At 67.2% G+C, this 42623-nt stretch carries 41 protein-coding genes and 9 pseudogenes; 26 read left to right on the top strand and 24 right to left on the bottom strand.

The genetic code is table 11. The features are described 5' to 3' along the window. Nucleotides 1-275 precede the first annotated feature (275 nt). Nucleotides 276-1367, top strand: a pseudogene (locus tag ABZS64_RS34050) (IS701 family transposase); the annotation flags it as partial. Nucleotides 1368-1785: 418 nt separating this feature from the next. Beyond that, nucleotides 1786-2880, top strand: a complete 1095-nt coding sequence (locus tag ABZS64_RS34045) for an IS30 family transposase (RefSeq protein WP_355838038.1) — start codon at nucleotides 1786-1788, stop codon at nucleotides 2878-2880. 113 nt (nucleotides 2881-2993) lie between these two features. Here the strand turns inward: ABZS64_RS34045 and ABZS64_RS34040 are convergent, their stop codons facing one another. Then, on the bottom strand, nucleotides 2994-4277 hold the full coding sequence (locus tag ABZS64_RS34040) for an NAD(P)/FAD-dependent oxidoreductase (RefSeq protein WP_355838036.1): 1284 nt from the start codon (nucleotides 4275-4277) through the stop codon (nucleotides 2994-2996). Nucleotides 4278-4426: 149 nt separating this feature from the next. After that, nucleotides 4427-4687, bottom strand: a pseudogene (locus ABZS64_RS34035) (IS256 family transposase); the annotation flags it as partial. 448 nt (nucleotides 4688-5135) lie between these two features. On the opposite strand from ABZS64_RS34035, the gene ABZS64_RS34030 reads away from it, so the two are divergent. Next, nucleotides 5136-5546 carry a Rid family hydrolase gene (locus tag ABZS64_RS34030; protein WP_355838034.1) on the top strand — a complete coding sequence of 137 codons (411 nt, stop codon included), beginning with the start codon at nucleotides 5136-5138 and terminating at the stop codon, nucleotides 5544-5546. A gap of 83 nt (nucleotides 5547-5629) precedes the next feature. On the opposite strand, the gene ABZS64_RS34025 is transcribed toward ABZS64_RS34030, so the two are convergent. Together ABZS64_RS34025 and ABZS64_RS34020 are read right to left on the bottom strand one after the other, a co-directional pair. Further along, nucleotides 5630-5980 (bottom strand): hypothetical protein, encoded by a 351-nt coding sequence (locus tag ABZS64_RS34025; protein WP_355838032.1) that lies wholly within the window; start codon nucleotides 5978-5980, stop codon nucleotides 5630-5632. A gap of 202 nt (nucleotides 5981-6182) precedes the next feature. Next, the gene (locus ABZS64_RS34020) at nucleotides 6183-6815 is read right to left on the bottom strand and encodes a TetR family transcriptional regulator C-terminal domain-containing protein (RefSeq protein ID WP_355838030.1); all 633 of its coding nucleotides are present in this window, start codon (nucleotides 6813-6815) and stop codon (nucleotides 6183-6185) included. Nucleotides 6816-6869: 54 nt separating this feature from the next. On the opposite strand from ABZS64_RS34020, the gene ABZS64_RS34015 reads away from it, so the two are divergent. After that, a complete protein-coding gene (locus tag ABZS64_RS34015; protein WP_355838028.1) occupies nucleotides 6870-7829 on the top strand; it encodes a GNAT family protein in 960 nt (319 codons plus the stop codon). 40 nt (nucleotides 7830-7869) lie between these two features. Here the strand turns inward: ABZS64_RS34015 and ABZS64_RS34010 are convergent, their stop codons facing one another. Both ABZS64_RS34010 and ABZS64_RS34005 read right to left on the bottom strand, forming a co-directional pair. Next, nucleotides 7870-8661, bottom strand: a complete 792-nt coding sequence (locus ABZS64_RS34010; RefSeq protein ID WP_355838026.1) for a transposase family protein — start codon at nucleotides 8659-8661, stop codon at nucleotides 7870-7872. 174 nt (nucleotides 8662-8835) lie between these two features. Further along, the gene (locus ABZS64_RS34005) at nucleotides 8836-9294 is read right to left on the bottom strand and encodes a carboxymuconolactone decarboxylase family protein (RefSeq protein WP_355838024.1); all 459 of its coding nucleotides are present in this window, start codon (nucleotides 9292-9294) and stop codon (nucleotides 8836-8838) included. 84 nt (nucleotides 9295-9378) lie between these two features. Here ABZS64_RS34005 and ABZS64_RS34000 point away from each other — a divergent pair, with 84 nt between their 5' ends. Continuing rightward, the gene (locus ABZS64_RS34000) at nucleotides 9379-10254 is read left to right on the top strand and encodes a sigma-70 family RNA polymerase sigma factor (RefSeq protein ID WP_355838022.1); all 876 of its coding nucleotides are present in this window, start codon (nucleotides 9379-9381) and stop codon (nucleotides 10252-10254) included. A gap of 302 nt (nucleotides 10255-10556) precedes the next feature. Here ABZS64_RS34000 and ABZS64_RS33995 read toward each other — a convergent pair whose 3' ends face one another. Next, on the bottom strand, nucleotides 10557-11105 hold the full coding sequence (locus tag ABZS64_RS33995) for a DUF1062 domain-containing protein (protein WP_355838020.1): 549 nt from the start codon (nucleotides 11103-11105) through the stop codon (nucleotides 10557-10559). A 330-nt stretch (nucleotides 11106-11435) separates the two neighbouring features. On the opposite strand from ABZS64_RS33995, the pseudogene ABZS64_RS33990 reads away from it, so the two are divergent. Further along, a pseudogene (locus ABZS64_RS33990) lies at nucleotides 11436-12090 on the top strand (IS5 family transposase); the annotation flags it as partial. Here ABZS64_RS33990 and ABZS64_RS33985 read toward each other — a convergent pair. Further along, nucleotides 12080-12181 (bottom strand): hypothetical protein, encoded by a 102-nt coding sequence (locus ABZS64_RS33985; RefSeq protein WP_355838018.1) that lies wholly within the window; start codon nucleotides 12179-12181, stop codon nucleotides 12080-12082. The pseudogene ABZS64_RS33990 and the gene ABZS64_RS33985 overlap by 11 nt on opposite strands. A gap of 360 nt (nucleotides 12182-12541) precedes the next feature. Further along, complete coding sequence (locus ABZS64_RS33980) at nucleotides 12542-14035, bottom strand: FAD-dependent monooxygenase (protein WP_355838016.1); 1494 nt, start codon at nucleotides 14033-14035, stop codon at nucleotides 12542-12544. Between the two features lie 927 nt (nucleotides 14036-14962). Here ABZS64_RS33980 and ABZS64_RS33975 point away from each other — a divergent pair. From ABZS64_RS33975 to ABZS64_RS33965, 3 genes are all read left to right on the top strand, one after another. Then, nucleotides 14963-15589, top strand: coding sequence for a hemopexin repeat-containing protein (locus ABZS64_RS33975; protein ID WP_355838014.1), 627 nt, complete (start codon nucleotides 14963-14965; stop codon nucleotides 15587-15589). Between the two features lie 69 nt (nucleotides 15590-15658). Then, on the top strand, nucleotides 15659-17209 hold the full coding sequence (locus ABZS64_RS33970; protein ID WP_355838012.1) for a S8 family serine peptidase: 1551 nt from the start codon (nucleotides 15659-15661) through the stop codon (nucleotides 17207-17209). Nucleotides 17210-17227: 18 nt separating this feature from the next. After that, on the top strand, nucleotides 17228-17647 hold the full coding sequence (locus ABZS64_RS33965) for a hypothetical protein (RefSeq protein WP_355838010.1): 420 nt from the start codon (nucleotides 17228-17230) through the stop codon (nucleotides 17645-17647). 480 nt (nucleotides 17648-18127) lie between these two features. On the opposite strand, the gene ABZS64_RS33960 is transcribed toward ABZS64_RS33965, so the two are convergent. From ABZS64_RS33960 to ABZS64_RS33950, 3 genes are all read right to left on the bottom strand, one after another. Further along, the gene (locus ABZS64_RS33960) at nucleotides 18128-18223 is read right to left on the bottom strand and encodes a hypothetical protein (RefSeq protein ID WP_355838042.1); all 96 of its coding nucleotides are present in this window, start codon (nucleotides 18221-18223) and stop codon (nucleotides 18128-18130) included. Nucleotides 18224-18261: 38 nt separating this feature from the next. Further along, entirely contained in the window at nucleotides 18262-19782 is a 1521-nt protein-coding gene (locus ABZS64_RS33955; RefSeq protein ID WP_355838008.1) for a SpoIIE family protein phosphatase, read from the bottom strand. Nucleotides 19783-20572: 790 nt separating this feature from the next. After that, entirely contained in the window at nucleotides 20573-21481 is a 909-nt protein-coding gene (locus ABZS64_RS33950; RefSeq protein ID WP_355838006.1) for an arginase family protein, read from the bottom strand. Between the two features lie 371 nt (nucleotides 21482-21852). Here ABZS64_RS33950 and ABZS64_RS33945 point away from each other — a divergent pair, with 371 nt between their 5' ends. The 6 genes from ABZS64_RS33945 to ABZS64_RS33920 all read left to right on the top strand — a co-directional run bounded on the left by ABZS64_RS33945 (nucleotide 21853) and on the right by ABZS64_RS33920 (nucleotide 24681). Beyond that, a complete protein-coding gene (locus ABZS64_RS33945; RefSeq protein WP_355838040.1) occupies nucleotides 21853-22320 on the top strand; it encodes a DUF4328 domain-containing protein in 468 nt (155 codons plus the stop codon). A gap of 189 nt (nucleotides 22321-22509) precedes the next feature. After that, nucleotides 22510-22926 (top strand): hypothetical protein, encoded by a 417-nt coding sequence (locus ABZS64_RS33940; RefSeq protein WP_355838004.1) that lies wholly within the window; start codon nucleotides 22510-22512, stop codon nucleotides 22924-22926. An 83-nt stretch (nucleotides 22927-23009) separates the two neighbouring features. Further along, the gene (locus ABZS64_RS33935) at nucleotides 23010-23690 is read left to right on the top strand and encodes a hypothetical protein (protein WP_355838002.1); all 681 of its coding nucleotides are present in this window, start codon (nucleotides 23010-23012) and stop codon (nucleotides 23688-23690) included. Nucleotides 23691-23769: 79 nt separating this feature from the next. Then, nucleotides 23770-23898, top strand: coding sequence for a hypothetical protein (locus tag ABZS64_RS33930; RefSeq protein ID WP_355838000.1), 129 nt, complete (start codon nucleotides 23770-23772; stop codon nucleotides 23896-23898). Between the two features lie 4 nt (nucleotides 23899-23902). Continuing rightward, complete coding sequence (locus ABZS64_RS33925; RefSeq protein WP_355837998.1) at nucleotides 23903-24190, top strand: DUF1905 domain-containing protein; 288 nt, start codon at nucleotides 23903-23905, stop codon at nucleotides 24188-24190. A 50-nt stretch (nucleotides 24191-24240) separates the two neighbouring features. Beyond that, nucleotides 24241-24681, top strand: a complete 441-nt coding sequence (locus ABZS64_RS33920) for a GNAT family N-acetyltransferase (protein WP_355837996.1) — start codon at nucleotides 24241-24243, stop codon at nucleotides 24679-24681. 16 nt (nucleotides 24682-24697) lie between these two features. Here the strand turns inward: ABZS64_RS33920 and ABZS64_RS33915 are convergent, their stop codons facing one another. Together ABZS64_RS33915 and ABZS64_RS33910 are read right to left on the bottom strand one after the other, a co-directional pair. After that, nucleotides 24698-25036 (bottom strand): hypothetical protein, encoded by a 339-nt coding sequence (locus ABZS64_RS33915; RefSeq protein WP_355837994.1) that lies wholly within the window; start codon nucleotides 25034-25036, stop codon nucleotides 24698-24700. A gap of 262 nt (nucleotides 25037-25298) precedes the next feature. Next, nucleotides 25299-25445, bottom strand: a pseudogene (locus tag ABZS64_RS33910) (IS5/IS1182 family transposase); the annotation flags it as partial. Nucleotides 25446-25692: 247 nt separating this feature from the next. Here ABZS64_RS33910 and ABZS64_RS33905 point away from each other — a divergent pair. From ABZS64_RS33905 to ABZS64_RS33895, 3 genes and pseudogenes are all read left to right on the top strand, one after another. Then, nucleotides 25693-26313: a dihydrofolate reductase family protein gene (locus tag ABZS64_RS33905; protein ID WP_355837992.1), complete on the top strand. Its 621-nt coding sequence runs from the start codon at nucleotides 25693-25695 to the stop codon at nucleotides 26311-26313. Nucleotides 26314-26452: 139 nt separating this feature from the next. Then, nucleotides 26453-26806, top strand: a pseudogene (locus ABZS64_RS33900) (transposase family protein); the annotation flags it as partial. A gap of 31 nt (nucleotides 26807-26837) precedes the next feature. Continuing rightward, nucleotides 26838-27041, top strand: a pseudogene (locus tag ABZS64_RS33895) (hypothetical protein); the annotation flags it as partial. A gap of 330 nt (nucleotides 27042-27371) precedes the next feature. Here ABZS64_RS33895 and ABZS64_RS33890 read toward each other — a convergent pair. The 5 genes and pseudogenes from ABZS64_RS33890 to ABZS64_RS33870 all read right to left on the bottom strand — a co-directional run bounded on the left by ABZS64_RS33890 (nucleotide 27372) and on the right by ABZS64_RS33870 (nucleotide 31309). After that, entirely contained in the window at nucleotides 27372-27827 is a 456-nt protein-coding gene (locus ABZS64_RS33890; protein WP_355837990.1) for a nitroreductase family deazaflavin-dependent oxidoreductase, read from the bottom strand. Between the two features lie 151 nt (nucleotides 27828-27978). Next, nucleotides 27979-28405, bottom strand: a pseudogene (locus tag ABZS64_RS33885) (IS110 family transposase). Nucleotides 28406-28842: 437 nt separating this feature from the next. Then, nucleotides 28843-29721: a hypothetical protein gene (locus ABZS64_RS33880; RefSeq protein ID WP_355837988.1), complete on the bottom strand. Its 879-nt coding sequence runs from the start codon at nucleotides 29719-29721 to the stop codon at nucleotides 28843-28845. Between the two features lie 426 nt (nucleotides 29722-30147). Then, nucleotides 30148-30315 (bottom strand): annotated as a pseudogene (locus tag ABZS64_RS33875) (transposase); the annotation flags it as partial. Between the two features lie 178 nt (nucleotides 30316-30493). Further along, nucleotides 30494-31309, bottom strand: a complete 816-nt coding sequence (locus ABZS64_RS33870) for a DUF899 family protein (RefSeq protein ID WP_355837986.1) — start codon at nucleotides 31307-31309, stop codon at nucleotides 30494-30496. Between the two features lie 390 nt (nucleotides 31310-31699). Between ABZS64_RS33870 and ABZS64_RS33865 the strand changes: the two genes are divergently transcribed. From ABZS64_RS33865 to ABZS64_RS33835, 7 genes and pseudogenes are all read left to right on the top strand, one after another. Beyond that, entirely contained in the window at nucleotides 31700-31834 is a 135-nt protein-coding gene (locus ABZS64_RS33865) for a hypothetical protein (RefSeq protein ID WP_355837984.1), read from the top strand. Between the two features lie 102 nt (nucleotides 31835-31936). Beyond that, nucleotides 31937-32188 (top strand): annotated as a pseudogene (locus tag ABZS64_RS33860) (transposase); the annotation flags it as partial. A gap of 310 nt (nucleotides 32189-32498) precedes the next feature. Then, nucleotides 32499-33074 carry a dihydrofolate reductase family protein gene (locus ABZS64_RS33855; protein ID WP_355837982.1) on the top strand — a complete coding sequence of 192 codons (576 nt, stop codon included), beginning with the start codon at nucleotides 32499-32501 and terminating at the stop codon, nucleotides 33072-33074. A 675-nt stretch (nucleotides 33075-33749) separates the two neighbouring features. After that, nucleotides 33750-33929 (top strand): hypothetical protein, encoded by a 180-nt coding sequence (locus ABZS64_RS33850; RefSeq protein ID WP_355837980.1) that lies wholly within the window; start codon nucleotides 33750-33752, stop codon nucleotides 33927-33929. Nucleotides 33930-34371: 442 nt separating this feature from the next. After that, complete coding sequence (locus ABZS64_RS33845; protein WP_355837978.1) at nucleotides 34372-34854, top strand: hypothetical protein; 483 nt, start codon at nucleotides 34372-34374, stop codon at nucleotides 34852-34854. 811 nt (nucleotides 34855-35665) lie between these two features. Next, nucleotides 35666-36565, top strand: a complete 900-nt coding sequence (locus ABZS64_RS33840) for a LysR family transcriptional regulator (protein WP_355837976.1) — start codon at nucleotides 35666-35668, stop codon at nucleotides 36563-36565. A gap of 145 nt (nucleotides 36566-36710) precedes the next feature. After that, the gene (locus ABZS64_RS33835) at nucleotides 36711-37061 is read left to right on the top strand and encodes a hypothetical protein (protein ID WP_355837974.1); all 351 of its coding nucleotides are present in this window, start codon (nucleotides 36711-36713) and stop codon (nucleotides 37059-37061) included. Here ABZS64_RS33835 and ABZS64_RS33830 read toward each other — a convergent pair. Continuing rightward, complete coding sequence (locus tag ABZS64_RS33830) at nucleotides 37058-37246, bottom strand: hypothetical protein (protein ID WP_355837972.1); 189 nt, start codon at nucleotides 37244-37246, stop codon at nucleotides 37058-37060. The genes ABZS64_RS33835 and ABZS64_RS33830 overlap by 4 nt on opposite strands. 324 nt (nucleotides 37247-37570) lie before the next feature. Beyond that, the gene (locus tag ABZS64_RS33825) at nucleotides 37571-38884 is read right to left on the bottom strand and encodes a ricin-type beta-trefoil lectin domain protein (protein ID WP_355837970.1); all 1314 of its coding nucleotides are present in this window, start codon (nucleotides 38882-38884) and stop codon (nucleotides 37571-37573) included. 396 nt (nucleotides 38885-39280) lie between these two features. Here ABZS64_RS33825 and ABZS64_RS33820 point away from each other — a divergent pair, with 396 nt between their 5' ends. Beyond that, complete coding sequence (locus ABZS64_RS33820) at nucleotides 39281-40180, top strand: hypothetical protein (RefSeq protein WP_355837968.1); 900 nt, start codon at nucleotides 39281-39283, stop codon at nucleotides 40178-40180. A 210-nt stretch (nucleotides 40181-40390) separates the two neighbouring features. On the opposite strand, the gene ABZS64_RS33815 is transcribed toward ABZS64_RS33820, so the two are convergent. The 3 genes from ABZS64_RS33815 to ABZS64_RS33805 all read right to left on the bottom strand — a co-directional run bounded on the left by ABZS64_RS33815 (nucleotide 40391) and on the right by ABZS64_RS33805 (nucleotide 42273). Beyond that, nucleotides 40391-40792 carry a VOC family protein gene (locus ABZS64_RS33815; protein WP_355837966.1) on the bottom strand — a complete coding sequence of 134 codons (402 nt, stop codon included), beginning with the start codon at nucleotides 40790-40792 and terminating at the stop codon, nucleotides 40391-40393. A 440-nt stretch (nucleotides 40793-41232) separates the two neighbouring features. Beyond that, nucleotides 41233-41403: a hypothetical protein gene (locus ABZS64_RS33810; protein WP_355838044.1), complete on the bottom strand. Its 171-nt coding sequence runs from the start codon at nucleotides 41401-41403 to the stop codon at nucleotides 41233-41235. Between the two features lie 195 nt (nucleotides 41404-41598). Next, nucleotides 41599-42273 (bottom strand): hypothetical protein, encoded by a 675-nt coding sequence (locus ABZS64_RS33805; RefSeq protein WP_355837964.1) that lies wholly within the window; start codon nucleotides 42271-42273, stop codon nucleotides 41599-41601. Nucleotides 42274-42623 lie beyond the last annotated feature (350 nt).

The raw sequence follows: 42623 nt of genomic DNA, 5'->3' as shown, positions 1-42623 counted from the left end.
GTTCCATTTCCTGCACAACCAGGACAACGGCCATGCCGCACCGCTGGTCACGAACCACCGCCATATGACGAACCGTCACCCAGCTACACTCAAAACCAGCCTCTGACCAGCGGCGATAGCGAACTACCGCTGGAGTACTAGTACTCCAGTTGTGCTTCTCCATTTGTCCTGGTCAGCGTGCCTGTTTCGAGTCTAGTGGGCTGACGCTGCATCAGGGCGGTGGTGGTTCGTGACCCACCCGATCGGGGTGCGTTGAGCCTGCCATGGAGCCGGATATCGAAGCAGGGCTGTGGGCCACCGAGTTGGAGTCGTTGCTGCTGCGTGTGGGCCAGCGGTTCGGGCGCATCGAGCCACGACGTCGGATGCAGGACTACGTGCGCGGGCTGCTCGGCCCGGTCGGCCGGAAGAACAGCTGGCAGCTCGCCGAGCACGCCGGCCATGCCACCCCGTACGGCCTGCAGCGGCTGCTGTCGTGGTGCCAGTGGGATCCAGACAAGATCCGTGACGACCTGCAGGATTACGTGGCCGAGCGGCTCGGCCGACCGGACGGTGTGCTGATCGTGGACGACACCGGCTTCCTGAAGAAAGGCACCGTCTCAGCCGGGGTGCAGCGCCAATACTCGGGGACGGCCGGCCGCACCGAGAACTGCCAGATCGGCGTGTTCGCCGCCTATACCTCTGCGAAGGGCCGGGCCCTGGTGGACCGGGATCTGTATCTGCCCAAGTCCTGGACCGATGACCCGGATCGGTGCCGCACGGCGAGAATTCCTGAGGACAGGTCCTTTGCCACGAAGCCCGAACTGGCGCGTGCGATGGTGTTGAGGGCCCTCGGCTCCGCGCTGCCGATCGCCTGGGTGACCGCTGATGCGGCCTACGGCCAGGAACGGGGCTTCCGGCGGATGCTGGAGGAAGCCGGCGTGGGCTATGTCCTGGCGGTTCCCAAGTCGCAGCAGGTCAAGTCGACTGCGGGGAGTTGGCGCATCGACCATGTTCTGACCGGTGCCCCGGACGACGCCTGGGAGCGGATCTCGTGCGGGGACGGCGCGAAGGGGCCTCGGGTCTACGACTGGGCCGCAGCCAGGCTCCCTGCCGCCGCCGACGCGAACGGCGAGGCACCCACGCACGATCGCTGGGTGCTGGCCCGCCGTAGCCTGGCCCGCCCCGAGGAGATTGCCTACTACCTCGCCTTCGCTCCCACCGAGGCGAACGTCTCCGAACTGGTCCGCGTGGCCGGCTCCAGATGGGCCATCGAGGAGTGCTTCCAGGCCGCGAAGAACGAGTGCGGCCTGGACCAGTACGAAGTCCGCCGCTACGTGGGCTGGTACCGCCACATCACGCTGGCCATGCTGGCGCACGCCTTCCTGGCCGCGATGGCCGCCCACGCCCTCGAAAAGGGGGCCGAAGAAACGGTCCGAGCAGTCTCGTTCCCCTCACCGTGGCAGAAGTGCGACGGCTCCTGGATCTTGCCCATTCCCCAGCAGCCCGGCTACCGCGGCCCGGACACCGGCTCCACTGGTCGCACTGGCGCCGACGCCATCAAGCCGTCGCCCGCCACTGCCACTACCAGTGCCGCGCACACCCCGATCGGGTGGGTCACGAACCACCACCGCCCTGATGCGGCGTCAGCCCACTAGACTCGAAACAGGCACGCTGACCAGGACAAATGGAGAAGCACAACTGGAGTACTAGGGGTGTGTTGATGGCGAGGCGGGGACGCAAGCGCAGGCTGGAGCTCGAGGCCGAGTACTCGCGCCTTCTGGCGGCCGGGGTGGGCAGTGTCGAGGCGTGCAGGCGACTCGGGATCAGACGGAAACGGGCTACCGGTGGCGGGCGGAGGACGGCGGCCTGCAACCTGACCATCTTCCAGAGACATCCCGGTCGGGCCGGTATCTGTCGCTGCTGGAGCGCCGGAGGATCGCCTCATTGCACGAACGCGGCCTGACAATCCGAGAGATAGCCAGCCTGCTCGGACGGGCACCGTCGACTGTGAGCCGGGAGTTGCGGCGCAACAGCCGCCCACATGACTACGGCAGATATGACGCCGACCTGGCTCACCACCGCTGCCGCGAACGGGCCGGAAGTCCCAGACGCGCCAAGCTGGCCACGGATCCCGAGCTGAAAGCCGAGGTTCAGTCCAAGCTCGATCTGGAGTGGAGTCCGGAGCAGATCGCCGCCCACCTGAGGGCCCGCTGGCCCGGGCACCTCGATCGGCACCTTTGTCACGAGACCATCTACCGAGCCCTTTACCAAGGCGCCAAGGGTGGCCTGAGCAGGCCCTTGACCAGGAAACTCCGCAATGGCCAGCCGCTACGAAAGAAGCGCCGCCGCCCTGACCAGCGCATGCCCAGATTTGTCGCACCCGCCGTCCTCATCGAGCGCCGACCACCGATCATCCAGCTGCGCGAGCGTCTCGGCGACTGGGAAGGCGACCTCGTCGTGGGCGCCCGCAGCCAGTCCGCCGTCGCCACCCTCGCCACCCTCGTCGACCGACGCACCCGCTATCTCCGCCTGGTCCCGCTGCCTGAGGGACACTCGGCCGGCCAGCTGCGTGATGCCCTCATCGCCAGCCTCAGCAATCTGCCGGAACAGGCCCGCCGGAGTCTCACCTGGAAACAAGGCTCAGAGATGGCCCGCCATCATGAACTCGCGCCCTACTTCACCGACGGGATCTTCTTCGCCCGCCCGGGCAGTCCCTGGGAGCGGGGGACGAACGAAAACACCAACGGCCTGATCCGGCAAGGCCTGCCCAAGCGCACGAACCTGTCCCTCCACACCGCTGACGACCTCCGCGCCATCGAGCACCGGCTGAACAACCGACCCCGCAAGACGCTGAGTTGGCAGACCCCAGCTCAAGCATTCGCCGCAGCTCTGGCACTCTGAGCCTGCAACGTTGCGACAACCATGCGAATCCGCCTTAGAACCCAAGCGCCGGAACTGGGTCACGATTCAAGCGTCGCCGACTGCGAGAGCGAGTGGAGTGGGAGGGCTGCCGGTCATGATCTTGTGTGTGACAGGTGCGCGGGTGGCACAGTCGCCCCGCGATGCTTGATGTTGACTGCCGAAGCCTTGGCCAGCGCCACGGGGTTCAAGAAACGCAGTGGACCGATCAGGCGGGATGCAAACAGATGCATGTGGCGCGCCACCGATTCATCGCGCGCTGCCGCCGAAAACATCAGCCGCTCCATGGGGTTGAACGGACGGGCCTTGGCGAAGTCGGTGGCCAGGTACTGGTGACCTCGCAGCCGGCGCCGGTGTCTGCGTGCGTACACCACGAGCGACCTGTCGAGGTCGCCCCGACCGGTTGCGGCCGAGGCGACCGCCTCTGCCAGCCATTGCGCGGACTGCAGAGCCCACCCGCATCCCACTCCCCACAGGGGATCGCCGGTCAGGGCGGCGTCGCCGATGAGCGCGATGCCCGGTGCGGTCGGCTTGCGGCTGTGAAGCGGGTAGTTGACCGTGCCGGTGATCTTCGTGAGGCGCTCGGCGGAGTCGATGGGCGGTGCCTCGGGTAGGGCGCGGACGAATTCGAAGAAGCTGGCCTCCAGGTCTTCCCGGAAGGCCGGCAGCCGTTTCTTGTCCGGGAGCACCGCGATGACCGTCACCCCGTCGTCGTTCGGAAACGCGTACGCCATGTCGGGCTCGAGGAACCACGCGTGACCGATCCCGTCGCGCAGCGGGAGGTTGCGGAAGTGCGCGAGATAGCCGAACCGCGCGTTCTCGGACTGCCGAGCAGGCGCCCCGGCGAACTTCGCCACGGCCGAGTCCTTGCCATCGGCGCCGACCACCAGGCGGGCCCGGATCTCGCGCTCGCCCTGTGGTGTCGACGCGTGCACCCCCACGGTTCGCCCGGCTTCCCGGACCAGCCCGGTCACATGGTGAGCGAGGAGCAGATCGACGCCAGGGGTTTCCGCCGCATGGGACCTGATCAACGGGTCGAGGGTGCTGCGTCGAATGTTGTACGCGTACGGTAGCTCGGGGCCCGCCGGCGCGGCCCTCGGCTCGATCCATCCCCAGCGGGTGTACCAGCGGGCCTCGTTGCGGACGGCTCCCGCCTTCTCGAGAGCGGGGATGAGGCCGAGTTCGTCCAGCACCGGGTAGGCGTTGGCCGTGAGGGAGTGGGTGCAAAGCGCCTTGTACGCTTCGGGGTCCGAGCGGCGTTCCAGCAGTGCGACGCGGACACCGCGTCGAGCGAGCAAGATCGCCGCGGCGCTGCCGGCGAGGCTGGCTCCGCTGATGACGACGTCGTAGTCGTATCCCGCGCTCTCAGGCTTGGTCATGCGCTGATCGCTCCCTTCGGGGTGTGGTGCCGTTCGTGGGAGTGGTGCAGTGCCACTGGTGTCAGGTGCATGAACAGTTGTCAAGAGTTGTGGGTCGGGTGATGTTGATCAGACTGCGGTGGTCCTCCGTGCGTTCGACCAGGGCGCGGCGCCGACAGGCCGGCCGCACCGCCGAGGAACTCCTCCAGCGCTGGCACGAAGTCCCCCGACGACAGGCCGTGCAGGTAGAGCAGCGGCAGCACCTCGGACACCTTCGGCGACTTGCGGCACCACGGGGCCAGGATCTTCGAGGAGAGCCGCTTGCGCTCGCCGGTGGCCTCGTCGACGCGGCGGTCGTTCACCCAGGGCGCGGCGACCTCGACCGGACCGGCCGCGGTGACGACCGTGCGAGGCCGGTGGCGGCCGTTGCGACCACCAGGCGATTGGAACAACGCCCCCGGGTTCTCGCAGCGATTCAGCGGCACGCTCAGCGACAAACGACAACGCGATCAACGGTGAGGCAGAGCTATCGCGCGATGACGGTGCTACCTGGCAGCACGACCTGGCGATCACCTATCACGGGATTGGCTGAGCCGCCGATGGACAGCGATGCCGACCTCAACGCAATGACTCATCGAGTGATCAACACCAACCCCTCCATGACGCTGGCCGCGCGCGATCCCCACGGTTGGCTTCGTTGATCTCTAGGAACAGCGTTTGTCGACTGGTTCCGGAGTCAGTTGGTGATCATGCGGGTCATGAATATCGAGCAGAAATGATGGCGTTGCCCTGGGGGCGGCGATAAAAGGGAAGGCGGGAGCCGCTGGGGCGCTGGCAGGATGTCCGCGCTCAGCACCCGAGGAGAAAGGCCCCACGACCGTGGCTCGTGCCATTACTTTGATCCGCTCCGCCTCCCTGTCCGACGTCGCCGAGTACGCCTACGCGGCCACGGCGCCCGCCGAGTCACGCCTGATCTTCCTCGCTGGGGCGTGTCCGCTGAACGATGACGGCTCCACGGCAGCGATCGGGGACTACGCAGGCCAGGCAACGAAAGCGATCGAGAACATGCAGGCTGCTCTTTCTGCCTCAGGTGCATCACTTCAGGACGTCATCAGCACACGGGTTCTCGTCGCGTCGGCCCGGCGGGAGGACCTGGTGGCCGCCTGGCAGGTAGTCCGCGACTCGTTCGCTGACCATGACGTCCCCAGCACCTTGATGGGCGTCACCGTGCTCGGCCATGAGGGCCAGCTCGTCGAGATCGAGGCTGTCGCCGCCATACTCGATTCTTGAGACCTCTTCAAAGGACACCGCAAACGCGGGACGGCCAGCCGTCCGTCAGGGCGGCTGGCCGTCGAGGCAGATAGCGGCAGAGGTCAGATGGCCTTGGCGGGCTCCTCGGCTCGTGCTCGGGTGCTGGCGAGGCGGTATGAGTCGGCCCCGTGCTCCTCGACCAGCCGGTGGAAGATCCGGGTGACCGTGTACCGCTGCTTGCGCGGCGCGTCCAGATCCGCCCGGAGGATCTCGTCGATCACCGCTTTGTACGGGTCCAGCGTGGTGGCTCGGGGCGGCAGCTTCTTACGAGGCTCCGGCCAGGACGAGTCCAACGCCTTCCGCACCGTCCGCCAGGTCACGCTGTGCTTGCGCTCAAGTTTCCGCATCGACATGCCGCTTCGATGGTCACGCCGGATCGCCGCGTACAGCTCGACCTTCGACATATGCGGCATGACCAGCACCTTTCACCAAGAGCACCTCGATGCTGCCCTGGCAAGAGTCGCCATGCCTCCCAAACTCATCAACATCACCCGACCGTGGTTCGGGGTGCCTCCCAAACTCATCGACGAGTGACGTCACTACTACTCGATAAAGCCACCACGGTCGGCCGCGTGGCTCTGTTCACGAGAAGGTTCTGGCACAGCTTGCTCTGCCCTACTGGTCAGGGACCGGCCTGCCGGCACCGGCGTCAGACTGGGTCAGCGCGATCGAAGCGAGGAGGTCGTCGAGCATGGCGATCTGTACGTCCTCGGGGAACCGGCCGGGGTCGAAGAGGGCTTGGACGACGAGTCCATGGGTGAACGCGACGGCGGTGGCGGCGAGTTGCTCCGGGTCGGCGGTTGCGGGGAGCTCGCCCAGGCTGCGTGCGGCTTCGAAATGCGGGCGGATCGCTGAGCGCAGCCGGATGTAGCGGTCGGACTGGTCCGTGGCCAGCCCGTCGTCGGCGAGGGCAAGGTCCCAGGAGCTGACCCAGATGCGGTTGCGGGCGGTGTCGTCCGCGGTCAGCGGCAGGATGTCCAGCAGCATGGCTCGCACGGTGGCAAGGCCCTCGGTGGGAGGTTCACGGCGGGGACGTTCCGCGGTGCGCTTCTCCAGCAGGTCCAGGGCATGTGCGATCAAGGCCCGCTTGGTCGGGAAGTAGTGCATGAGCATCCCGGTCGAGGCGCTCATCGCGGTGGCAACGGCACGCAGGGTCAGCCCGCTGAACCCTTTGTCGGCGAGCACGTGCCATACCGCCTGGGACACGTCCTCGCGGCGGGCTTCACGATCTCCAGGTGCGGGTGGCATGCTGCTACCTTACGTGCCGAACGCTCGTTACGTACCAAGGGGATTGAGGTATCCGTGATCGCACTGCCGGTCGGTGACAACGCTCAGCTCTGTCCTCTGGAGCCCTGGCACGCGCAGGAGTTCCTTGCCCATATCGACCGCGCCCGACCTTATGTGGACCCTTGGATACCCTGGGCGACGTTCAGCACCGACCTCGCCTCCGCCACTGCCGTCCTCCAGCGGTACGCGGACAGGCAGGCCAAGGACACCGCTCGGATCTATGGGATCTGGCTGGACGGCACTCTGGTCGGCGGCGTCATGTTCACGAAGTTCGACGCCACCTCCGGAGTGTGCGAAATCGGCTGCTGGCTGGAGGCGGACGGGGCAGGCCGCGGGCTGGTGACCCGGGCATGCCGGGCGTTGATCGACTGGGCTTTCGAGGAACGCGGGATGAGCCGGGTCGAATGGTGGGCCACCGCTGGCAACACTCGCAGCGTCGAAGTCGCGCGCCGACTCGGGATGACCCGCGATGGTGTGATGCGGCAGCGCTCTGCGTACCAGGGCGTGCGGCACGACAGCGAGATCTGGTCGATCCTCTCCGACGAGTGGTCACCCGTGGGAGGAGCACCCCAGTCCGACGTCAAGGCCGAGCTCGACCAGCTGATGTGCGCCTTCCTCGGGGCGTTCACCAACACTGGTGGCGGCCGGCCGAACGTCAACGTTGTCCGTGAGGTGTTCATCCCACAAGGAATGATTATCAGCAACGTCGGGGGCGAGCCCGTGATCTACGACCTCGACGCGTTCGTCGAGCCCCGGGCGAAAATCCTCACCGATGGGACGCTGACGGAGTTCTCCGAATGGGAAGTCGCCGAGCGGACCGAAATATTCGAGTCGATCGCGCACCGGTTCAGCGAGTACCGCAAGTCCGGTTTCCTAGACGGCGAGTGGTTCGAGGGCTCCGGTCGCAAGACCACCCAGTTCGTCCGGACGCCTGCCGGCTGGAGGATGAGCTCAATGGCCTGGGATGACGTGTAGGGGCTCCCCAACCCAGCTATTGAGGTTTTCTCAGTGAAGATCATTTCCAGAGGTTGTTGAGGGCGAGGGTGGCGCGGGCGATGTCGCCGATCCGGCTGGGGCTGAGGCTGACGTGCTTCAACGCGCGCCAGCGTTCCTTGAGTTCGGCAGCGGCACGCTCGCCCGGTGCCCGGACGTGCCTGATCGGGGCGTTCGTCATGCGGGTGCCGGGGTCCAGGGCCGTTTCGGACCTGCCCTTCGGGCGCCGTACGGGGACGCGGATGCCGATCCCCGCGCCGATGTAGCCCTTGTCCGCCAGGATGGGCAGGCCGTCGGCGGCTGCTTTGTACAGCGCGGGCAGCGCATGCAGGCGGGCGGCAGTGATGTCGGGGGTGGAGCCGGGCTCGACGTCGGAGACCCACAGCGGCCTGCCGTCGGGGGCGGCGAGGAACTGCACGTGGCCGCCGAAGCTCTTGTGTTTCTGGCTGAACCACAGGTCGTTGCCGTTGTCGCGGGTGTCGGCGAGCCGGTCGCATTCGATCAGGGTGCCGTCGAGGATCACGTGGCTCATGGCCTCCTGCCGGCAGCGGGCCAGCACCGTGTGCAGGTCCGGGGCCTGGGCGGCGAGCACGTCGATGCCCTCGTGCAGATAGCGGTAGCCGGTGGCCTGGGAGACGCCGGCGTCACGGGCCAGGCAGTGCACGCAGCCGCGCTCGCGGAACCAGCGCAGCACCAGCACCGCCTGGCGAAACGGGCCCAGCGCCCGCGAGCCCTTCGGGGTGCGCAGCCGCCTGCGGTTCGCATCAAGCAGACGGGCCAGGCGCTCCACCACGGGGCGCGGGACGTCGAGCATGGCAACACAGGTGACCAACGTGAAGCCCCTGGTTCTCCCGGACATGATCTTGGCAGACCTGTCATACCAGGGGCTTCACGGCTTCCCGAACTCGGGGCACCGCCCGGCCCGTTGCACCGGAACCGGAAGATCAACTCACTGAGAAGACCTCAGTGGGCAAGAGCCAGGCTGGGCTCAGCCCCAGGTCTGGCCGGCGGGTTCCTTGATGGTGCGGTTGATCCGGTTGTAGAAGTTGGTCAGCGCGATCTCCAGGTTGATCGCGCCGATCTGCTCCTCGGTGAAATGGGCGTTGACTTCTTCCCAGATCTCGTCGGTGACGCCCTCCGCGCCATCCTGCAGCCGGGTGGCGGCCTCGGCCAGCGCCAGTGCCGCGCGCTCCGCATCGGTGTAGAAAGGCGCCTCACGCCACGCCGCTACGTTGTGCAGCCGCTCGCCAGTGTCACCGGCCTTCTTCCCCCCGGCGACACTGGCGTAGACGCACGCCGAGCAGCTGTTGATCTGGCTGGCGCGCAGGTGGACCAGCGCGAGCAGCTTCGGGTCGACGCCCCCGGCGGCGATCGCCTTCTGGAGGTGCTGGACCGCGGTCCACACATCGGGGTTGTTCGTGTTCTTGTTCTTGAGCCGGTTTTCCATGTGGGAGTGCTCTCCTTCATCGTTACGTTGCGCGGCATGTGCGCGTCATCCCTATGACGGAGGAGCTTTCAGGAAGGTAACAACATGCCCGGCACCCATCCCACGGATCCGATCCTCGATGCCTTCGAGGCCCAACGTGACCGGCTCCGAGCCGTCGCCTACCGCGTGCTCGGATCACACGCCGACGCGGAAGACGTGGTCCAAGAGGCGTGGCTGCGTCTCTCCCGCCAAGACACCGACACCATCAACAACCTCGGCGGCTGGCTGACCACCGTGGTCGGCCGCATCAGCCTCGATGTCCTGCGGGCAGGTAGGACCCGCCCAGAAGTCTCCTTCGACGACCAGCTACCCGAATTCACCGTGACGCTCGACGACGCTCCTGCTCCGGAAGACCTCGTGACACTCGGGGACTCCGTCGGCCTCGCGCTCCTCACGGTCCTCGACTCGCTGCGCCCGAACGAACGACTGGCGTTCGTGCTGCACGACGTGTTCGCCGTGCCCCACGAGGAGATCGGCACCATTCTCGGCAAATCCGCCGACGCGACCAAAATGCTCGCCAGCCGCGCCCGCAGGAAAGTACAAGCCGCCCAGCAGCCGGCAAGCGCCGGACGACAACAACGCGAGGTGGTGCAAGCCTTCCTGGCCGCGGCCCGCGACGGTCAGTTCGAGCAGCTGCTGCAGGTTCTCCACCCCGAAGTGAAGTTCACCGTCCACACCCCGAACGGCCAGTTCGTCACGCTCGGAGCCACCGAAGTCGCCACCCGCGCGCGAGTGGCCGGCAGTGCAGCACGAGGACATGCGGCAACCGTCAACGGCCACCCCGGCGTCATCTCCTGGAGCGAAGACGGCACCCCGCTCTCCCTCCTCGCCTTCACCGTCGCCGACGGCCGCATCACCGAGATCACCGCCGTGATCGACCCGGCCAAACTCGCGCTCATGGACCTGCCGGACCCGGTGTGACTCCCTACCGGCGATGGCCGCTCGTCCTCGATGTGGTCCATGCCGGATCCCGCAGAGAGGGTGAATGTAGCCACTACTGAGAGGACGTTTGAAGTAGGCGGAATGCCCTCTGAGAAAACCTCATTGGCATGTGTAGCGAATGGCCGGAGTTACGCGCGGAAGCTGAGCGAACTCGCGCCGCGCGTCGGTCCGCCTCCAGGGCCATTGCATGATCGGGATCTGTCCGTGTTGATCACGTGAGGCCAGAGTTGCCAGGGCCTGTCCGGCGGATCTTGCCGGACAGGCCCTGCCCCCGGGAAGACTCAGCGCTTGAGCGTGAAGGTGAAGTCGCCGGAGAGCTTGCCGCTCAGGCGGACTGCCGATACGAGATTCCCCTCGGTGATCAGTCTCTCGACCTCGGCTCGCGAAAAGCCGAAACCTTCAGCGATCAGTCGCACCGGCCGGACAGGGATCCGCGCCGCAAAGCGGACCGAGACCTCGATCGCCTCGCCCTCCTGCTGATCCGATCCGCCGGTGTCGAGGCGCCAGGCGTTGTCCCAGTCGAGGGCGATGCGATTACGGCGCCGCACGACCTGATCCTGGAGCAACTCGGCTGCCAGGCCAAGGTCGTTGTCGTGCAGCAGGTCCAGGAGCTCAGGTCGTACAGAGCGCACGTTCATCCGTTCCAGGACAGTGAGCTTGGTGGTCTGCCCGCAAACGGTGCACAGTGCGAGGAGCCAGGCGTCGATGAGCTTGTGGTTTGCGTTGACGCGGAATTTGCCGTTTGCCCGGAAGTGCTCGGAGGCGCACCCGTGGCAACGGCGGAGAACGAGGGGCAGGCGGGTGGGTATGACCACCCAGGTTTTGGACACAGAAGTACACCGGTTCCAGTGAGAAGACCGCAGCGAAAAGGAGCGCGGCGCGCAAGCGCGACGCGCGACGAATCAGCGCTCGGGAGGTCTCACTTGGTGTACAACGGCACGTCCTCGACAAGGCGGCAGGGGGCGGGAGCACAGTAATGGCGCACGGAAGTGCGGCTCCACTGGTTTTCGGGCGGGTGGCGATGCCTCGCCACTGCTGAGGCGGTTGTTGCACCGTTCGACGGCGATGCGCTGCTTCCACGCCTCGCGGTCGAAGGCCGAGGACTAGGTCCTGTCCAGCGGAGCTTGTGACTGTCTCGGTTCCGGGTCGTTGGCATGAGTGTGGGGCGGGGAGATCTGACGAGTGACGAGTGGGCCCGGCTGAAGCCGTACTTGCCCAGGAGTGGGCAGCGGGGCGGGCGTTGGGCCAGCCACCGCAGGGTGATCAACGGGATTCTGTTTCGGGAGCGGACCGGGGTGCCGTGGCGTGATCTGCCTGCGCGTTTCGGTCCGTGGAAGTCCGCCTATGAACGTCACCGACGATGGTCGGCGGACGGCACCTGGGACCGAATCTTTGGGGCCGCCCAGGCCGATGCGGACGCGGAAGGCCGTATCGACTGGTCGATGGTGAGCGTGGACTCGACGTCTTGTCGCGCTCACCAGCACGCCGTCGGAGCACACAAGGAGCCGCCGCGAGTGCCGGGATAAGACGCGCGCCCCGGCAGCACCGCCCCGACGAGGGACTCGGACGCTCCCGGGGCGGACTGAACTGCAAAATCCACCTCGCTGGTGAAGGTGGCCGCCGTGCCCTGGCGTTCCTGATCACCCCGGCCAGTGGGGCGATGCACCGCAGCTCATCCCGGTCATGGAACAAATCCGGGTCGCGCGCCTGGACGGCGGCCGCCCCCGCACTCGGCCTGATCACCTCGGCGGCGACAAGGCGCATTCATCCCGCCGAAACCGCCGCTACCTGCGCAGACGCCAGATCAAGCACACCGCGACGCATCAGTGATCCATTCGCCGATCGCGATGAGGGAGCGGGCACCGGACAGTACGGCCGCGGCAGCCGGGCACAGCAGGGGCAACATCGGATACCTCCGTACTCGGCGGCCGCGTGGATCGGGCACCTAGATCAGGAAACAGCGCAGCTCAGCGGAATTCTGCTGGGAGCTGTGAAGGTTCGGGAGGGCCAGTTGCCCCAGGCCGGCATGGGCGATGATGTTCGGGCAGGCACGGTTCCGCTCGGTTCTCATGGGCCTTCGACAACCACATGATCACCGGCACCGTGCCTGCTCTGTTTCCGGGGAACATCGCTGCACAGGCTGGAACATGACGTCCATCACGTGCGAGGCCAACGAACCGGACCGATCTCGAACACGCAATGGCCCTGCCGCTGAGACACTGGCGCGCGGATGAGGGTGTGGCGTCGGATCTCTTGCCGGGCCTTTCTAGTAGACCTCGTACGCGGCCAGGTCCGCCGGGTCCTCCGTCGCGAGCGCTACATACCCGTCGGGCCGTACGAGAAAGAGTCCCCGGTCCCCGTACGCCTTGTGTGCGTGCCCGTCCACGTCGATGACGTCGGCCTGCTCGCCGGGCCGGCCGACCCGGACCAGCTTGTAGCGCTCGGAGGCCGGGGCGTCGGTCTCGCCGAAGGCGAGGAGCGTGGCGTGCGGGCCGCGGAAGAGGTCGAAGAGACGGATGGGCCCACAGGGGGCGTCGGGGGCGCGGTCTCCGGCGCGCAGTGCGTCGTCGGCCAGGCCCTCGCGGCACTCGCGGGTCAGGGGGCTCTCGCGGTAGCCGAGGCCCAGTTGGAAGGTCTCGCCGCCGCGCTGGGAGAAGCCGCGGTCCTTGTCCACGCGGTCCCGCTCGAAGACTTGGGTGGTGAGGGCGAGCACATGCTGTGCGACCGGCCGCCGCTCGGCCTCGTAGGTGTCGAGGAGCGCGTCGGACGCACCGCGCAGCGCTGCGCCGAGTTTCCAGCCGAGGTTGTACGCGTCCTGGATGCTGGTGTTGAGGCCCTGGCCGCCCGTAGGAGAGTGAATGTGCGCGGCATCGCCCGCGAGCAGGACGCGGCCGATGCGGAAGCGGTCGGCGGCCCCGGCCTTGATGTGCAGCACCGAGGACCACCGCACCTCATGCACCCGCACGTCCTCGTGGCCGGTGCGCTCCATGAGCAGCTGCTGGAGGGCCTCGGGCGTGGCGTCGGGCGTGAAGTCCGGGCCGCCGCCGTCGAAGTGGGCGAGCAACTGGAAGAAGTCCGCCCCTTCGAGCGGGCGGATCGCGACGCGCCCGCCCGGCGCGGTGGGCCACACGTGCCAGTGCGCGCGGTCGATTCCGTCCATGAGGACGTCCGCGATCAGCGTCGGGTCGGTGAGGAGCTCGGTGACGGGGAAGCCCACCCCGAGGGCCTTGCGGACGGTGCTGCGTCCGCCGTCGGCCGCGACCAGATAGCCGGCCCGTACGGCCGACTTGGTGCCGTCCCGCCGGCGCAGCCGCCCCGTCACCCCGTCCGCGTCCTGCTCAAAGCCGGTCAGCTCGCAGTCGAACTCGACGCTTCCGCCCAGCTCTTCGAGGCGCGCCTGGAGGATCTCGACGGTGCGCCACTGCGGGAGCATCCAGATCTCGCCGTACGGGACGTGGGGCGAGGGCTCGGAGCGCTCGAACGCGTCCCACTCGGCGATGCGTGTGGTGCCGTCCCAGCTCTGGAGTCGCTGGATGGGGCCGCCTGCCGCCCGTATCGCGTCGATGACGCCCAGGTCGTCGAAGACCTCCAGGGTGCGCGGCTGGAGGCCGGAGCCGCGTGAGCCGGGAAAGCTGCGGCTCTCCCTCTCCACGACGCGGCAGGCGATCCCGCGCCGGGCGAGGTCGCAGGCGAGCACGAGGCCGGTGGGCCCGGCTCCGGCGATCAGAACTTCGGTAGTGGCGATTGCGGGCAGGCTCATCCCATGTTCCTTAACGTCGTTAAGTCGCCCCTCGGCGTAGGAGGGGCGACCCGCCTCACGGCAGGACATGACGGTACGTCATGCACGAGGCGCACGAACCGGACCGATCCCGAACACGCAATGCCCCTGGTCGTCACCGAGTACTGCGATGACCTGATGAGAGGTGTTCGGCTCCGACCACGCGGCGAAACTCACTGCGAGAGGCTCCACTTCGCAAAGCACCGTTCCGGGTTCCTCCAGCCGTGGGTGCTCAAGGAGGAGCTGTTGCCGGTAACCGTCATAAGCCGGTCGGTCCCAGGACAGGGACCCGGGAATGTGCGGGACCAGGGTGACCATGAGCGTGGCGCGCTTCTGTCGGGAGATGGACTGGTTGCGGTACCTCTCCTCGGCGTCGTCGTCCCGGAGTTCATCGCGACGGCGTTCACGCAGAACTCGCTGGTTCTGTTCGGCCGGTGTGACGGGCGGATGCGGTCTCATCCCGCCATCCATACCAGCACCGTCCACACGGCGAACCGGCCAACGGCATTCTCTTCCGCCATCGGACCGGCATCCCGCGGCGAGGCCTGCCCACACGTTCCGGCATTTCGAAGTCGACCGTGAACCAGGCAGCCGCCGGACGGTAGTTGTCGATCATTAGGCGGCGGTTGCCAGGGCCTCGCCGACCACCGTGGAGGGTGCGTCGGCCCGGGAAACGTCGCGGACCTCCACAAGGAGGCGGGCGCCGTCGAACGGATCGCGGACCTCCTGATGGAAGTCAAAGCCCTCGTCGTGGCACCGACGCCATGAGCACTGCCGGAGCGCCCCCATGAGCGCGGCGTAGGCCGGCGCGTGAGCACAACCTGCTCCAGATGCAGGCCCATGTGCGGCGTGAAACCATGATCCCATTCCGTGAATTCCTCAGCGCATCGTCCCGTCCCGGGAGGGACCATGGCCTACATCTTTGACACCGCGGTCAATGGCCGAGCCGCCTTCGCCGGTAAGGTCTACTTCTTCAAGGACGACAAGTATGTGCGCTACGACTGGGGTCAGGACATGGCGGACTCCGGACCGAGCCCAATTGGTCTCTGGAACGTGCCGGCGCCCTTTCTGACCGGCGTGGATGCCGCCGTCAACGGGGCCATGCAGTATCAGGGCAAGGTGTACTTCTTCCGGGGCAACCAGTACGTCGGCTACGACTGGGCCACAGGGGCAGTCACCGGGCCCAGCCCGCTCACTGCTTGGAATCTTCCGCCCGCCTTCGCTTCCGGTATTGATTCCGCACTCACCGGCCAGGGGAGCTATGCCGGCAAGGCCTATTTCTTCAAGGGCAACCAGTACATCACCTACGACTGGGCCACAGGGGCGATCAGCGGGCCTGCCCCGTTGTCCCAGTGGAATCTGACAGGGGCTTTCCTCAAGGGCGTGCATTCCTCTGTGAACGGAGAGGGGCCCTACACCGGGAGCGCCTACTTCTTCAGAGGCCCTCACTACGCCCGCTATTACTGGTCCAACGGTGCGGTCGGAGGGCCGTCCCACCTTTCACTCTGGAAGCTGCGGGGAGGAGTCGGGTCGTGAGTGAACTGGCGCCCCCATGAGAAAGGTTCCGAAAATGCGCCGACGACGGACCGGAGCTAGTCTCGTGTCATGACCATCAACGGGTATCCCCTCGAGCTTGCTCGTGATGCCGAGACGGTCGTCAGATTGGACCGAACCCGGGTGCTGCTGGGCTTCCGTGAACCGCAGACCCTCGAATCACTCGCACCACGCCTGCGGCAACTGGACCTGGAGCCGGAGCCAGACGGTCCGTCGGAAACCGGGTCCCCATCGGAAGTGGTCAACCACACAACAGATAGATTCTGGGTCCGCTCCTCGCTCGGGGAGTTCACCGGCGACGTCTATGACGCCATTGAATCCGAATTCAACGAACAGTTGGCGTGGATCGGGCCGGTCTATCACGACCCGAAAGTGCCCGGGCGCGCCGGCCTGCATTGCCCACTCCCGAACGTCGTGCTGATCGAGGCGAATGTCGACCCGGCGGCCCTGTCGGACGACGTCGAACTCCGGGAGGACACGGACAAGTCCCGGTACCTGACTGGCTATCGCTACTGCACGATCGCAGAGCCCCGAAGGCACTCCGCCCATGCGGTGCGTACCCGGCTACTGGAGCGGGAATCATACGGGCACGAAAGCGTCCTGTTCGAGAGCATGGTTCTGCTCCTCCCCTACTCGTGGGAGCCGGCCGACACCTTCTTCAACGCCGATCCCTCCATCGGGTACGGAGGGCAGTGGAACCTGGTCCGCACGCGTGTCGGCGGGCCGGGTCGGACGGCCTGGGACCTGAGCATCGACGCGGGCACGATCGCCATCGTCGATTCGGGATGCGATCTGACCCATCCCGACCTGCGGTACGTGGCCGGCACGGGTGGCTCGAGCGGAAACGGCGCCGACACCAGTATTTCCTCGTTCGCGTCCGGTCACGGGACCATGGTCGCGGGTGTCGCCGCCGCCACCACCCACAACCTCAAGGGAACCGCAGGCGTGGCGGGTTACGGGGCCCGGGTCATGCCGCTCGCCTTCACGGGCGTTACCGACACGGAGGCTGCAACGCTGATCAACTTCGCCGTGGACAACGGCGCGCGCGTGATCAACATGAGCTTCAACGTTCCGGGGTGGAGCACATCGACCCTGGTCAATGCCGCGCTCACACGCGCCTACAACAACAACGTCATCGTGTGCGGCTCGAGCGGGAACGGCAGCGGAGCGGTGACCTATCCCGCGACCAACGCTCGTGTGATCGCCTGCGGCTCGACGGACCAGAACGACCTCAAGGTCCCCACATCCAACTACGGCAACTCGCTGTCGGTCGTGGCTCCCGGGGTCGGCATACCGACCACGACGGTGCAGGGGACCGGGAACCTCTCGGACCTCGACCGCCGCGACTGGACGTCCCTATTCCAGGGCACGTCCGCGGCCGTTCCCCATGTTTCGGGCCTCGCGGCGCTGCTCCTGTTCATGGATTCGACCATGACGAGCGACGAGGTGCGCAACATCATCGAGGGCACCGCCGACAGAGTGGGTCCCGCGGTGTACAACACTGCGACGGCGAACGGCCCCTGGCGTGCGGGCGTGGGGCACGGCCGCATCAATGCCCTCGACGCCCTCAGCGCAGTACTGCCGGCGCGCCTGCGCAGGTAGTTGGAATGAGAGGACGCCATGCCCATCTCCGCCCTCCATCGCGAGCGTCTCGAACGCGCACTTCAAGGCCATGAGGCCGGGCTCAACAACAGTGACAAGCCGCCGGGCCCCGAGCGGAGCAAACTGCACACGACCCTGCTGGAGCTGGGCCGCAATCCCTACGTGCTCACGCTCATCGACGACTTCCTCGACTCTCCCGAGCTAACCCGGGAACTTCGCACGGACGGCGCCTCGGTGCTGCGCGCACGAGGCATCACCCTGCCCGAGGGCGTGACGATGCGGGTCGTGGACGGCGACAGCGACGGACAGCAGCCGGTCTTGCGGTTCCAGTTCAAGGTGCGGAGCCTCACGGTCTTCGCCGACTGGGACCCGGCGACCGGAGCCTCCTCCCGGGCGTGCGCACCCCATGAGTCAGTGACCGCACAAGCCGCAGTGTGAGTGGCGGAGTTCAGCTTGCCCCCCTCGAGCCACTCCTGTCACGCCTCGTCGGCCAGACGGCGCGGACGCCCTGGTAGGCGACGGTCTTGCACTCACCAACGGCTAAGAGGGCGCCCAGAAGGCGGTGCCGTCGTGGAGCCAGGCATTGAGCCCGTTTCGTCGGCGGCCACGGTGATGCGCACTCGGGCAGGGCGACGCGCGGTGCGAACCGCAGATGCCAGTCGTCGCGCAGCGGGGCCACATCCCGCTCCCAGGGAGTTCGTTGGTGACGGGGTGATCGCCGCGGACTGGCTGAAGTCTTCGAGTTCGATACGGGTGCCGCGTGCGGGTATGAACTGGGCGAGGCCCTGGACCCAGCCGGTGGCAGAGCGACCGTCCTCGGCAACAGTGAGCGCCACGTGCCCGAGGCAGCTCCAGGGGGTGACGATCCGTCCGCCCGGGCGGGTTTGGGCCACCCAAAGCCACGGACCCGGTCGACGGCTACGTCGAGATGACCCTGCCGTAGGGCGCACCAGGCGGCCACCCCTGCGCGCCGTCGCCGACTTCCACCGCTACCCGGGCTCCCGCCGACTCCAGCTGCTTGTGGGCAGCGGCGGCGAGTTCGGGAGGCGAGGTCAGGCAGGAGTCTCCTCGCCCGCGGGACAGGGCCTGGCCCGGGCGATGAGCAGGGCTACATCGTCGTGATCTCCCGGGCGGCGCAGGGAGCGCAGAAGCAGGTCGCAGGTGTCGTCCAGCGAGCGATTGGGCTCGTCGAGGAATTCGAGCAGGGTGACCAGGCGTGCGTCGATGGGCTGGTCGCGGGTCTCGACCAGCCCATCGGTGTAGAGGACGAGTTGGTCGCCCGACACGAAGTTGAGGCAGGTCGTTTGGAAGGCCACGCCACAGCCGCCAAGCGGTGCGCCGGTGGGCAGGTCCAGAAGCTCGCGCTTGCCATCCGGATGGAGCAGGACGGGCGGCAAGTGACCAGCGAGCGAGACGTGGCACTGCGCACTGTGCGGGTCGTAGACGGCGTAGACGCAGGTGGCGATTGTGTCCTGCTCCAGGTCCTCGGTGATGTGGTCGAGGTGCTCGAGGACTTGGGCGGGGTCGAGGTCGAGGCCGGCCAGGGTGCGGGTGGCGGTGCGGAGCTGGCCCATGCTGGCGGCGGCGCTGACGCCGCTGCCCATGACGTCGCCGACGACGAGGGCGGTCTTGTCGCCGCCGAGCGCAATGACGTCGAACCAGTCGCCGCCGATCTCGCTGGCTGCTTGGGCGGGCTGGTACCGGGAGGCGACAGCCAGCCCAGGCCGTTGCGGTGGCGGGTGGGGTAGGAGGCTGCGCTGGAGGGTGAGAACGGTGCGGCGTTGTTCCTGGACGGCACGGTGCCGCTCGGTGACGTCCACGCTGGAGGTCACCACCCCCAGCACCTTCCCGTTGGGCGCTTCGAGCCGGTGGAAGGAGATCGACCAGGCATGCTCGTTGTCCGGGTCGGCCGGGGTGCGGCCGACGGTGTACTGGTCCGAGACCGGGGTGCCAGTAGCCAAAACCTCGCGCATCGTCGCTTCGAAGGACTCGTCCAAGAAGGGCAGCACCTCATGGACGTGCCGACCCACGTGCTCGGCGGCAGGCACGCCGTTCATCCGCTCCTCTGCTGGGTTGACCGAGACGTACCGAAGGTCGGTGTCCAGTACACCCAGTCCGATCGGCGACTGGGACACCAGCCGGGCGGACAGTGCCAGGTCCCGTTCGACCTGCCGTAGCGTTGCCTGGTCCGTGGCCAGGCCGAGGGCGTAGTAGTCCCCCTGGCCGTCCTGGAGCCGCATGTTGCGGAACTCCACCAGCCGCGTGCTGCCGTCCTTGTGTCGGACGGGGAAGACGCCGGCCCAGCTGTCGCCCTCTTCCATGACCTGGGCGAACACGTCCAGTACGACCTCCAGCTGCTCCTCACGGATCAGCAAGCCGCCCGCATACTGGCCGACGGCCTCCTCGGCGCTGTAGCCGAACAGGTCCTCGGCCTGCGGGCTCCAGAGATCGATCCTGCCCTCGGCATCGAGTAGGACGGCGGCGACGCCCAGCACGTCCAGCAGACCACCTGACGCAGCGGGGGCAGTCCCAGTCCGTCCCCGGTCGTTCCCGAAGGATCCGGTTGGACTCATCCCAGGCACTCCTTCCGCTCGCCGCCGCAACTTGCTTCCTGCCACGGCTCGGGCCCGCGCCTTTTCGCCCATCGCTCCGGACTACTCCATCGTCTCCCCGCTCCCGCCGATCACGCACCCCCCAGCCTCCGCTGCCCGCGCTACCCAATGGGCGAGCAGATGTGTGGGTCCCGAGCCGACGGAGGCGCGGCAGGATACGCTGCCATCTGCGGCTGACCTGGGAAGATGCCCCGCTGCTCCACCCTCTGGCGAAGAGGGCGGGGGCCGTTTTCATCGGTCGGGAGATCCGCTGCACGCAGGATCGAGCCTTCGTACGGCTCGCACACTCACCGGCAAGCTCCTCGCGACCGCGTCGGCTGTGGGCCTACCTCGCCCGGTGCTGCGTCTCGCCACACACCGACAAGGCGGTCCCGCTCCTCACCCTCCTGGCCTGGGACACCGTGACCGTCCGCGTCTCGCTCCGGCAGTCGCTGACTACCAACGCCGGCTACCGAGTGCATCCAGTGCGGCGATGCGGTCGGGTGTGAAGCGGTCTCGGCGGCGGAGGGCGTTGTTCATCCACTGGCCCGGGCGTACCTGGTCGCCGTTCAGGTCCTCGATGTGCCGCTGGGGGACGTTGAGGTGGTTTCTCGGTCATGGAAGGCGCGGGCGGCGGCAAGCGGGCGCTGAAAGGCGCGTGCCCGTGCTGGCGGTGCCGCATCGTTGCGGACTGTCGGTGTGTGCAGGCGCATGTAGGTGCCCGGGCCTACCATCCCGAGGCGTTCAAGTGGTGGCGGCTCGAGGAAAAGACTCAGCGGCCCAAGCCCTGAGCAATCGCTTCCGTGACGGTGCCGACATAGCGGGCGATCTGGTGGCCCGAGGGGTCATGAGTCGGGTTGAGCTCCGTGAGCGTCAGTGCGCTGACGCCGCGGGCGGCAAGCAGGTTCTCCAGTACCCGGGCGGCGGTGCTGAGGGTCACGCCGGTGCCGTAGTGCGGAAAGTTCCCCAGCGGAAGGTCGCGGGAGTCGACCGCGTCGACATCGAAGTGGACGGCAAGGGTGATCGCGTCGCCCGTGAGTGCGGCAACGGCGCGCCGCGCCACTCCGACCGGATCGGCCCTCAGGGCCGCACCGTCGAAGTGCTTCAGCAAGGGCCGTGCGGCAAGTGCGCCGGCATCGAAACTGTCGGGGTCGCCCGGGTCGTAGCCGAGCAGGACCAGCTGATGATCGGCGAGCAGGGGCACTGTCTGCCCGATACGGGCCAGCGGTGTGTCGGCGATTCCCAGCATGTGCGCGACACCGGTTGCGTCGAGGATCCCGCTGCGTGTCCTCTGGGGAGAGTTCAGGTCGGCATCCCCGTCGAAGTACGCGAGCCGAACGTCGTCGCGAACGCGTTGCAGCCCCGCCACCACCCCGAGGGTGATGGTGCAGTCGCCACCCAGCACGATGGGCAGACGCCCGGCCCGGGTCTCCCGCTCGACGGCGTCCGCGACGCCGAGCGCCACACGGACGACCGCGTCGACGTTGCGGGCGGTGGCGCCGAATGCGTCGACTGCGAACGGTTCGCCGGCGACGTCACCGACATCGGCCACCGAGAACCCGGCAGCCCGCAGCTTGTCGACGAAACCGTGCTCGCGCAGCGACGCGGGTGCCAGATCCTGTCCGGCGTGATGAGCGCCCGCGCTGCTGGGGACGCCAAGGACAGCCAGCTCACTGGGCATGAATCCATACTCGCACAGGCGTGCGACGCGCGCCGTCGCACGGCGCCGGGCACCACGCGATAGCCCCTTTCTCTCTCCGCACCGGGCGATGCAGCCTGTACGTACAGGTCTCCGTCGCTCCGTGCGCACTGGAATCACTCGAAGGACGCGTCGAATTCGAAGTACGGGCTGATCAACTGTCCGCTCGCTGACGGTCAACGATCACCGGCCCCGCCGACCTGACGGTCGGCGGGGCCAACACGTGCTCTTCGCTCCCCACGTTCCCCGCACGGTTCAGAGCGCAACTACGTGAGGCGAAGAGCGTCACTGGTCGTTCTCAAGGCTCTGACCGGAGTTCCGTAAGGCTCAGGGTTGGGTGCGGCGCTCTGTGACTGCGGGTCAGCCACACGCAGTTCGCCACTGCCGTTGTCTTCATCATCTGGTTCCACCGGGTGCGGGCCAACGCCGAGGAGTTCGCGCCGGATCTCCAGCGGCGCCGGCCGGGCTGGGCAATCGGTGGCTGGTTCGTCCCGATCGGGAATTTCTACATCCCGCGCGCGATCGCAACCGACATCTGGGCCGCCAGCCGCCAAGACCCGTACGGCACGGGGAAGCAGGAGCCACACACCATCATCAACGTCTGGTGGATCGCATGGATCGGGTCGAATCTGGTCAATGGCATTGCGGGCGCTCAGTACGACATGGCCCAGACGGCCGACGAGTTCCTGGCGGGCGCTGACGCCTTCATCGTCGGCTGCCTTGCCGACATCGGCGCCGCGCTGCTGGCCGTCGTCGTCGTGCAAAGGCTCACGCGTATGCAGCACACCAAGGCGCGGCGAGCGGAAAGCGCCGCAGTGTGAGCCCGCCCGGCGGGCGCGCAGGCGCACACCGCGTGATTCGGCGCGCGCTCCCAACAGCCGGGTTCGGGCCCCGACCGTGACCTGAGCGAGGTGCGGCAGGCCGTGTGCGGGAAGATCGGGGCGCATGTACTGCCACGGCCCCTCCCCCAACAAACCTGCCTGCTCCAACGCGCTTGCGATTGTGAGTCGGTGACGGACCGGCAGGGCCTCCAGGCCGAACGAGAGGGCCGAGGCGACATGGAATGCGTGGACGGGCCGGGGCGCGAGCGCGAGCGCGGCGAGCGTGTGGCTGATGAGCGTGTCGGCTGTCCGGGCGTCTTCCCGGCAGTGCAGCCCAAGGAGCAGTCGTGTGTAGTCCTTGGGGCGGAGTGCGCAGGAGACGACTCCGGCGACGGCTCCCGTCGCATCTACGGCCACCTCGGTCGTCGGCGCTTCCTAGCAGGTGACGACACCCTGACCGTCGAGGCTCGAGTCGCCATGGATCTCAGCTCGTCCAATGCGGTTATGCGTAGCGGTCCCGCGGACGTGGTGCGGCACACCCTCGTGAACGTGGTCGTCCAGATCCCGCCGGTGATGCCGATGGCCATCTGCCGATCGTCGCGATGACGGCGGTGATGATGGCCGCCGCAGCGATGGTGAGCACGACGCTCCTCACGGTGGTCCTCTCTGCCCGCCGTTAGGTTGGCGGCATGCCTGACGGAATTCGATGGATCGGTGAGCACGCCTACCAGGATGCGAAGGGCGGCGTGCCCGGGATGCGTGGCAGCATTTCGCTGACAGCAGCCCGCGGCGTGGAGACGGAAGACTTCCTGGTACGCCTCGGAGCCGACCCCGAACAGCTTGACTGCCAGGACCTGTACAAAGACCGCAACGACCTGGCTTTACCGTCCGGCGGGTACAAGACGCATATCAACTGGGCCATGTACGGCACCTGCGGTGACTGGCTGTATGTGCTGGAAGACTGGGGCATGGCGACCTTCTACGCGGGTTACCGGAGTGTGGCGGCGATGGAGCCGCGCACTGGTGAGGAGATCGTCTGCCTGACGATGAACAGCTGGGACCCCCCGCAGCTGATCCTCCACGCGCCGGGCGACCACAACCGGACCTGGCAGGCGGAGTTCGGCGAGCCCGCCGAGTGGTCACCGACACTGGACGCCGCACTACGGGCGGCAGGCGCGGTGTTTCCTTCCGCGTACTACGACTCCGACACGACTGAGGAAGAGGAGCGACAGTACTTTGAGGAGCATCACAAACAGCTCCCCCTGGCCGTGTTCACCGGTGTCGGCCGCTACTGCGGTCTGACGATCGACCGCGCCACAGTCGAAGCCGGCCTCCTCCCGCTGGCCATCCTCCCGATGCCGGAGAGCTGACCCCACCGGCCGGTGGCGACACCCCGCCTGGGGTGCCCCCACCGGCCTTTCAGGTGTTTGCCGCTACTTTGCGGTAATCGTGCAGATCACGGGCTTCACCGGCTTGCCGAACGCTACGGTGGCCGCGCAGTTCCCAGTCATGCGGATCAACGAGGAGCGGTGGCACCGGGCCGAGCGTGACCTGGCCGTCCTCGATGAACGAAACTGACCCGATGGAGCTCATCTTCGCCGGCACGGTGATCGAATGGCGCGGGCCCACGCCGTACTACTTCGTCCGGGTGCCGGACGCGGAGTCCGCCGACATCCGCGAGGTGGCCGCGCTGGCCACGTACGGCTGGGGCGTGATCCCGGTCGAGGCCCAGATCGGCGAGGTCGCCTTCGAAACGTCACTCTTCCCCAAGGACGGCGGCTATCTGCTGCCGCTCAAGAACGCTGTGCGCAAGCCGCAGGGCATCTCGGCAGGTGACGACGTGACGGTGGAGTTGACCGTCCGCCTCTAGGACCTGTCCTGGCGATCTTGGGCTCGCACACTCGTGCCACACTCTGCGGCATGGTGAATGATCACACGAGTGCGACGTTGAGCGTCGGCCACCGTGACTCGGTACTCAACGAGCGGTTGTCCAAAGGGCTGGACGAGGTCAACTTCCCCGCCACAGGTACCACTGCTGCCGATCAGGGTGGGCTGTCAGTGAAGGTCGTCGACGACGCAGATGAGCTCATCGGGGGTCTGTCCGCATGGACGTGGGGAGGGCTGCTCGGCATCGAGATGCTCTGGGTCCGTGAGGAAAGCCGCGGGGATGGATGGGGCAGCGAGCTCCTTCTGGCCGCGGAGAAAGAGGCACGCCGCCGTGGCTGCGACCGCGCGTGCGTCTCGTCGTTCACGTTCCAGGCCCCTGCGTTCTATCGGCGCCACGGTTACGTCGAGACGGGCAGAACTCTGGGGATCCCCGGCGGAGCCGAGGATGTCCACATGTACAAAAAACTGGCCTGACGTTGATCCGGCCCGATCACGAGCGGAGCCAGATGACGACCGCTGCGGCGGTGACAGTGCCGAGGAAGACATAGCCGCGCTTGTCGTAGCGCGTGGCCACGGCCCGGGACTGCTCGAGCTTATTGATCGCCCGCTCGACGACGTTGCCCTTCTTGTACAACTCTTCGTCGAAGCCGCGAGGCCCCCCACCTGCCGAACCTCGCTTCAGGCGGGCGGCCTTGGAGTCGCTCTTCTCCGGGATCGTGTGGCGGATCCCCGGCGTCGCAGATAGCGGCGGATCGGCCGTTGCTGTACGCCTGTCCGCGCTGACACTGTCCGACCACTTGCGCGGCCTGCCCAGCCCGATCCTGGGCACGCGGATCTTCTCCAGCACTGGGACGAACTGGGTGCAATCAGCCCGCTGACCCGGCGTAATGACCGCGACAACGGACGATACCGACCATCCGCGCTCAGGCGGACCTTGGTGGTGAACCCGCCGCGGAAGCGGCCAAGTCCTTCATGTGCCGAACCATCTCCGCCAGGCGGGCGAGCAGGGTCGACCAACCCGGTTCGCTCTGTTGTCCCGCCAGCGGGGCCCCCTTTGACGCGGTGCCCGGCGGCGCAGGCGCCGCTACGCGGGCGCCGGCCGCGTGCCGATGGGCACGCATGGCACTGGAGCCCACCACGACGTCCCAATCGCTATCGCCCGCCCCGTCCGCCGCGGCCTGGACCTGGTGCAGCAGCCGCGTCCACGTCCCGTCGGCCGATCGCAGCCGGTGCCGCTCCTAGAGCGGGTGGTGGCCGTGCTTGAGGACTCGCCGGTCACCTCAGAGGCGGTCATCACGGATGTGCGTCATCTACTCTCGCACGGCGAGGAGGCGTTGGCATTCGACACCATGCCTCGTGGATCTACGAGGATGCTCTGCCTATCACCCGGCAGTACCACGCGAGCCTTTGTGTCTGTTTCATGCTGACGCTTGACAGGAAGCTCACCGCGAAGGCGTCGGAGGGCGCTACGAGGAGGAGAGAGCAATGACCAAACGAATGGGCAGGGTGATCTGCGACATCACGATCTCGGCTGACGGGTACTCGGCCGGGCTCAACCAGACCGAGGAACGCCCGTTCGGCGACGACGGCGGCGACGGCTCCGGCGACAAGCTGCACGCCTGGATGTTCGACACTCCCGACGAGAACCGGGCCGAGGTCGACCAGATGGCCGCCGCCAAAGCATTCATCATGGGGCGCAACATGTTCGGCCCAGTGCGTGGCGAGTGGGATCGGCAGTGGAACGGCTGGTGGGGCGACGATCCGCCGTTCCACGCACCGGTGTTCGTGCTCACCCACCACGCGCGCGAGCCACAGCCGATGGACGGCGGCACCACGTACTACTTCGTTACCGACGGAATCGCGTCGGCACTGGCACAGGCACGCGCAGCGGCCGGCGACGGCGATGTCTTGATCCATGGCGGCGCGACCACCATCAACCAGTACCTCGCCGCCGGCCTGATCGACGAGCTGCGGCTGCACATTGTGCCGCTCACACTCGGCGCCGGCACGCGGCTGTTCGAGGGCGTCCCGCCGCTGAAACTAGAGCAGGTGAAGTCGCGGTCAGCGAGACTGGTCACGCACGTGACCTACCTCGTGCTGTTTTGAGCTGGAGGGCGTTGTTTCACGACTACCGCGGGTTGCAACACCGCGGTAGTCGTCCCTATTGCCGCATTACCAAGCAGACCGGCCGTCGGGGTTACAGGACGTCGCATCGCGGTCGACGCCACCTGGTCCCGGCCCGGAGGGCAACCGAGCCGACTGCAAGGCATGGGTGGAGTCTGGCGCCGAGGCCGCCGTCGGCGGCACCATGACGATCGCCGACGGCAACTATCCGGGCACCGGCCTCGTATTGCCCCACCGGCGCCGCAAAGACGAGGAACTCCCCGACTGGAAGCAGGCGCACAACAAGTCCCACACACAGGTCCGCACCCGCGTCGAGCACGCCTTTGCCCGCATGAAGACCTGGAAGATCCTGCGCGATTGCCGACTCAAGGGCGAGGCGGGAGGTGGCGGCGGCAACGGAGCGATACGCGTCCCGAGGTCATCGGGCACGAGAACGCCGTTCACGCTCGGAAGCGTGGCGGAAGATCTCAGCTGAGGTGTGCCGATCGGCCCGGCACACTCGGCCGCTGAGTCACAGCACACAGCCGGGAATCTGGGACGGCCCCTGGTACCGCGTCCACACGGAGCATTTCGAGGCCGCCTTCCTACCGAGTGAAGGTGAGGACCTGGAGTCCGTGTACGACGTCGATGTCTACGTGAACCTCCCGGACGGCTCCCGGTGGAGCGCAACCTTCGTCACCCTCGCCCAGGTCGAGCGCCTGATGAAGAGGCTTCACCACGCCCGGCGACCGGGGTACATCCCAACTCGCCCTCCCTGACCCCAGGCTGGAAAGGGCTCACGGTGATCCCCTCAGGTTAGGAAGGCACCCGAAGCTCCTGGCCCCGACGAGTTGATCTAGTCAGTCGCCCGTCTACCAGGAACTTGACTCATCCCGGTGGTGCCACGCCGAGCCAACCCTGCACAGCCTTGCCTTTTACTAAGCAGCCCCGGCGAAGTCGGTGCTGCTCCGCACGCTCAGGATGTCCGGACCGTCCCGGCCCCGGAGGTTCGGGGGCGGAGGACCCAGAATCCTTGACGTGCAGAACCTAGGCGGAGCCGCTTAGTGGGGTCCATCCAGCGGGGTGAGCAGGACGATCGGGATCTCGCGGTCGGTCTTCTGCGCGTAGTCGTCGTAGAGCGGGAAGATGTTCACCATCTGGGCCCAGAGAGGTGCGCACTCGGCCGAGGACGCGACGCGGGCGCGTGCGGTGAACCGGCGAGTGCCGACCTGCACCCCGACGCTGGGGTCCGCCTCGAGGTTCATGAACCATGCCGGGTCCTCCTCGGCACCGCCCTTGGAGGCGACAACGACGTACTCGCCGCCCGAGGTGCCGTAGATCAGGCAGGTGCGGCGAGGCGTACCGGTCCGGCGTCCGGTCGTGGCGAGCACGAGGGTGCGCACGCCGTTGCTCTCATGACCTTCGGTGCCGCCCGAGGCCAGGTATGTGCGGGTGTGCTCGGCGACCCAGTCCCACTGCGAGTCAGTGGCGCGGTCGAGGTCCTCGGCGATGGCCATGGCGGCTGTCCTTCCGGTACGTGGGATGGTGCGGCCTTGCCGGCCGCATCTGCCCCTGAGACGGAGCCGCCACGCCGGTCTCGACATCCCGGCCACATCTTTCGTTGAGAGCCTCCAGCCTCAGCCCGGAGGGCACCCGGGTCAAGGCCATTCAAACGCTGACCCTCGCCGGCCGACATGAGGTTGGAAAAGCCTCAATGACAGTCTCGTCGCCGGTGCGTAAAGGGTGCAGGTCGCGTCGGACACGGACCTGGTCGGCAATCACGGCGGCATCCTTTGCATCGGTCTTGCCCTCGCCGGTAGCCCTCGGAGGCACGGTGGATGACCCGGCCGGAGAGGTGAAGCACCGGCTGGTCGTGGTTGACGAGGATGGCGATGACCAGGGCGGCAACGCCGTCAGCCAAGTCAATGCCCCAGGTCACCTCCTCACCCAAGTCCAATACAGCGGCGAGAGGTTGGAGTATCTCAGGCTCGTCGTTGGCGACTCGTCGGGACAGCCGCCGATGGCCGTTCTCGTCGATCGCGACGCAGTGGTGGTGGGTCTTCCCTGCGTCGATGCCGGCCCAGATCTCGGCCATGTGGTGCCTCCGCGCGGTGTGCTGCTGGCGCCTCCCGACGGACGACCTCGCTGTCGATTCCCCACTCAGCGATCATTCGCAATTCCGAATTGGCAGCCGAGGCGTCGTGGGGCGCCGGGCGGCCAATCGATAGAAGCCTCAAACGGCAGAAGATTGAAGCCGCACCCGACGCCCCTGGGCGGATGAACCATACGAAGGGCTCACCACATCCCGCAGAGCAACGTAGGGAAGTTTGAGTGACACAGCCGATGGCCACGGTGGCCGCATCCGCCCGTCGAGAAGCAGGATCGTAGGCCAGCGTGGGGTGCCCCCAGATCATCCGGAGCGAGCGGTATCCCTGTCCTGCCTGCCGCGCAGGTAAATGCATTGGTCCCGCTCGGCGGTTGAAGGGCATTCGCAGCAGCGGAGGGAGCAGCAAAGCCCGCTTGTCGCTTTGCTCAGGACTTCTGGGGAAGGAGCTCGTTTTGCGGGACGGTTTTCTTCCTCTCTTGCATATGAGCGAAACCCATGAGGCCGATGAGGATCGCAAGGAGCACGGCCGACGAGCCCGCCGTGCCAAGGTCGAGGCCGCCCTTGGCGAGGGGCTTGGTCAGGAAGTCACCGGCGGTGGCCCCGAGGGGGCGGGTGAGCACGAAGGCGATCCAGAACAGCAGGACGTTCGGCACGACAGGTACGCGCATGAGGGCGAGGAGCACGGAAAGCAGCCCGGCGACGAGAAGTGCGCCACCCGCGTAGCCGAGTCCGGAGCTGTCGGACAGGAAATCACCCATGGAAGTCCCGAGCGTGTTCGACACGAGAATCGCCGACCAGAAGAGGGCCTCTCCGCGGAAGGTGGTGATGTCGCGGATGGAGAACGTCAGCCCGGTGAACTTCCAGACGATGAAGATGGCGATCAGGATCGAGGTCAGGATCGTGGCACCAGCGGGGTATCCCCATCCCAGGCCCTGCGGCCCCCAGCCCAGCGATGTGGCCCCGTTGGAGAGGTAATCGGCGCTGGCGTCGCGGTTCATAAAGTCGGACATCGTGGTGCCGGCCGTGCTGGTGGACAGGATGACAGTCCAGTAGAAGAAGGGGTTGTAGCGCTTGGACCTGAGCTGAATGACCAGCGTGACGACGAAGATCAGGAAGAGTGCGATTGTGGTGAGAAAGTAGCCGACTTTGAGGGTCTGGGCGAAGAGGTCGCCAGCCGTCTCACCGAGGGTCGTCGCGGCGATCTTCATGATCCAGAAGGCCAGGGTGACCTCCGGTAATTTCTTCATCACATACTTGTCAGTGCTGGCGACGTTCAATTCGGTAAGGGGCTCCGGCTTTTCCAACTTCAATCTCCCCTGGTGGTCAAAAATCGGCGCCTCACGGTCCTGGAGTGAGGCAGCAGCCTTTGCGAGTTGCAGATGGGCGGACCTCAACGTGCTGTGGCGCGCGAGACCCCCGTAAGCGGTGATGATGCGTGTCCGCTTGCGTTCTTGCTTCCCGTAATACGGATGCCGAGCGCGCGGCGTTCAGTGCCCTCAAGGCGCGGTTGCGGTGTGCGCGTTCAGCGTCGCGGATGCCTGGTCACGGATTACATCAGAAGGAGCCCTGAGGTGCCTGCAACCCTGAACCATCGGAGTTGCGCGCTCTTTCGGCTACGCCCATGGGCATCGCCTTCAACGGAACAGCCTGTTCTGAACGCACATTCGGAGGAGCGGGCAGCAGGCGCGGCCGAACATCTGCCCAATTGAGCATCTTGATCCGGTTGACTGCGGGAAGTCGGCCGGCAGGGCCCGCCAGGCGATCCCGCCGCGGACCAGGTAGAAGATCGCGTCCAGGACCAGGCGCCGGTCCCACTTCTCGGGCCTGCCCCCTCGCACGCCAGTGCTCCCCGCCGCCGGGAGCAGCGGCGCCAGCAGCGCCCACTGCCCGTCGGTCATCGTCGAACCGGGGTAGAAGTGCCGCCGCGAGGGACGATCACCACCCCGGCCATGAACAGGGCATGACCACTACTGACACTCGGACGATACGTGCACCCGGACTCCTGGCAGGACTGGCAAGCCTAGACAGCCCGCCTGGCACCTAACACCTTTTGCCAACGCCGTCGACGAAGGCGCGTCAGTGGTGGTGGCCGTGCCGGCCGAGGGTCTCCACGGGGGTCGCGCCGGGGCGGGTCCACTGCGGCACGGGCCGGCTGGTCGGGCCCCAGGTGGCGACGCCGTCGGCGTCCGAGCGCCAGTACCAGCAGGCCTGGCGGCCCTCGGACGGGTGCCCCTCGCGGACATCGCCGACCACGGGCCAGCCCTCGGGATTGTCCTCCCACGCCTCGCCGCGGCCGTAGGGCGTCATGTCGAGCAGGCCGAGGGACCCGTTGACCGGCTCGTTGCCACGGCCCGTCGTGGAGTAGGTGAGGAACACACGGTCGCCGTCGCGCAGGAAACAGACGATATGCCCCATTCCTCCGCCAACCGGCGCCTCCACGCCCCGTACCGAGTACCAGGGCTGGGTGTAACCCATGAACTCGACGTATGGAGCCACCTCGTCCCACGGGCCCGAGGTCAGGACGGCGAACGAGACGCCCCGGGCGTTGAGGTAGACGACGTCTTTCACGTGCCAGGCCGTGGTGGTGCAGCCCTCGCACTGCCCCTGGTGCGGCGCGCCGTCGTACCACATGTGCTGGTAGACCACGAGCTCGTCGCGACCCTGGAACAGGTCGAGGAACGGGACCGGCCCGTCAACGCCGGTGACCTCGACCGCGCCGTCGAGCTCGACCATCGGCAGCCGCCGCCGGGCCGCGGCGATCGCGTCGCCCTGACGGGTGTACGCCTTCTCGCGGACCAGCAGCTCCTCGCGCGCCGCCTGCCAGGTGGCCAGGTCGACGACTGGCGGCTTGCCGGGGGGGTTGCTGCTCGCGTTACCGGGCGTGGTCATCATGGTGTCCTCCGTGGTGTCTCGTGCCGGGCAGCGTCGTACGACGCCCTACGACGCTCACCAGAACAGACTCGCGACCCGGCCGGAACTCATCGCGGCAGGGGGCGCCCTCGGCCGAGCCTGCACGGACCACTTGGGCTGACAAGTTCACCGACGCGCTCCAAGACTCCAGGAGCCGAGGCCGCCCGTGATCGCGCGGCTAGGAGCCCCCTGCGAGCAGGCAGAAGGAGGCACTGCCGGCTCGATTGCAGAGGAGACGCGTTCTGCGGTGAGGGTTCACTCGTTTGACCGCCCACCAGGGGCGTGGCGTGGCGGGGCGTGTGAGTTTGGGCGGGTCTCGTGCGCGGGCCGCTCGGCCCGATCCCACCCCTAAGGCCAGAGAATGTGCTCTCCATGGCTGACAAGATCTTTAAGCACAAGAATGCATCGGGCAAGGTCACCATCGCCGTGTTCCGTGAGCAGGCGCCGACACCGTCGGCAGCACTGAGAACGTGGCGCTTTGCCGGCTCCGCCAGTTGGGCCGACTGACGGCGACACTCGCATGACTGCCGAAAATCGCTGAGCGCTTTGGTTGGCGAGGCCCGCGAACTAAGACCGTGTCCTATGTGGTGATGACTCTTTGGTTCGTTCATGGGGCGCGGTACGTGGAGTTGGATTGTTCCGGACGGCTTGCGGGAGCTCGCCAGGGCGTTCATTTCCGGAGGACCGGGTGCGGCCGCAGGGTGGCGGAACACTCAACATGCCTGGTGAGACGCTGTTCGCAGCGATCATCTACGTGCGGGTGAGCGGGTGTGCCTGGCGGGCTCTGCTGCCATGCTTCGGGGTCTCGAAGTCCACGGCCACCGTCGGTTCATGATCTGGTCGCGGGGCGGGGTGTGGGGCCCTCCCCTGACCTGCGACCCCACCGGCATCCGCTACAACCGGCAATCGCACGTGCGAACGAGTGATTCCGTGACCGCTTGCCCTCGTGTGACTCGCAGCGATAGATGGCCATGCGCAGCGGTACTTGGCCACTGTCTCGTGCCATCGATCATTGATCATGTGCCATTCGAGTGGTCAGGGCCACTTGTGGTTGGCGTAGCGATGAGTTTCGGAAGCGTGCTGGGTCTATGGGTGCGACGGTGCCGAAGCCCACCCAGAGAAGATCGCCAGTCTGCACCCACACCGATCAATCGCACTCGAGGAGAACGACATGACCGCTACCTACACCTTCGACGTCTTTTCCAGCCTCGACGGCTATGGCGCCGCCAGCGCCAACTGGACCGGCTACTGGGGTAAGCAAGGCCCCGAGTTGCTCGACCACCGCCTTGCCTTGTACGGCGCGGAGCAGCGGATGGTCTTCGGGGCCAATACGTATCGGGCATTCGCGCGGATGCTGGCCTCGAGCACCGAGGAGTCCGACGTGCGTGACCCATGGGTCACTCGGATGAGGAGCCTGCCGGCAACGGTGGTGTCGACGACGCTGGAAGGCCCCCTCAACTGGCCGAACGCGACCGTCGTGAGCGGTGACGCTGTCGACGTCGTCGCTCGGCTCAAGGAGGAGTCCGAGGTGCCCTTGCGCTCGCACGGCAGCCTGTCGTTGAACCGGGCGTTGATGGCCGCAGGCCTGGTCGACCGCTTGCAGGTGACGCTCTTCCCTGTCATCACCGGTCAGACCGGGCTGGACCCGATCTTCCAGGGTGCGGCCGACTTCGACCTGGAGCTGGTCGAGAACCGGACGCTCGACGGCCACATCCAAGAGCTCATCTACCGACCCACCCTCCATTGACCTGTACGGATTCGACGAGGATCTTCGGCAACCCAAACCAGCCAGCGAACACCGACAAATCGCGCGCAGTAGCCCGTCCCCTCATCGAGTGAGGCTGAAGAAGACAACGCCCGCGGGCTACCAGGACCCAGCGGTAAACCTGCTGTCTGCACCCACCCATGACCGGCTCTCACACGAGACGGATCGGTTCACGGGGTCCGATCAGTGCGGTACCGCCCGGTCGCGGCTAAGGCCATGCCCTACGTGGTGAGACGGATGAGGCGCTTGATCTACGGGAGGAACGCTCACCGCCACGACGGCCAAGAGAACTGTCAGCCCTGGCCACACCAAATGCTCTGCTCTCGCTCGCTCTTTACGCGCCAGTTCCGCCCCTGCCTCCGACCGCAACTGATGCTCGCTCCCAAAGGACATGCTGAACCGAACCCCCGTCACCTGCTGGCATGACCATGGCCTGTTCATGGAGCGCACCGGCCGCGTCCGTGACCATCGAAGTCAGGCGAAGACACGCAACATAACGGGGAACTCAAGTGTCTTTGCCACGCTGGATGTCTACCATCACGACCGGACAACCGCCGTCGATTTTCACAGCCAGCACAGCTGGCACGGCGGGCGCTCGACACGGGCCGCGTGCCCTGGGATGACGCGGTGCCCTCGTTCTGAAACGATCAGTTAGTCTTGGCCGCCCGCTTCGCCGAGATCGCCGAGCCGCCGTCGGACAAGTTACTGTCGCCGTGGCGCGACTCCTCGGATCGCGACGCCTTCGCCCCACTGCTGCTGGCTCCCGCCTTCGCCCGCGAGAATCGCACCGAACCGGACCTCGGCCGAAAGCTCCCCCTGACGGCATACGGCACCTGAGGACGCTGCGCACCTTCCGCGCGTACCGCCGCAAGGACATCACCGACCTCGGCGAACTCTCGGCGCGCTCATCCGCCTGACAGACCTCAACCTCGACGGCTGCCGCAATGTCTGCGACCTCACCCACCTCGCGAGCCTCACGGCCCTCACCGAACTGAACATCTCGGGCTGTTCCCGGCTGGAGACCCTCGACGGCCGGCAGCGTGCGACACAACACGACCGTGTACTCAGAAGCAATTTGAGTACCCGCACGGATGGGGACCGACCTGACCTGACGAAAGGGTGAAGATCACGGATAGGGCACTGCCCACCGTAGGGACCTGTACTCAACCCTTTCTCCGAGGTAATCATGCGAAAATTAGGAACAGCCGCCGCAGCACTGCTGATAGCGGCTGCCGGCCTGGTCGGCACGGCCGGCGCAGCCGGCGCCGCAATCGGCCCCGTGGAAAACGCCGCCTCCGCAGGAACGTGTTCGACCCCCTGGGGCAGCGGCACCAAGTCGAAGGCGGACACGGACGCCAAGCCGCTGAGGAACATCACGACCAGCCAGAGCACCTGCTACGACCGCATGATCTTCGACGTCAAGGGAGTGAGCGGCAAGATCGGCTACCACGTCGGTTACGTGGCCACGTTCCACCAGGACGGTTCCGGCGAGCAGATCCCGGTCAACGGCGGCGCCATCCTGCAGATCCTCGTGTCAGCGCCGAGCTACGACCCGGCGACGAACAAGCCGACGTATCCCGCACAGGCCGCCAAGCCGCTGCCGGGCGTGAAGATCACCGGATACAAGACGTTCAAGGACACCAAGTTCGGAGCAAGCTCCGAAGGCCAGACCCAAATCGGCCTGGGCGTACGGGCCAAGCTCCCCTTCCGAGTACAGCAGTCGGGCGACAAGCTCATCGTGGACGTCGCGCACACCTGGTAACACGGCAAGACTCAGCGCCGCCCGGCCACAACTCCGGCCGGGCGGCCCCATCCCCACGGAGCCGACGACGCCGTCAGCCTCCCAGTTTCGTGGCCATGGCATGCCGGTCGTCGTCGCCGGACGCAACGACTGGGAAACCCTGACCCCGCGCCCACGCGGGCACCGTGGCGGGCCGTCAGGGAAGACCATGAAGTACCGCGCCTTCGTGGCACAGGCCCCAGCCCTCACCGCACCTTGCTGCGTTGTCGGAGCGTCCGACGACGTCGAGTGATCGGGCGCCCCTCCGCCTTGCGATGCGCGGCACCAGATGCCGCGGCTTCACCGGCCTGATCCGAAAGAAACGGCCTAGGGTCGGCCAAGATCGACTTTCGCAACAGGCCCTAGGCGCCCAGGTCACCGTCACCAACCCCAAGGCCCTCGACAACGATCCTGCTGGCCAATTCCGTTGCGGGTCACTTGTGATGCTCGTTGGTCGTGTAGCGGTCGTGCTCTTCCGTCTGCGGCCGCGTGGTGGGGTGTGGGGTGTCAATGCGGGCGCGGCTGTGGCCGCAGGTGCCGGAAACGACCGGGCGGGCAGCGCGGGCCGCGGCGGCGAAGGGACCTTATCCGCTGGCGATGCGGGTCCGCGACGAGCTCGGCGAGCTGTTCGCGGATCTCGTAGGTGTTTCATACCGTATCCTCCTGGTTCCAGATCGCATCGACGAGGTACCCACGACGCCGCCACGGCTCAACCATCGAACCCGGGGCGATCATCGGCAACGGCCCTTTCCGCACGGCGCGTTAACCCGGCGGTTAACGAGACCGGGGAGCAATGAACGAGACCGGGGGCAAAGTGGAGATCAGGGATATCGAGATCTTTCTGACGCTCGCTCAGGAGCTGCACTTCGGCCGGACCGCCGAGTGGCTGCACGTGTCTCCGGCCCGAGTCAGCCAGGCGATCAAGAAGCAGGAGCGCCTCATAGGCGGCGCGCTCTTCGACCGCACCAGCCGCCACGTCCATCTCACTCCGCTCGGCCAGCAACTCTACGACGACCTGCTCCCGATCCACCGCGGCCTGGAGCAAAGCCTGGAGCGGGCTGCGCTGACCGCGAAGGGGAAGACCGAGGTGCTGCGCCTGGGCATGATGTCCAGCAACAGCGAGGATCTGCGGCCCGTCCTCGCCGCGTTCACCTCCCGCCGTCCCGGCTGCACCGTGCAGATCCGTGCCGTGGGCTACAACGACCCCTTCTCCGCTCTGCGCCGCGGCACGATCGACGTCCTGCTCGCATGGCTGCCCATCCGGGAACCGGGCCTCACCGTGGGCCCGGTCGTCTATACCGAGCCCGTCGTGTTGTGCGTGCCCTCCACCCACCGATTGGCCACACGTGACTCCGTCTGCTACGAAGACCTCGCCGACGAGGCCGTCCTGACCGGTGCCGCACCCGACTACTGGCGCGAGGCGCTGATCCCCACCCATACCCCCGGCGGACGGCTGATCCCCAGGGGGCCGGCCGCGATCGACGGCATGCAGCTGCTCGCCGTCGTCGCCAGCGGGGAAGCGGTCTGCCCCGCGCACGCGCAGCGCTACTACGCCCGGCCCGACATTGCCTACATCCCCATCCGTGACGCCCCACTCGGCCGCTGGGCATTGTGGTGGCGCACCAGCAGCGAGACCGACCCGATCCGTTACCTCGCCAAGGTTGCCGACGGCCTCGGTCCGTTGCCTCTATGAGGGGTGTCGGCAAGAACAAACGGCTATGTGCGCACGGCGCCTTCCCCTCAGAACGGCTCGTGAACGGGGCCGAGTTCGAAGTGCTCTATGGCGGACGGGCGACCCCGACCCGGAGGCAGCAGCAGCCGAACAAGCCGCCACCGACGTGGCGTTGACCAGTGGCACCACAGCCGTCGTCGTCACACTCCCCGCCCTCGAGGTCGCGGAACTGCGAGCGGCCGTCGCAGCGGCAGCCGCCGATCCACGCCAGGCGCCGTGGCCCGCCAGCCAGGTCAGGTGGCTGGCCCAGCGCCTCGACGCCGCCACCGTAGATGTACTTCTCCCCTCCGTGATGTACACAGTGTCGCTGCACCGTCTCCGCGAGATCGCCGACCGACGGGCGGATGCCGACGAGCCCCTCGGGCGACTTGTCCAGTACGCCGAGCAGGGCAGGCTCACCACCGGTCCCTGGCCCACCGTGCGCGACGCCCTCCAGGACGCCATGAGCCGGCCCTAACCCTGCCCGGCGCCGAAGGGCTGGCCGCACGCGACGAACTCCTCGGCCTCGTCGACCGGTTCACCGCGGCCCATCGGACCGCGACCCGCGCCGACGACGCCGAACAGCGCTGCCTGCAGGCCGAGGTCCCGCACTCGGACAGCCCGTGAGGCGACCGGCGCTGAGCCGTACTCACGAATCTCCATGGATCAACCTACGGCGTCGGGCAGCGGCGCCCCAGGCCGTCGACGGCGCCTGGCAGTTGCAGGACCACGCGACTGTGGACGCCCGTGACCGGCACCGTCATCACGACAGCGATCGCGATCTACCGAGCCTGGCACGGCCATCCACCCGGCTAACCGCCCACAGATCGCTCGTCGTTCAGCCGGGTGTACGCCGGAGCCGCAACCCTGGTGACGGATGCGGCGGCTGGAGACGCACCCGCGGCGAAGCCGGGGCGGTGGCCCACGCCGTGGTGAGCAGCGCAGGCCACCGCGGCGCGGCGCCTCTACCGGCTTTCGATTCCGGTATCAGGCAGGCAGCCTCCAGACCTGGTTGGCGTTGCCGCTGCACGTCCAGATCTGCAGCCTCGTGCCGTCCGCGGAGTTCTGTCCGGTCACATCGAGGCAACGGCCGGAGCTGGGGTTGCGCAGGGTGCCGTCGGAGTACGTGACCCAGTTCTGTGCCGGGGTCCCATTGCAGTCCCAGAGCTGGATCTTGGTGCCGTCGGCTGTACCGCTTGACGTGACGTCCATGCACTTGCCCAGGGCGCGCAGAGTCTGGCCGGAGACGGTCCAGTCCTGCGCGGAGGTGCCGTTACAGGTCCACAGCTGGATGGCGGTGCCGTTCGCCGTTCCCGCCGCGTTGACGTCGACGCACTTGGAAGCGTAGCCGGTGATCGATCCGGTGCCACCGGAACTGCCGCTGGAGATCAGGTACTGGCTGTTGGCCGCGTTCCAGTGGGTGGCGAGATAGCTGCCGACCGGCGGGCTGGTGTGGAAGTAGTCGTCGTTGTTGCAGTCGACGATGTTCTCGGCGGCGTTCGGGCAACGCAGTTGGAGGCTGCCGGGCGGGTTGGGGATGCCGCCGTCGTCGTAGCACATGATGTCCTGGTCGTCCCAGCAGTGGCCGTAGGCGGTCGCGTGCGGCGCGCTGCTCTGGACGGCGCCGAGCGTGTGCAGCAGTTCATGGCCGCTCGCCTGCCAGGTCCAGCAGCCTGTGCCCAGCGCGGCATAGTGCGGACCGGAGTTGAACGGGTTGTCGGCGCCGGGCCGGTCGTCTCCGCCGCTTCCGTAGGCGACCCCGCAGCCGCTGCTGTCGTAGTAGAAGAGGTACTTGCGGTCGGTCCGGTTGTAGCCGCGGGACTTGAGCGCGGTGGTGATGGTGTCGACGGTGCTCATCGACGACTGCGGTATGACAACGTTGTCCACGACCGCTCGACAGCTTCCGTCGTGCACGAACCGCACATGCCGTGTCCCACCGGTCCGTTGAGCGCCTTCGACTACGGCAGCGTCGATCTGGTCGGCGTACGACTGGAATGTGGCCTTGTACTGGCTGTAGCGGTCGGCCTGACCGTCACCGCGTACGTACAGCACATGAACGCGTTTTCCGCTGACCCCGTCGCCGTCGCAGACGGTCGCCGCTGCCGCCAGCACGGAGGCGGCATTGGGTGCGCCCGGCTGCAGTGAGCGATTGCCGGCCACTGGTCCCGAGTGGTGGTCCCTGTGCAGCTGAGTGGCGGCGGGAGCCACTGAACTCGCCACGCTGCCCCCGTCGTCGGGTGGAGGCGTGGCGGCTCCGGCCGCCGACTGGAAGAGCGCCAGCGCGGCTACGGCCGCGATCATCACTGCTAACCGGGGTAGCCGTCTGGATTCGGGATTGGTCACAGGTGCCGCCTTCCGTGGGCAGCGCCCAACGACCCTGCGCGCAAGCCCAGGGCGGGCGCCGGTCGGGGATGCAGGTGTGCGGTCTAGACCAGGAATGGAGCGTAGAGGTTCGGCATGTCCCTGTCACGACCTCGACACGAACTGTCGAAATCCGAAGCGGGCGTGACGGCGACTCAACTCCCCACCGCGCCACCCCATCGCGAGGCGAGTACGGGATCGACGTCGGCAGCCGCGGCCCCCCGTGGCCGCCGGTCGCTCCTCAAGTGTTCACGGAATTGGTCTGTACATGTCGGAGCGATCTGAGCAGACTGTGCGCCGACCCCTACCGTTCGACGGAGCCAAGGAGTCCCCCACATGAGATGGCAACGTTGTCAATCCGCCCGTACCGCCAGCCCCGTTGGCGCAGTCCGCACCACTCTCACCGCTCTGCTCGCGGCGGTCGCCGCCGCGGCTCTGAGCACGGCGCCCGCATGGGCGGCCGACACCTGGACGGAGGTCGGCTCGGACCGCGCGAATCCGCTGACCGAAAGCCAGGGCCTGACCTCGGTCGAGGTTCCCGCCGGAAGTCCCAACCGCTACACGGGAGTCGGCACGATCCCCTCGAGCGTCAGCAACCGCGGCTGGAACCATGTCGGCGACCCCGACGCCTCCTACAACGGCTACTACATAGAGCCCTACCAGCGGGACTCCGGCAGCTCCAAAATGTTCCGCGTCCAGGCACCCGGCGGTGCCTGGTCGGAGTACGTCCACCAGCTCAGCGCGGGCGAGGCTCTGAACAACTCGTGGGTCGCCATCAATCCGAACGGGCAGTTCATGGTGGGCGGCGAATGGGGCACGATGAGCCGTTTCATCGTGTACCCTACGCCCGGAGTCAACGCCGGCACCTCGCCGTCGGCGAACCTCCCGCAGGCCTCGACAGTCGTGCTCGACCGTCCCGTACGCGACATCCAGGGCTGCGACTTCTCCACCCCGACGACTCTGCTGTGCTCGTCGGACGACCCCGCCGGCACTCTCTTCGGCATGACCAAGCCGCTGCTCCAGGTGGACCTGTCCGGTGAACCGAACGGCTCGGCGGACGTCCGCGGCCACGTGACCGCCCTGCGCCAGCTCCCGCTGCGCAGCTCGTGCTCGGGCAGCTTCGAGGCGGAGGGCATCGACTACGACCGGCGGACGGGCACGCTGCGGGTGATCGTGATCTCGCCGGGCTTCTGCGTAGCGACGGACAGCAAGACGTACCGCTTCACAAGGAGTTGAGCCACAACCTCACGGGGCAGGTGAGTTGCCGCACCCGTGAGGAACCGCCAGCCCGCCCGCCTGTCACCCGCCCTGGCCCGTCACCGACCCGTCCTGTGGCGGAACGATCACGTGGCTGATCCGGTCTGCTGCCGCAGCAGCCGGTCACAGACCCCGGCGGTCACCGACCCACAGACTCACCGGCGAGGCCACCCCACACTGGCGAGACCCCTAGGGGGTGGAGCACTGCCCGACGGGCTGGAGCCGGGTGTGCAGGAGGCAGAATTCGTTGCCTTCTGGGTCGGCCAGGCAGTGCCAGCTCTCGGTGCCGGTCTGGCCGACGTCGGCGGGCCTGGCGCCGAGGGCGAGCAGCCGTTCCAGCTCGGCGTCCTGGTCGCGGTCGGTGGCGTTGACGTCGATGTGCAGTGGGAGCTTCCCGGTCCGCGGGTCGCTGCTGGGGCTGAGGACGAGGGTGGGCTGCGGGCCGCCGAAGCCGGCGTCGGGCGGCCCGATCTGGATGCTTCCGTCGTCCTCCCGGCCGAGTTCGACGTAGCCGAGGACCTTGCTCCAGAATGCGGCGAGCCGGTCGGGGTCGGCGCAGTCGATGACCAGTTCACTGATGCGGCATGCCATGCCCGTGAGTGTACGTAGGCAACCCGAGAGTCGATCGTCGGGCCCGCTCGACTGCATTGCGCTTCTTGTACCGCTCCTTGTCGAAGTTCGGCGGTCGCCCGCCTGCGGATCCTCGCTTCACGCGGGCGGCTCTGGAATTGGACTTCTCCGGGATCGAGTGCCGGATACCCAGTCCGCGTGGGTCGTTGCGGCACGGCCCGTTGCTGTAAGCCTTGTCAGCCGCGACGCTGTCCGGTCGCTTGCGCGGCCTGCCTGGCTTGGTACTGAACCCACCGCACGAACGGCCCAGTCCCTCACCGTCCGGACCACCTCCACCAGGCGGCAGCCAAGCCCCACCAGGCCGAACTCGCCATCGCCTGCCAGGCCGCACTTCACCGCGCCGTCATCCTCATCTGGACCCGACGCTGACCAAAGAGGCAAAGCCTAGGGCGAGTTGGGCGTCACGCAGCGTGTGTCGCGGCGACGGTCGCGCGCTTCCCGCCCGCGGCCGGCGTGTCGATGAGCCGGGAGACCGTCAGTTCGGAGGCCACCGGCCCGAACACGGCCGGCTCGGCCCGCAACAGGCCGACCTCCGCCGGGCAGGCTCCGCCGAGTGCGACGGCCAGCGTCACACCCTGCCCGGTGAAAGCCCGAGGTTGGGCAACCTTGTGACCGTGCGTAAATGCCGCCCTTGTCACAGCGAGGGGAATGATTCACAAGGGGAATGTGCAGCGTGGGTCACCCGGACCTCGCAGCATGGGGCAGCCCTCTCCGGCCAAGCGCGACGTGGCCCCTGCCCCGCCCTGAGACAGGGCAGGGGCCGTACGTCAGCGCTCCTGCACGAACGCCCTGCCCTCATGGGCGTCGGCGGAGCAGGAGTTCTTCTCCGCATCGCTCATCTTGCGGCTCTTGACGACCACGGCGTTGCTCTTGCCGTCCGTGCCGTTCGCGGCCGGTCCGGTGATGGTGTCCTGCCAGAACCAGTAGTAGTGGCCCCACTTGGGGCTGTCGTAGTGGGTCTGCCAGGTGCCGGAGACGTTCTGCATTACCTGGGCGCGGGAGATCCAGCCCACTTCACCGGGCTTGACCGTCATGCCCAGGGAGCTGCTCTCCGAGTGCGTGCTCGACCAGCTGTGGTTGTAGCTTGCCGTCACGCTCAGGTCCACGATGCCCGCGATCTTGCCGCCCGCGGTGACCGAGACGCCGACCGAGTCGGTCGAGCCCACGGTGTCGCTCCAGGTCATGGACTGAGTGGCGTCCGACGTACTGCAGTTGTAGAGCGAGTCGGAGACCTGGCGGAACTGCCCCAGGTACGCCTCGCCCAGCTGGGGGGAGTTGAAGGTGCACTTGCCCTCGCCGGAGGCGCAGTCCGCCGTCAGCTGCTGCCGTGTCGGCTGCTCGTCGGCGGATGCGGGCAGGGCGGTCGCCGCCGCGATTCCGCAGGCCGCCACCGTCAGGGCCAGTAACCGGCCGCCGTGCCGTATGGCGCGGTTCATCGTCATCTTGGTGCCTTTCGGTCGTGCATGGGGGGCCGGTGAACCGGTCGGCCCCGCACGGGAGTTGAGGGCACCCGCACGCGTCCGAGCTCACCGCCTGTGCATGCGAGGCTGTCCCAACAGCCTCCGCAGCCACACCAAGAGAAGGCAAAGTTGTAGTTGACGGTGAAACCGCCGCCGGGCGGCGCCGGTGCCGGACGAGCAACCTCCCCGCCGGCCTCCCCCATCACGGTCTGGACGACTTCAGCGGTGGGGAGGGATCTAGTGTCCTGAGTCGGGAATTCGGTTCAGATATCCGGCGAGGCGTTCAAGGATCTCGTCTGCGGTTTTCGTCCAGACGAAGGGTTTCGGGTCCT

The sequence above is a fragment of the Streptomyces sp. NPDC005408 genome, assembly GCF_040606445.1.
Classification (GTDB): domain Bacteria; phylum Actinomycetota; class Actinomycetes; order Streptomycetales; family Streptomycetaceae; genus Streptomyces.
This window is presented reverse-complemented; position numbering and strand designations above follow the sequence as displayed.

Bases quoted from the DNA above. Each gene is read 5' to 3' on its own strand.
- ABZS64_RS34040 (WP_355838036.1), bottom strand. From the start codon at position 4,277: ATGACCAAGCCTGAGAGCGCGGGATACGACTACGACGTCGTCATCAGC.
- ABZS64_RS34025 (WP_355838032.1), bottom strand. From the start codon at position 5,980: ATGCCGCATATGTCGAAGGTCGAGCTGTACGCGGCGATCCGGCGTGAC.
- ABZS64_RS34020 (WP_355838030.1), bottom strand. From the start codon at position 6,815: ATGCCACCCGCACCTGGAGATCGTGAAGCCCGCCGCGAGGACGTGTCC.
- ABZS64_RS34010 (WP_355838026.1), bottom strand. From the start codon at position 8,661: ATGCTCGACGTCCCGCGCCCCGTGGTGGAGCGCCTGGCCCGTCTGCTT.
- ABZS64_RS34005 (WP_355838024.1), bottom strand. From the start codon at position 9,294: ATGGAAAACCGGCTCAAGAACAAGAACACGAACAACCCCGATGTGTGG.
- ABZS64_RS34000 (WP_355838022.1), top strand. From the start codon at position 9,379: ATGCCCGGCACCCATCCCACGGATCCGATCCTCGATGCCTTCGAGGCC.
- ABZS64_RS33985 (WP_355838018.1), bottom strand. From the start codon at position 12,181: ATGTTGCCCCTGCTGTGCCCGGCTGCCGCGGCCGTACTGTCCGGTGCC.
- ABZS64_RS33980 (WP_355838016.1), bottom strand. From the start codon at position 14,035: ATGAGCCTGCCCGCAATCGCCACTACCGAAGTTCTGATCGCCGGAGCC.
- ABZS64_RS33975 (WP_355838014.1), top strand. From the start codon at position 14,963: ATGGCCTACATCTTTGACACCGCGGTCAATGGCCGAGCCGCCTTCGCC.
- ABZS64_RS33970 (WP_355838012.1), top strand. From the start codon at position 15,659: ATGACCATCAACGGGTATCCCCTCGAGCTTGCTCGTGATGCCGAGACG.
- ABZS64_RS33965 (WP_355838010.1), top strand. From the start codon at position 17,228: ATGCCCATCTCCGCCCTCCATCGCGAGCGTCTCGAACGCGCACTTCAA.
- ABZS64_RS33955 (WP_355838008.1), bottom strand. From the start codon at position 19,782: ATGAGTCCAACCGGATCCTTCGGGAACGACCGGGGACGGACTGGGACT.
- ABZS64_RS33950 (WP_355838006.1), bottom strand. From the start codon at position 21,481: ATGCCCAGTGAGCTGGCTGTCCTTGGCGTCCCCAGCAGCGCGGGCGCT.
- ABZS64_RS33935 (WP_355838002.1), top strand. From the start codon at position 23,010: ATGCCTGACGGAATTCGATGGATCGGTGAGCACGCCTACCAGGATGCG.
- ABZS64_RS33925 (WP_355837998.1), top strand. From the start codon at position 23,903: ATGGAGCTCATCTTCGCCGGCACGGTGATCGAATGGCGCGGGCCCACG.
- ABZS64_RS33920 (WP_355837996.1), top strand. From the start codon at position 24,241: ATGGTGAATGATCACACGAGTGCGACGTTGAGCGTCGGCCACCGTGAC.
- ABZS64_RS33905 (WP_355837992.1), top strand. From the start codon at position 25,693: ATGACCAAACGAATGGGCAGGGTGATCTGCGACATCACGATCTCGGCT.
- ABZS64_RS33890 (WP_355837990.1), bottom strand. From the start codon at position 27,827: ATGGCCATCGCCGAGGACCTCGACCGCGCCACTGACTCGCAGTGGGAC.
- ABZS64_RS33870 (WP_355837986.1), bottom strand. From the start codon at position 31,309: ATGATGACCACGCCCGGTAACGCGAGCAGCAACCCCCCCGGCAAGCCG.
- ABZS64_RS33865 (WP_355837984.1), top strand. From the start codon at position 31,700: ATGGCTGACAAGATCTTTAAGCACAAGAATGCATCGGGCAAGGTCACC.
- ABZS64_RS33855 (WP_355837982.1), top strand. From the start codon at position 32,499: ATGACCGCTACCTACACCTTCGACGTCTTTTCCAGCCTCGACGGCTAT.
- ABZS64_RS33840 (WP_355837976.1), top strand. From the start codon at position 35,666: ATGAACGAGACCGGGGGCAAAGTGGAGATCAGGGATATCGAGATCTTT.
- ABZS64_RS33830 (WP_355837972.1), bottom strand. From the start codon at position 37,246: ATGGAGATTCGTGAGTACGGCTCAGCGCCGGTCGCCTCACGGGCTGTC.
- ABZS64_RS33825 (WP_355837970.1), bottom strand. From the start codon at position 38,884: ATGATCGCGGCCGTAGCCGCGCTGGCGCTCTTCCAGTCGGCGGCCGGA.
- ABZS64_RS33820 (WP_355837968.1), top strand. From the start codon at position 39,281: ATGAGATGGCAACGTTGTCAATCCGCCCGTACCGCCAGCCCCGTTGGC.
- ABZS64_RS33815 (WP_355837966.1), bottom strand. From the start codon at position 40,792: ATGGCATGCCGCATCAGTGAACTGGTCATCGACTGCGCCGACCCCGAC.
- ABZS64_RS33805 (WP_355837964.1), bottom strand. From the start codon at position 42,273: ATGACGATGAACCGCGCCATACGGCACGGCGGCCGGTTACTGGCCCTG.